56 protein-coding genes and 2 tRNA genes (2 of these 58 cut by a window edge) are annotated in these 55,081 nt (G+C 71.3%); 29 read left to right on the forward strand and 29 right to left on the reverse strand.

Annotated elements, in window-relative coordinates:
- Nucleotides 1–6, reverse strand: partial view of a DHA2 family efflux MFS transporter permease subunit gene (locus tag FHX46_RS05355; protein ID WP_167111185.1) — the start only. Its footprint begins 1,410 nt before the window's first position; only the first 6 of its 1,416 coding nucleotides appear in the window; it begins with the start codon at nt 4–6; its stop codon lies off the left edge, out of view.
- A 142-nt stretch (nt 7–148) separates the two neighbouring features.
- On the opposite strand from FHX46_RS05355, the gene FHX46_RS05360 reads away from it, so the two are divergent.
- From FHX46_RS05360 to FHX46_RS05370, 3 genes are read left to right on the forward strand one after another with little or no spacing between them, the layout of a single operon-like run.
- Nucleotides 149–718, forward strand: a complete 570-nt coding sequence (locus tag FHX46_RS05360; RefSeq protein ID WP_167111188.1) for a TetR/AcrR family transcriptional regulator — start codon at nt 149–151, stop codon at nt 716–718.
- A 9-nt stretch (nt 719–727) separates the two neighbouring features.
- A complete protein-coding gene (locus FHX46_RS05365; RefSeq protein WP_167111190.1) occupies nt 728–1,687 on the forward strand; it encodes a 4-(cytidine 5'-diphospho)-2-C-methyl-D-erythritol kinase in 960 nt (319 codons plus the stop codon).
- Nucleotides 1,687–3,441 carry an ABC-F family ATP-binding cassette domain-containing protein gene (locus tag FHX46_RS05370; RefSeq protein ID WP_167111192.1) on the forward strand — a complete coding sequence of 585 codons (1,755 nt, stop codon included), beginning with the start codon at nt 1,687–1,689 and terminating at the stop codon, nt 3,439–3,441. Before FHX46_RS05365 ends, FHX46_RS05370 begins: the two co-directional genes overlap by 1 nt.
- A 32-nt stretch (nt 3,442–3,473) precedes the next feature.
- Here the strand turns inward: FHX46_RS05370 and FHX46_RS05375 are convergent, their stop codons facing one another.
- Nucleotides 3,474–4,103: a TetR/AcrR family transcriptional regulator gene (locus FHX46_RS05375; RefSeq protein ID WP_167111194.1), complete on the reverse strand. Its 630-nt coding sequence runs from the start codon at nt 4,101–4,103 to the stop codon at nt 3,474–3,476.
- Nucleotides 4,104–4,159: 56 nt separating this feature from the next.
- On the opposite strand from FHX46_RS05375, the gene FHX46_RS05380 reads away from it, so the two are divergent.
- The gene (locus FHX46_RS05380; RefSeq protein WP_167111196.1) at nt 4,160–4,798 is read left to right on the forward strand and encodes a DUF5701 family protein; all 639 of its coding nucleotides are present in this window, start codon (nt 4,160–4,162) and stop codon (nt 4,796–4,798) included.
- Between the two features lie 39 nt (nt 4,799–4,837).
- On the opposite strand, the gene FHX46_RS05385 is transcribed toward FHX46_RS05380, so the two are convergent.
- Nucleotides 4,838–5,206, reverse strand: coding sequence for a YciI family protein (locus tag FHX46_RS05385; RefSeq protein ID WP_167111198.1), 369 nt, complete (start codon nt 5,204–5,206; stop codon nt 4,838–4,840).
- 100 nt (nt 5,207–5,306) lie between these two features.
- On the opposite strand from FHX46_RS05385, the gene FHX46_RS05390 reads away from it, so the two are divergent.
- The gene (locus FHX46_RS05390) at nt 5,307–6,995 is read left to right on the forward strand and encodes a fatty acyl-AMP ligase (RefSeq protein ID WP_167111200.1); all 1,689 of its coding nucleotides are present in this window, start codon (nt 5,307–5,309) and stop codon (nt 6,993–6,995) included.
- A 70-nt stretch (nt 6,996–7,065) separates the two neighbouring features.
- Here FHX46_RS05390 and FHX46_RS05395 read toward each other — a convergent pair whose 3' ends face one another.
- The 3 genes from FHX46_RS05395 to FHX46_RS05405 all read right to left on the reverse strand — a co-directional run bounded on the left by FHX46_RS05395 (nt 7,066) and on the right by FHX46_RS05405 (nt 8,758).
- Complete coding sequence (locus FHX46_RS05395) at nt 7,066–7,422, reverse strand: DivIVA domain-containing protein (RefSeq protein WP_167111201.1); 357 nt, start codon at nt 7,420–7,422, stop codon at nt 7,066–7,068.
- Nucleotides 7,423–7,555: 133 nt separating this feature from the next.
- Nucleotides 7,556–8,149 (reverse strand): aminoacyl-tRNA hydrolase, encoded by a 594-nt coding sequence (gene pth, locus FHX46_RS05400; RefSeq protein WP_167111203.1) that lies wholly within the window; start codon nt 8,147–8,149, stop codon nt 7,556–7,558.
- Entirely contained in the window at nt 8,150–8,758 is a 609-nt protein-coding gene (locus tag FHX46_RS05405) for a 50S ribosomal protein L25/general stress protein Ctc (RefSeq protein ID WP_167111205.1), read from the reverse strand.
- Between the two features lie 423 nt (nt 8,759–9,181).
- On the opposite strand from FHX46_RS05405, the gene FHX46_RS05410 reads away from it, so the two are divergent.
- Nucleotides 9,182–10,171 carry a hypothetical protein gene (locus FHX46_RS05410; protein WP_167111207.1) on the forward strand — a complete coding sequence of 330 codons (990 nt, stop codon included), beginning with the start codon at nt 9,182–9,184 and terminating at the stop codon, nt 10,169–10,171.
- Here the strand turns inward: FHX46_RS05410 and FHX46_RS05415 are convergent.
- The 5 genes from FHX46_RS05415 to FHX46_RS05435 form a co-directional block, all read right to left on the reverse strand.
- Nucleotides 10,160–11,014, reverse strand: a complete 855-nt coding sequence (locus FHX46_RS05415) for a TIGR03621 family F420-dependent LLM class oxidoreductase (RefSeq protein ID WP_167111208.1) — start codon at nt 11,012–11,014, stop codon at nt 10,160–10,162. The genes FHX46_RS05410 and FHX46_RS05415 overlap by 12 nt on opposite strands.
- A 76-nt stretch (nt 11,015–11,090) precedes the next feature.
- On the reverse strand, nt 11,091–12,071 hold the full coding sequence (locus tag FHX46_RS05420; RefSeq protein ID WP_167111210.1) for a ribose-phosphate diphosphokinase: 981 nt from the start codon (nt 12,069–12,071) through the stop codon (nt 11,091–11,093).
- A complete protein-coding gene (gene glmU, locus FHX46_RS05425) occupies nt 12,061–13,542 on the reverse strand; it encodes a bifunctional UDP-N-acetylglucosamine diphosphorylase/glucosamine-1-phosphate N-acetyltransferase GlmU (RefSeq protein WP_167111212.1) in 1,482 nt (493 codons plus the stop codon). Before glmU ends, FHX46_RS05420 begins: the two co-directional genes overlap by 11 nt.
- Before the next feature lie 44 nt (nt 13,543–13,586).
- Nucleotides 13,587–15,284 (reverse strand): GGDEF domain-containing protein, encoded by a 1,698-nt coding sequence (locus FHX46_RS05430; protein WP_208400623.1) that lies wholly within the window; start codon nt 15,282–15,284, stop codon nt 13,587–13,589.
- A gap of 82 nt (nt 15,285–15,366) precedes the next feature.
- Nucleotides 15,367–15,438 (reverse strand) — tRNA-Gln (locus FHX46_RS05435).
- A 187-nt stretch (nt 15,439–15,625) separates the two neighbouring features.
- On the opposite strand from FHX46_RS05435, the gene FHX46_RS05440 reads away from it, so the two are divergent.
- Together FHX46_RS05440 and FHX46_RS05445 are read left to right on the forward strand one after the other, a co-directional pair.
- Entirely contained in the window at nt 15,626–16,552 is a 927-nt protein-coding gene (locus tag FHX46_RS05440; protein ID WP_243871227.1) for an acyl-CoA desaturase, read from the forward strand.
- A gap of 137 nt (nt 16,553–16,689) precedes the next feature.
- Nucleotides 16,690–17,283: a TetR/AcrR family transcriptional regulator gene (locus FHX46_RS05445; protein ID WP_167121153.1), complete on the forward strand. Its 594-nt coding sequence runs from the start codon at nt 16,690–16,692 to the stop codon at nt 17,281–17,283.
- A 22-nt stretch (nt 17,284–17,305) separates the two neighbouring features.
- On the opposite strand, the gene FHX46_RS05450 is transcribed toward FHX46_RS05445, so the two are convergent.
- The gene (locus FHX46_RS05450) at nt 17,306–17,665 is read right to left on the reverse strand and encodes a MerR family transcriptional regulator (RefSeq protein WP_167111218.1); all 360 of its coding nucleotides are present in this window, start codon (nt 17,663–17,665) and stop codon (nt 17,306–17,308) included.
- Between the two features lie 116 nt (nt 17,666–17,781).
- On the opposite strand from FHX46_RS05450, the gene FHX46_RS05455 reads away from it, so the two are divergent.
- The gene (locus FHX46_RS05455) at nt 17,782–18,102 is read left to right on the forward strand and encodes a DMT family transporter (protein WP_167111220.1); all 321 of its coding nucleotides are present in this window, start codon (nt 17,782–17,784) and stop codon (nt 18,100–18,102) included.
- Nucleotides 18,102–18,524, forward strand: a complete 423-nt coding sequence (locus FHX46_RS05460; protein ID WP_243871228.1) for a DMT family transporter — start codon at nt 18,102–18,104, stop codon at nt 18,522–18,524. Before FHX46_RS05455 ends, FHX46_RS05460 begins: the two co-directional genes overlap by 1 nt.
- Here the strand turns inward: FHX46_RS05460 and FHX46_RS05465 are convergent.
- Nucleotides 18,514–19,458 (reverse strand): hypothetical protein, encoded by a 945-nt coding sequence (locus FHX46_RS05465; RefSeq protein WP_167111222.1) that lies wholly within the window; start codon nt 19,456–19,458, stop codon nt 18,514–18,516. The two genes, FHX46_RS05460 and FHX46_RS05465, sit on opposite strands and share 11 nt — an antisense overlap.
- Nucleotides 19,459–19,467: 9 nt before the next feature.
- On the reverse strand, nt 19,468–20,025 hold the full coding sequence (locus FHX46_RS05470; protein WP_167111224.1) for a PadR family transcriptional regulator: 558 nt from the start codon (nt 20,023–20,025) through the stop codon (nt 19,468–19,470).
- A 95-nt stretch (nt 20,026–20,120) separates the two neighbouring features.
- Between FHX46_RS05470 and FHX46_RS05475 the strand changes: the two genes are divergently transcribed.
- A complete protein-coding gene (locus FHX46_RS05475; protein ID WP_167111226.1) occupies nt 20,121–21,500 on the forward strand; it encodes an amino acid permease in 1,380 nt (459 codons plus the stop codon).
- Here the strand turns inward: FHX46_RS05475 and FHX46_RS05480 are convergent.
- The 3 genes from FHX46_RS05480 to FHX46_RS05490 are packed head-to-tail and all read right to left on the reverse strand — an operon-like array spanning nt 21,484 to nt 24,472.
- A complete protein-coding gene (locus tag FHX46_RS05480) occupies nt 21,484–22,671 on the reverse strand; it encodes a PQQ-dependent sugar dehydrogenase (protein WP_167111228.1) in 1,188 nt (395 codons plus the stop codon). The two genes, FHX46_RS05475 and FHX46_RS05480, sit on opposite strands and share 17 nt — an antisense overlap.
- A 56-nt stretch (nt 22,672–22,727) precedes the next feature.
- Complete coding sequence (locus tag FHX46_RS05485) at nt 22,728–23,375, reverse strand: response regulator (RefSeq protein ID WP_167111230.1); 648 nt, start codon at nt 23,373–23,375, stop codon at nt 22,728–22,730.
- Nucleotides 23,372–24,472: a sensor histidine kinase gene (locus FHX46_RS05490; RefSeq protein WP_167111232.1), complete on the reverse strand. Its 1,101-nt coding sequence runs from the start codon at nt 24,470–24,472 to the stop codon at nt 23,372–23,374. The genes FHX46_RS05485 and FHX46_RS05490 overlap by 4 nt, the downstream gene beginning before the upstream one ends.
- Nucleotides 24,473–24,603: 131 nt before the next feature.
- Between FHX46_RS05490 and FHX46_RS05495 the strand changes: the two genes are divergently transcribed.
- From FHX46_RS05495 to FHX46_RS05510, 4 genes are all read left to right on the forward strand, one after another.
- Nucleotides 24,604–25,161 carry a class I SAM-dependent methyltransferase gene (locus FHX46_RS05495; RefSeq protein ID WP_167111234.1) on the forward strand — a complete coding sequence of 186 codons (558 nt, stop codon included), beginning with the start codon at nt 24,604–24,606 and terminating at the stop codon, nt 25,159–25,161.
- Nucleotides 25,162–25,500: 339 nt separating this feature from the next.
- Nucleotides 25,501–25,647 carry a hypothetical protein gene (locus tag FHX46_RS05500; protein WP_243871229.1) on the forward strand — a complete coding sequence of 49 codons (147 nt, stop codon included), beginning with the start codon at nt 25,501–25,503 and terminating at the stop codon, nt 25,645–25,647.
- A gap of 53 nt (nt 25,648–25,700) precedes the next feature.
- The gene (gene mfd / locus FHX46_RS05505; protein WP_167111236.1) at nt 25,701–29,270 is read left to right on the forward strand and encodes a transcription-repair coupling factor; all 3,570 of its coding nucleotides are present in this window, start codon (nt 25,701–25,703) and stop codon (nt 29,268–29,270) included.
- A gap of 10 nt (nt 29,271–29,280) precedes the next feature.
- Entirely contained in the window at nt 29,281–29,559 is a 279-nt protein-coding gene (locus FHX46_RS05510) for a GNAT family N-acetyltransferase (RefSeq protein WP_167111238.1), read from the forward strand.
- A gap of 263 nt (nt 29,560–29,822) precedes the next feature.
- Here the strand turns inward: FHX46_RS05510 and FHX46_RS05515 are convergent, their stop codons facing one another.
- From FHX46_RS05515 to FHX46_RS05525, 3 genes are all read right to left on the reverse strand, one after another.
- Nucleotides 29,823–30,224, reverse strand: coding sequence for a hypothetical protein (locus FHX46_RS05515; protein ID WP_167111240.1), 402 nt, complete (start codon nt 30,222–30,224; stop codon nt 29,823–29,825).
- Between the two features lie 64 nt (nt 30,225–30,288).
- Nucleotides 30,289–30,684, reverse strand: a complete 396-nt coding sequence (locus FHX46_RS05520; RefSeq protein WP_167111242.1) for a hypothetical protein — start codon at nt 30,682–30,684, stop codon at nt 30,289–30,291.
- A gap of 188 nt (nt 30,685–30,872) precedes the next feature.
- Nucleotides 30,873–31,283 (reverse strand): hypothetical protein, encoded by a 411-nt coding sequence (locus FHX46_RS05525; RefSeq protein WP_167111244.1) that lies wholly within the window; start codon nt 31,281–31,283, stop codon nt 30,873–30,875.
- Between the two features lie 148 nt (nt 31,284–31,431).
- On the opposite strand from FHX46_RS05525, the gene FHX46_RS05530 reads away from it, so the two are divergent.
- Nucleotides 31,432–32,400, forward strand: a complete 969-nt coding sequence (locus tag FHX46_RS05530; protein ID WP_243871230.1) for a hypothetical protein — start codon at nt 31,432–31,434, stop codon at nt 32,398–32,400.
- Nucleotides 32,397–33,353 carry a MazG family protein gene (locus tag FHX46_RS05535; RefSeq protein WP_167111247.1) on the forward strand — a complete coding sequence of 319 codons (957 nt, stop codon included), beginning with the start codon at nt 32,397–32,399 and terminating at the stop codon, nt 33,351–33,353. The genes FHX46_RS05530 and FHX46_RS05535 overlap by 4 nt, the downstream gene beginning before the upstream one ends.
- Here FHX46_RS05535 and efeB read toward each other — a convergent pair.
- Genes efeB through efeU form a run of 3 tightly spaced genes read right to left on the reverse strand, consistent with a single transcriptional unit; the run spans nt 33,326 to nt 36,536 of the window.
- Nucleotides 33,326–34,573, reverse strand: coding sequence for an iron uptake transporter deferrochelatase/peroxidase subunit (gene efeB / locus FHX46_RS05540; RefSeq protein WP_167111249.1), 1,248 nt, complete (start codon nt 34,571–34,573; stop codon nt 33,326–33,328). The two genes, FHX46_RS05535 and efeB, sit on opposite strands and share 28 nt — an antisense overlap.
- Nucleotides 34,570–35,700, reverse strand: coding sequence for an iron uptake system protein EfeO (gene efeO / locus FHX46_RS05545; protein ID WP_167111251.1), 1,131 nt, complete (start codon nt 35,698–35,700; stop codon nt 34,570–34,572). Before efeO ends, efeB begins: the two co-directional genes overlap by 4 nt.
- Complete coding sequence (gene efeU / locus FHX46_RS05550) at nt 35,697–36,536, reverse strand: iron uptake transporter permease EfeU (protein WP_167111253.1); 840 nt, start codon at nt 36,534–36,536, stop codon at nt 35,697–35,699. The genes efeO and efeU overlap by 4 nt, the downstream gene beginning before the upstream one ends.
- Before the next feature lie 203 nt (nt 36,537–36,739).
- Here efeU and FHX46_RS05555 point away from each other — a divergent pair, with 203 nt between their 5' ends.
- Nucleotides 36,740–37,411 carry a hypothetical protein gene (locus FHX46_RS05555; RefSeq protein WP_167111255.1) on the forward strand — a complete coding sequence of 224 codons (672 nt, stop codon included), beginning with the start codon at nt 36,740–36,742 and terminating at the stop codon, nt 37,409–37,411.
- 21 nt (nt 37,412–37,432) lie between these two features.
- Here the strand turns inward: FHX46_RS05555 and FHX46_RS05560 are convergent, their stop codons facing one another.
- Nucleotides 37,433–37,837, reverse strand: coding sequence for a tetratricopeptide repeat protein (locus tag FHX46_RS05560; RefSeq protein WP_167111257.1), 405 nt, complete (start codon nt 37,835–37,837; stop codon nt 37,433–37,435).
- An 84-nt stretch (nt 37,838–37,921) separates the two neighbouring features.
- On the opposite strand from FHX46_RS05560, the gene FHX46_RS05565 reads away from it, so the two are divergent.
- The 8 genes from FHX46_RS05565 to FHX46_RS05600 all read left to right on the forward strand — a co-directional run bounded on the left by FHX46_RS05565 (nt 37,922) and on the right by FHX46_RS05600 (nt 46,649).
- On the forward strand, nt 37,922–38,374 hold the full coding sequence (locus tag FHX46_RS05565; protein ID WP_167104447.1) for a VOC family protein: 453 nt from the start codon (nt 37,922–37,924) through the stop codon (nt 38,372–38,374).
- Nucleotides 38,375–38,452: 78 nt separating this feature from the next.
- Nucleotides 38,453–39,739: a phosphopyruvate hydratase gene (gene eno, locus FHX46_RS05570; protein WP_167111259.1), complete on the forward strand. Its 1,287-nt coding sequence runs from the start codon at nt 38,453–38,455 to the stop codon at nt 39,737–39,739.
- 9 nt (nt 39,740–39,748) lie between these two features.
- Nucleotides 39,749–40,291, forward strand: coding sequence for an FtsB family cell division protein (locus FHX46_RS05575; protein WP_167111261.1), 543 nt, complete (start codon nt 39,749–39,751; stop codon nt 40,289–40,291).
- Between the two features lie 27 nt (nt 40,292–40,318).
- Nucleotides 40,319–40,825 carry a DUF501 domain-containing protein gene (locus FHX46_RS05580; RefSeq protein ID WP_167111263.1) on the forward strand — a complete coding sequence of 169 codons (507 nt, stop codon included), beginning with the start codon at nt 40,319–40,321 and terminating at the stop codon, nt 40,823–40,825.
- A 310-nt stretch (nt 40,826–41,135) separates the two neighbouring features.
- Nucleotides 41,136–42,338, forward strand: a complete 1,203-nt coding sequence (locus FHX46_RS05585; protein ID WP_390622584.1) for a lytic transglycosylase domain-containing protein — start codon at nt 41,136–41,138, stop codon at nt 42,336–42,338.
- A gap of 9 nt (nt 42,339–42,347) precedes the next feature.
- Nucleotides 42,348–43,301, forward strand: coding sequence for a Ppx/GppA phosphatase family protein (locus FHX46_RS05590; protein ID WP_167111265.1), 954 nt, complete (start codon nt 42,348–42,350; stop codon nt 43,299–43,301).
- A gap of 57 nt (nt 43,302–43,358) precedes the next feature.
- Nucleotides 43,359–44,861 carry a helicase HerA-like domain-containing protein gene (locus FHX46_RS05595; RefSeq protein WP_167111267.1) on the forward strand — a complete coding sequence of 501 codons (1,503 nt, stop codon included), beginning with the start codon at nt 43,359–43,361 and terminating at the stop codon, nt 44,859–44,861.
- 66 nt (nt 44,862–44,927) lie between these two features.
- Nucleotides 44,928–46,649 carry a S8 family serine peptidase gene (locus tag FHX46_RS05600; RefSeq protein WP_449224092.1) on the forward strand — a complete coding sequence of 574 codons (1,722 nt, stop codon included), beginning with the start codon at nt 44,928–44,930 and terminating at the stop codon, nt 46,647–46,649.
- Between the two features lie 260 nt (nt 46,650–46,909).
- Here FHX46_RS05600 and FHX46_RS05605 read toward each other — a convergent pair whose 3' ends face one another.
- Nucleotides 46,910–48,382 carry a S10 family peptidase gene (locus FHX46_RS05605; protein WP_167111269.1) on the reverse strand — a complete coding sequence of 491 codons (1,473 nt, stop codon included), beginning with the start codon at nt 48,380–48,382 and terminating at the stop codon, nt 46,910–46,912.
- Between FHX46_RS05605 and FHX46_RS05610 the strand changes: the two genes are divergently transcribed.
- From FHX46_RS05610 to FHX46_RS05620, 3 genes are all read left to right on the forward strand, one after another.
- Nucleotides 48,381–49,121, forward strand: a complete 741-nt coding sequence (locus FHX46_RS05610; RefSeq protein WP_167111271.1) for a uracil-DNA glycosylase — start codon at nt 48,381–48,383, stop codon at nt 49,119–49,121. The genes FHX46_RS05605 and FHX46_RS05610 overlap by 2 nt on opposite strands.
- 85 nt (nt 49,122–49,206) lie before the next feature.
- The gene (locus tag FHX46_RS05615; RefSeq protein WP_167111273.1) at nt 49,207–50,532 is read left to right on the forward strand and encodes an NAD(P)/FAD-dependent oxidoreductase; all 1,326 of its coding nucleotides are present in this window, start codon (nt 49,207–49,209) and stop codon (nt 50,530–50,532) included.
- Between the two features lie 42 nt (nt 50,533–50,574).
- Nucleotides 50,575–50,648 (forward strand) — tRNA-Leu (locus tag FHX46_RS05620).
- A gap of 130 nt (nt 50,649–50,778) precedes the next feature.
- Here the strand turns inward: FHX46_RS05620 and FHX46_RS05625 are convergent.
- The 4 genes from FHX46_RS05625 to FHX46_RS05640 all read right to left on the reverse strand — a co-directional run.
- Nucleotides 50,779–51,873 carry a DUF3592 domain-containing protein gene (locus tag FHX46_RS05625; RefSeq protein WP_167111274.1) on the reverse strand — a complete coding sequence of 365 codons (1,095 nt, stop codon included), beginning with the start codon at nt 51,871–51,873 and terminating at the stop codon, nt 50,779–50,781.
- Nucleotides 51,874–52,573: 700 nt separating this feature from the next.
- Nucleotides 52,574–52,903 carry a hypothetical protein gene (locus tag FHX46_RS05630; RefSeq protein ID WP_167111276.1) on the reverse strand — a complete coding sequence of 110 codons (330 nt, stop codon included), beginning with the start codon at nt 52,901–52,903 and terminating at the stop codon, nt 52,574–52,576.
- Nucleotides 52,904–53,031: 128 nt separating this feature from the next.
- Complete coding sequence (locus tag FHX46_RS05635; protein WP_313886036.1) at nt 53,032–53,754, reverse strand: GAF and ANTAR domain-containing protein; 723 nt, start codon at nt 53,752–53,754, stop codon at nt 53,032–53,034.
- 58 nt (nt 53,755–53,812) lie between these two features.
- Nucleotides 53,813–55,081, reverse strand: the 3' portion of a protein-coding gene (locus FHX46_RS05640) for a putative glycoside hydrolase (protein ID WP_167111278.1). 297 nt of this gene lie beyond the right edge of the window; only the last 1,269 of its 1,566 coding nucleotides appear in the window; its start codon lies off the right edge, out of view — the gene reads right to left on this strand; its stop codon occupies nt 53,813–53,815.

The raw sequence follows: 55,081 nt of genomic DNA on the forward strand, positions 1-55,081 counted from the left end.
GGTCATGGGCGAAACCCCCTGGTGGAGAAGTGGGTTAGACTGAGAGGACCATTGCTAGTCGGCCGACAAGTAATGGCACTGACGACACTGTAGGCGTATCGCTAGCCGGTCGTCAAGCAAGTTTGCGGATTCCTCAGGAAGGACGGGCATGGCGGGGCGGCGGACCGACACGCGCGAGCGCATTCAGCAGGTCGCGCTGGACCTGTTCGTCGAGCAGGGCTACGAGAAGACGTCGTTGCGGGAGATCGCGGAGCAGCTCGGTGTGACGAAAGCCGCGCTGTACTACCACTTCCGCACGAAGGAGGACATCGTCCAGAGCCTGATCGAGGACATCGGCACCGCGGTGGACGAGATCATCGAGTGGGCGCGGGCGCACGACGAGCCCGCCACCGTCCGCGCCGAGGTGCTGCGCAGGTTCTCCCGGCTCGTCCAGGGGCGGTTCGGACCGATCATGCGGTTCATGCAGGACAACCAGCCCGCGCTCAAGGAGCTGCACGCCGGGCACGTGCTCGCCGAGCGGATGAAGGGCCTGTTCGCCCTCGTCGTGCCGGCCGGCGCGGGAACCGAGGACAGGCTGCGTGCGCGGCTGGCGCTGATCGCCCTCATCCTGGGCAGCAACCCGCATTTCCTCGACGAAGACCAGGCCGCGGACGCGGGCGAAGTCGCGCTGCGTGTCGCACTGGAGCTTGCTTCTCCGCGGCCCGCGGCGGGCACGTAGTCTTGACGGGTGCTCGCCGTCGTACCGCCACCTGTCACCGTCAGAGTGCCCTCGAAGATCAACTTGCACCTGTCGGTCGGTGACCTGCGCCCGGACGGTTTCCACGACCTGACCACCGTCTTCCACGCGTTGTCGCTGACCGACGAGGTCACCGTCGCGCACGCCGAGGAGCCGGGCGTCGAGGTCTACGGCGAGGGTGAGCAGGTCGTGCCCACCGGCGCCAGCAACCTGGCCTGGCGCGCGGTCGAGGCGCTGGCCGCGCACGTCGGCAAGCCGGACGGGCCGGCGAACGTCCGGGTGGTCCTGCGCAAGGGGATCCCGGTTGCCGGCGGGATGGCCGGCGGCAGCGCCGACGCGGCCGGCACACTGGTCGCGCTCGCCGCGCTGTGGAAGCTCGACATCGGCCGGGACGAACTCGCCGGGCTCGCCGCGAAGCTCGGCTCGGACGTGCCGTTCGGGCTCTACGGTGGCACCGCACTCGGCACCGGCCGCGGTGAGCAGCTGGTCCCGGTGCTGTCCCGGCACACCTTCCACTGGGTGCTCGCGTTCGACCAGCGCGGGCTGGCCACCGAACGCGTCTACGCCGAGCTCGACCGGCTGCGCGAGACCGGCAACCCGCCGCGCGTCGGTTCGCACGCGCCGGTCGTCGAGGCGCTGGCCTCGGGCGACCCGCGTCAGCTGGCGCTGCTGCTCGGCAACGACCTGCAGGCCGCCGCGGTGTCGCTGCGGCCCGGCCTGCGCCGCACGTTGCGCGCCGGGGTGAACGCCGGCGCGCTGGCCGGTACCGTCTCCGGTTCCGGTCCGACCTGTGCGTTCCTGTGCGCCGACGCGGAATCCGCCCTCGAGGTGGCGGCCGAGCTGGCCGGGGCCGGCGTGTGCCGGACGGTCCGGGTCGCGCACGGCCCGGTGCCCGGTGCCCGGCTCGTCGGCGACGAACACCGACCGACTCCCCCGCAGGTGCACGCGTAGTGGCCAATCTGATCAACCTCGAGGCCGTGTCCAAGTCCTACGGGGTCCGCCCGCTGCTGGACGACGTCTCCCTCGGCGTCGGTGAGGGCGAGCGCATCGGCGTTGTCGGTCTCAACGGCGGTGGCAAGACCACGTTGCTGGAGGTCCTGTCCGGGATTGCGGAGCCGGATTCCGGCCGGGTGAGCCGCGTGCGGGACCTGCGGATGGCCGTGGTCACGCAGCGCACCGAGCTCGCCGAGGGCAGCACGATCCGCGAGGCGGTGCTGGCCGGTTACGACGCCGAGCACGAGTGGGCGGCCGACGCCCGGGTCCGGTCCATTGTGGAGGGGCTCGGGCTCACCGCGCTGGGGCTGGACAACCCGACCGCGACACTGTCCGGAGGGGAGCGTCGCCGCGTCGCGCTGGCTGCCGCGCTGATCGGCGACCTGGACCTGCTCGTGCTCGACGAGCCGACCAACCACCTCGACGTGGAAGGTGTCCGCTGGCTCGCCGACCACCTCCTGGCGCGGCGGTCCGCGCTCGTGGTGGTCACCCACGACCGGTGGTTCCTGGACACGGTGTGCGGCCGGACCTGGGAGGTCGCCGACGGCCGCGTCGAGCAGTACGAGGGCGGCTACGCGGACTGGATCTTCGCGCGCGCCGAGCGGGCCCGGCTCGCGGCGACCGCGGAGGAGAAGCGGCGCAACCTCGCGCGCAAGGAGCTCGCCTGGCTGCAGCGCGGTGCCAAGGCCCGCACCTCGAAACCGCGGTACCGGATCGAGGCGGCCGAGGCGCTGATCGCGGATGTGCCGGAGCCGCGGAACACCGCCGAGCTGATGTCGTTCGCGAAGCGCCGGCTGGGCAAGACCGTGCTGGAGCTGGAGGACGTGACGCTCCTGGCCGGGGACAAGCCGGTGGTCGAGGGGCTGACGTGGCGGATCGGGCCGGGGGACCGGTTCGGGCTGGTCGGGGTGAACGGCTCCGGCAAGACCACGCTGCTCAAGCTGCTGGCGGGGGAGGTTCCGCCGGCCGCGGGCAGGCGGATCGAGGGCAAGACGGTGCGGCTGGCGCACCTGTCGCAAGAGCTGGACGGGCTGCCCGGCCAGCTGCGCGTGCTGGAGGCCGTCGAGGAGGTCGCGGCGCGCGTCGTGCTGGGCAAGCAGGAGATGTCGGCCTCGCAGCTGGCGGAGAAGCTCGGCTTCCCGCCCGCCCGGCAGTGGACGCCGGTCGAGGACCTCTCCGGCGGTGAGCGGCGGCGGCTGCAGCTGGCGCGGTTGTTGATGGCCGAGCCGAACGTGCTGCTGCTCGACGAGCCGACGAACGACCTGGACATCGACACGCTGCAACAGCTGGAGGACCTGCTGGACTCGTGGCCGGGGACGCTGGTCGTGGTCTCGCACGACCGTTATCTCGTGGAGCGCGTGACCGACGCGGTGTACGCCCTCTTCGGTGACGGCCGGATCACGCACGTGCCCGGCGGGATCGACGAGTACCTGGCGCGCCGGTCGGCCGCCCGCATCGCCCCGGCCGCCCCGAAACCCGCGCAGAAGACGTCCAGTGCGGCCGAGTTCCGCGCCGCGCAGAAGGAACTGTCCCGTTTGGAGCGACGGCTGGACCAGCTGCACGCCCGGGAGACCACGCTGCACGAGCAGCTCGCCGAGCACGCCACCGATCCGGGCAAGCTGGTCGAGCTGAACAGCGAGCTGAAGACGGTGCGCGCGGAGATCGAGGACGTCGAGGCGCGCTGGCTGGAGACCTCCGAGCTGGTGGAGTAGACCGCCGCGACCGCGACGAGGTGCCCGGACCGTCAGGTGCGGGCGTAGGTGCCCAGCGCGGGCTCCAGGAGAGCGAAGGTCCGCTCCGCCTCGGCGCGGACGACGGCGGCGATCTCGGCGTTGCCGCGGCCGGCCAGCGTCAGTTCCTGGATGCGCGCGAACAGCACCCGGTGCGCACCACCCAGAACCGCAGCGGCCGCGCGGGGAGTGATGTCACCCGGGGCAGCCCCGGTCGCCTCGACGAGGGCGGCCGCCAAGGCGTCCTCGCGCTGGTCGTGCAGGCCGCGCAGGCACACCGACAGCGTCGGGCTGTTCACGATCATGCGGGTGAACTCCGGTCCGGCGAACCCGGCCACCGGGTCCTGCCGGTCCACGGCGTCCAGGAAGGCCCGCCGGAGCGCGGTCAGCGCCGGCTCGCCGGGCGCGCGGGCGGTCACCGTGCGCGCGAGGCTCGTGACGAAGTCGTCCTGGTGGTCGAACGCGAGATCCTCCTTGCGCGGGAAGTAGTTGGTCACGGTCTTCTTCGCTACGCGTGCGGCGTCCGCGATCTCGCTGATGGTGGTCTGCTCGAAGCCCTTCGCGAGAAACAGCTGCGTCGCCCGGTCGGAGATCAGCTGCCGGGTCTCGCGCTTCTTGGCCTCGCGCAGGCCGGTCGTGCTCATGGCCGCATCTTACCCCAATCTTACTACCGTGCTAAACTTATTCCCGTAGTAAAAAAATGGAGGTGCGCGTGACCGATCCCACCGCCGAGTTCGACCGCCAGGTCGGCACCCTGCTCGCCCGCGGCTATCCGGCGCTCGCGGGTCTCGACGAGGACGCCTTCACCGGTCTGGTCGAGCCGCTGCGCGCCCAGGCGCGGGGCGGTGAGCCCGGCCCGGAGGCGGAGCGGGTCCCGTTCCTGCTGGTCGTGACGCGCAAGATCGCCCCGATCGAGGAGACGATGCCGCGCACCACGCTGCACGGCGGCCGGCTGCCCGGGTTCGTCGACCACTCCTTCGAAGCCGGGTCGCTGGAGTGGTTCGTGGCCACCCCGGAGCTGCCCGCGCCGGAGGCGTACCTGCTGTTCGACGTCGAACGCGGCGAGGAGTTCTGCGGGGTCGTCCCGAAAGACGCCATGCGGGTGGTCGCCGACCGTGGCCGCACGCTCCTCACCATCGACGAGGGCGTTGCCCTGATCACGCAGTTCCCGCAGGTGCTGGTCAAGAACAAGTGCTTCTCGCTGGGCGGATCACGCTGCGGTGACCGCCGGGTCCCGGCGATCTGGATCAGCAAGCGGGCGCCGAAGCTCGGCTGGTGCTGGGAAGGCAACCCGCACACCTGGCTGGGCATGGCTTCCGCCGGGTCCCGCGCCGCCTGAGGACCCGGCGCCGGGCGGGTCCCGCCCGGCGCCGGACCGTCACATCTCCTGGCCGGCCGAGAACATCACCGGCCGGACCTCGATACCCAGCCCCTCGACGCTGGCGTCCGGGATCATCGCAGCCAGTTCGAGTGCCCGTTCCCGGCTCTCGACGTCGACCAGGTAGTACCCGCCGAGGTACTCCTTCGCCTCCAGGTACGGGCCGTCGGTCACCACCGGTGCGCCGTCGCGCACGCGGACCACCGCGCTGTTGGACGGATCGGCCAGCGCCTGCGTGCTGATCATCTCGCCGGACTCGCGGATCGCGTCGATGAACGCGCCGTGGCCGGTCATCACCGCGTTCCGGTCCTCCTCGGTCAGCGACTCCCACACGGCCGGGTTCATGTGCATGATCAACAGGTACTTCACCGGTGCCTCCTCATCGGCTGTCTGCACCAGGAGATCGGAGCCGCGGCCCGGTTCTCGACATGCGCGCCGGCCCCGCGCGGCCCCCGATAAGGTGAGCGCCATGAGTCGGTTCGTGGAGACGCTCGTCCGCACCGCGGCGGAGGGTGGTCGGTTGCGTGGCATGGTCACCGGTGAGCCCACGGAGCCGGTCCGCCGGACCTGGGCCGAGGTGCACGAGCAGGCCCGGCGCATGGCCGGGGCGCTCGTCGCCGGGGGTCTGGAGCCGGGCAGCGCCGTCGCCGTCCTGGCCGGGGCGCCGGCCCTGATCGCACCCACCGTGCAGGCGGTGTGGCTCGCCGGCGGCAGCGTGACGATGCTGCACCAGCCGACCCCGCGCACCGACCTGGCGCTGTGGGCCGAGGACACCGTCAAGGTGCTGGGCATGATCGACGCGAAGCTCGTCGTCCTCGGCGAGCCGTTCGACGCGCTCGCGCCGGTGCTCACCGAGCACGAGATCGGGTTCCGGATGATCAGCGACCTGTTCGACGGGGAGCCGATCAGCGAGCCGGTGCGGCGCGACGAGGACGACCTGGCGCTGCTTCAGCTCACCAGCGGCTCGACCGCCGACCCCAAGGCCGTGCGGATCACCCACGGCAACCTCTACACCAACGTCAAGGCCATGGTCGAGCGGGCCGAGTTCGACTTCACCCACGACGTCATGGTGTCCTGGCTGCCCACCTTCCACGACATGGGGATGGTCGGGTTCCTCACCGTACCGATGACGTTCGGGGTCGAGCTGATCAAGATCACCCCCGCGGAGTTCCTCAGTGGACCACTGATCTGGCCCGAGCTGATCAGCAAGTACCGGGCCACCACCACCGCGGCCCCGAACTTCGCCTACGCGATCGTGGGCCGGCGGCTGCAACGCGTCGAGGACGAGAACGCCTACGACCTGTCCACCCTGCGCATCGCGCTCAACGGCGCGGAGCCGATCGACGAGTCCGCGGTGCGGGCGTTCGTCGAGGGTGGCGCCCGGTTCAAGATGCCGGAGGAGTGCGTCTTCCCCGCCTACGGCATGGCCGAGGCGACGCTCGCGGTCTCGTTCGCGCCGCTGTTCACCGGTCTCACGCTCGACATCATCGAGGCCGACGCGCTCGAGGCGGACAACCGTGCGGTGCCGGTGCCCGAGGGCGACCCGCGCCGCGGCACCGAGGAGGTGCGGTCGTTCGCCGTGCTGGGCCGGCCGCTGGACGGGCTCGAGGCGCGCATCGTCGACGACCACGGCACGGTGCTGGGTGAGCGCGAGGTCGGCGAGATCCAGCTGAGCGGGCCGGCCGTGACCCCGGGCTACCTCACGATGGCGGGCCCGAAGCCCACCCAGGATGCCGACGGCTGGCTCGCCACCGGTGATCTCGGGTACCTGGTGGACGGTCAGATCGTGATCTGCGGGCGACGCAAGGACGTCATCATCATGGGCGGCCGCAACATCTACCCGACCGACATCGAGCGGGCCGCGACCGCCGTGGACGGGGTGCGCGCGGGCAACGCGGTGGCGGTGCGGATCGACGCCGGAACCCGGCGCGAGCGGTTCGCGGTGGTGCTGGAGTCGAAGCTGGCCGGCGACGCCGAGGCGGAGCGGCGGCTGCAGAAGGAGGTCGCGGCCCGGGTGCGGGACGCGGTGGACGCCCGCCCGTACGCGGTGGTCGTCCTGCCCGCCGGCAGCCTGCCGAAGACGCCGTCCGGCAAGGTCAAGCGCGCCGCGACGGCGGTGCAGTTCGCCGACGCGATCGCCCGGCACGCCGCCTCCTGACCTGCCCGGGGAGGGGCTCGCGGACACGTCCACGAGCCCCTCCCCTGGGGCGCGAATTCCGCGCGAGGCGTTACTCGGGAAGTGTCACCTTCGGGGTTTCCGCCGGGGCCGCGGTCCGTGGCGCCGTCGCCTCGGTCACCGATCGCGCCTCCGGCACGGCGTAGGGCAGGCCACCGCGGCGGGCGAACTCGTCCTCGACCTGGTCGAGGAACTCGTCGACCGCGCGTTCGTCGTAGCCCCGCTTACCGAGCAGCGGCTTGCTGAACATGACGTGATGCACCTCGGCGGCCGTCAGGTCGTCCTCACCCGCCAGGGTCCTGGCGATGCGCTCGACGAACTCGTCGACCTCGTGCTTGGCGTACCCGCGCCGGCCGATGGGGGCGTTACCGAACTCGACTCGATACACGTCGTCGGCGGAAAGGGACATGCAGTACTCCAGTTCAGCGTGGACGGGATGTTCCCTGATCCCGTCCTAGCTGCCGGGCCACACCTCCGGAAGCCCCCACCAGCCGCTGGAACTCGATCGAGCAGGGTGCGGCACACCTGTGGGTGACTACTGATCACCCAGCGTGGAAGTCGTTCTGGGCCGCCGTCAGCCCTTTGCCGATCAGCGCTTCCACGGCGTCGGCGCACCGGTCCAGCTCCAGCGGGAGGTCCTTGCGCTCGGCCGTGGAGAAGTCCTTGAGCACGAAATCGGCCGGGTCCATGCGGCCCGGCGGCCGCCCGATGCCGAAGCGCACGCGGTAGTAGTCACGCGTGCCGAGGGACTTGCTGATCGACCGCAGCCCGTTGTGGCCGCCCTCGCCGCCGCCCAGCTTGAGCTTCAGCGCCCCGAAGGGCAGGTCCAGCTCGTCGTGCACGACGACGACCCCGGCCGGGCCGACCTTGTAGAACTTCGCCGCCCCGGCCACCGGACCGCCCGAGACGTTCATGAACGATCGCGGTTTGACCAGGATGACGCGCCGGCCGGCGAGGCGGCTCTCCAGCACCTCGGCGCCGGACTTGTGGGCCTTGAACCTGCCGCCCAGCCGGGCGGCCAGCTCGTCGAGCACCAGGAAGCCCACGTTGTGCCGATTGCCGGCATAACGCGGGCCGGGATTACCGAGGCCGACGAGCAACACCTGCTCGCCGGCCCCGGGGACGTCCGAACTCACTTACTCGTCGGTGCCGGCCCCGGCCGGCTCCTCGCGGGTCTCGTCCGCGGGCTCCTCGCCGCCGGTGGCCTGCGCCTCGTTCACCGCGACGACCAGGCTGTCCGGGTCGGTCACCAGGGTCACGCCGGAGGGCAGGGCGACCTGGGAGGCGAGGATCTGGGTGCCGGCCTCGGCGCCCGCGATGGACACCTCGACCTGCTCCGGGATGTGCAGCGCCTCGGCCTCGACCGACAGCGAGTCCAGCTCCTGGACCTGGAGGGTGCCCGGGGCCGGGTCACCGGTCAGCACGACCGGCACGTCCACGGTGACCTTCTCGCCGCGCTGCACGACCAGCAGGTCGACGTGCTCGATGTAGTTCTTGATCGGGTGCACGGTGACGGTCTTGGTCAGCGCGAGCTGGGTGTCACCGTCGAGGTTCAGGGTGAGGACGGCGTTGCTGCCGTTCTCACGGATGACCCGGGCGAACTCCAGAGCGGGCAGGGCCAGGTGACGGGGGTCGGTACCGTGGCCGTACAGCACGGCGGGAACCTTGCCGGCGCGGCGGGTGCGGCGCGCGGCGCCCTTGCCGAACTCGGTGCGGGGCTCGGCGGACAGACGTACCTCGGACACGGTGTAGCACTCCTTCAAACAATTGCGTGGCGGCGCAGATGGCGGGCGGTCGTCCCCGGCGGCGAGTTCCACGGACGTGCTCGAGCAGCGGACCTCAAGCCGCCGCGTCGATCACGTCGGGCACCGGGTGCAGCATGGAGCCCGCCTCGCCGAGACAACCTGTTCAGTGTAATCACCGCGGAAACCGCCGCGCCCCTGGGGTCGTTCCCAGGATCGGCACGGCCGGCACGGTGGTCGTCCCCGGCCCCGCGGGGGCATCGGGAATTCCGGTGAACTGGGCTTTCTCCTGGGGTGGCGATAGCCGGCTGGGCGGACGGTCCGCGTGCACGATCGGATGACTGGCGCGCCGGGCAGGAACTCCGGAACATGAATGTGCATCTGATTCACAAATGTTGTTCCGGGTGGGTGAGCGAGGGGTGCGGAATGCGGCTGCGCGGTCTCGCGGTGCTCCTGTTGGCCGTGCTCGCCGCCTGTGAGGCGCCCCAGCATCCCGCCGCGCCGGACCCGCGTGCCGTGGTCGAGTCCGCCCTCGGGGCGCTCGCCGCCGAACCGGCCGTCGCGTACGGCGTCGCCGGCGCCACCCTCTCGGTCACCCGCGGCGGCCTCGCCGAGGGGCGGTTCCTGCTGCGGGACGAACCGATCTCGGCCCTGCGGGTGGGTGGTGCGCTGTACGTGCGGGCCTCCGCCCGCTACTGGCAGGGCCAGGGCATGTCCGCGTCCCGCGCCGAGCTGTTCGGCGCGCAGTGGACGCGGGCCGACCGCGGCCTGCCGTTCGATCCGGGCCGCGTCCTCGCCCCGCCGGTGCTCGCCGTCGCGATCCGCGCCGCGCTGCCGGCCGATGCGGTGCCCGTGCCGGCCGGGGACGCGCTCGACGTCGCCGGCCTGCGGGTCAGCACCACCCCGCCCTACCGGGTCCTCAGCTTCCCGGTCGCCTTCCTCGGACCGGCCGCCGCGCAGCTCGGACCCCGGCAGATCACCCTGGGCGACGTCCGCCTCGCCGACCTGCGCTCCCGCCTCGACGACGGCGTCGCCGGGCTGGGACAGCCGCTGATCGCCGGCCCGGTGGTCGCCGCGGAGGTCACCGACCACACGCTGCGCTGCACGTCCCGCGGCGCCTGCACCGACTCCGTCCGCGTCGGCAACCGGCTGCTCGGCGCCGCGCCCGGTGCCGCCGCCCGCGTCACGTTCACCTCGGACGTCACCTCCGGTGCCCTCGGCACGCGCACCTGCCGGCGGGAAGTCGTGCTCCCGCTGGACACCTCCGCCGACGTGTCCTGCTCCGTCCGGTTCACGCTGCCCCGCACCGACGGCGCGACGAAACTCCACGCCGCGCCGTCGGTGACCGCCGAACCCGTCGCGATCGTCGACCCGGGCGCGCTCAGCCGGGACGTCGCCGCCGAGCTAGGACCGTAGGAGCGCGATCACCGGCGCGAACTCCTCCAGGAACGGTTCGAACACCGTGAAGTAGGTGAAGCCGAACCGGTCCCGCATGGCGCGGACCTTCGCCGCGACCTGCTCGACGGTGCCGGCCAGGATCTGCGGGGCGCTCACCAGCTCGTCCACCGACCGCCGCAGCGCCGGCGGCACGCCGCCCCACGCTTTCTCCAGCGTCTCGGACGGGTCGTCGGCCACCACGACCTGCTGGATCAGCATGTTGAACTCCAGCGGCCGCGACCCGGCCCGCTCCCGCACGAACCCGACGCGCTCGTCCAGCTCCTCCGGTCCGGCGATGTCGAACGTGCCCGGCGGGAAGCCCTTCGCGTGCTTCAGCCCGGCGAACCCGACGATGTCGGCGTGCTCCGCGGCCAGCCGCAGCACCCCGTCGCTGTTACCCGCGATCAGCAGCGGCGGCACGTCGTCCAGCCGGGCGCGCAGCACGTCGATCGTCCGCGCCAGGTGCTCGATGCGTTCCTTCGGCGGCGCGAAGGGCAGGCCGGCGTCGTCGAACTCGGACTTCATGTGCCCCGCGCCGAGACCCACGTCGAGGCGGCCGCCGGTGAGCACCGCCGTCGACTCGACCTCGCGGGCCAGCAGCACCGGGTTGTAGAACGGTGCGTTGAGGACCAGGTGGCCCACCCGGACGCGTTCGGTGGCCTGGGCGGCGGCGACGAGCGCCGGGAACGGCGCGGGCATCCCGAGGTGGTCGGGGATGGTGATGGTGTCGTACCCCAGCTCCTCGGCGCGACGGCACCGCGCCGCCCAGTCGTCGCGTCCGGTCAGGAACGGCAGGGACACCCCGAAACGAAGATCGTCCATGACCGCGACGGTACAAAACCGGACGGGCCGCCCGCCGCTGGTTTCGCCAGCAGCGGACGGCCCGTTCCGGTGGGACTCAGGCGTTGCCGTCGAACAGGCTGGTCACCGAGCCGTCCTCGAACACCTGCTGGATCGCCTCGGCCAGCATCGGCGCGATCGACAGGACGGTCAGGTTCGGGAACCGCTTCTCCGGCGCGATCGGCAGCGAGTTCGTGACGATGACCTCGCGCGCCTTGCAGTTGGACAGCCGCTCGGTGGCGGGGTCGGACAGGATCCCGTGCGTGGTGGCGATGACGACGTCCGCGGCACCCTCGGCGAGCAGCGCGTCGGTGGCCTTCACGATCGTGCCGCCGGTGTCGATCATGTCGTCCACCAGGATGCACAGCTTGCCCTCGACCTGGCCGACGACGCGGTTGGCCACGGCCTGGTTCGGCTTGTCCGGGTCACGCGTCTTGTGGATGAACGCGATCGGCCGGTCGCCCAGCTGGGCGGCCCACTTCTCGGCCAGCCGCACGCGCCCGGAGTCCGGGGAGACCACGGTGATGTCGGCGCCGCCGTAGGTCTTCTTGATGTGGTCGGCGAGCAAGGTCTGCGCGAACAGGTGGTCCACCGGGCCGTCGAAAAAGCCCTGGATCTGCGCGGTGTGCAGGTCGACCGTCATGATCCGGTCGGCGCCCGCCGTCTTGAACAGGTCGGCGATCAGCCGGGCCGAGATCGGCTCGCGGCCCTTGTGCTTCTTGTCCTGCCGGGCGTACGGGTAGAACGGCATGACCACGGTGATGCGCTTGGCGCTGGCGCGCTTGAGCGCGTCAACCATGATCAGCTGCTCCATCACCCACTCGTTGATCGGGTCGGTGTGGCTCTGGATGACGAAGGCGTCCGTGCCGCGGACCGATTCCTCGAAACGCACGAACAGCTCGCCGTTGGCGAACGTGTGCGCCGTCTGCGGGGTGATCGTCACGTTGAGGTGCTGCGCAACCTCATCCGCGAGTTCCCGGTGTGCGCGGCCGGAGAAGAGCATCAGGTTCTTCTTCGGCGTGCCGGACTTAGGACTCATCAGACGACTCCCGCTCGGTCTCTTCCGTGTTTTCCTGGGCGGCGAGAGCGGCCTGCGCCGCTTCCGCCGCTGGGGTACCCGGCCTGCGGCGCGGCACCCAGCCTTCAATATTGCGCTGTGGTCCAGTCGACACCGCCAGCGCCCCCGGCGGCACGTCCCGCCTGATCACAGTGCCAGCGCCCGAGTACGCACCGTCACCAACCGTGACCGGCGCAACGAACATGTTGTCCGAACCGGTCTTGACGTGGGAGCCGATCGTGGTGTGGTGCTTGCGCACGCCGTCGTAGTTGACGAAGACGCTGGAGGCGCCGATGTTGCTGTACTCGCCGATCGTCGCATCCCCGACATAGGTCAGGTGCGGCACCTTCGTGCCGGTGCCGATGTCGGCGTTCTTCGTCTCGACGAACGTGCCGATCTTGCCCTTCGGGCCGAGTCTGGTGCCCGGCCGCAGGTAGGCGAACGGGCCGACGTTGGCGCCGGCGCCGATCTCCGAGTCGTACCCGTGTGTGCGGATCACCTGGGCACCGGCGCCGACGGTGACGCCGGTCAGCGTGGTGTCCGGCCCGATCACCGCGCCCTCGCCGATCTTCGTCGCGCCCTTGAGCTGTACGCCGGGTTCGAGCACCACGTCCCGGGCCAGTTCGACGTCCACGTCCAGCCACACCGACGTGGGGTCGACGACGGTGACGCCCGCCCGCTGCCAGCGCTGCACCAGCCGCCGGTTCAGCTCGGCGCCGAGCGCCGCCAGCTGCACGCGGTCGTTGACGCCCTCGGTCAGCCACGGGTCGTCCACCACGAGCGCGCCGACCCGTCGGCCGTCGGCGCGGGCGATGGACAGCACGTCGGTGAGGTACAGCTCGCCCTGCGCGTTGTCGGTGGACAACCGGGACAGCGCCTCGGCGAGCACGGCCGCGTCGAACGCGTACACGCCGGAGTTGATCTCGTCGATCTCCAGCTGCTCCGGCGTTGCGTCCTTCTGCTCGACGATCCCGGTGACCGCGCCGGTGGCGTCGCGCACGATCCGGCCGTACCCGGTCGGATCGGCGACCACCGACGTCAGCACGGTGACCGCGGCAGCGTTCTCGCGGTGCTCGGCCAGCAGCGCGGCCAGGGTTCCGGTGTCCAGCAGCGGAACGTCGCCGTAGCTGACCAGTACCGTGCCGGCCGGCCCCGCCGGCAGGACGGACAGGGCGCACGAAACCGCGTCACCGGTGCCGTTCTGCTTCTCCTGCACCGCCGTCAGCACCGGGCGCCCGAGCGCTGCGCCGACGCCGCCGAGGTGCTCGGCGACGGCGTTCCGGCCGTGCCCCACGACGACGACCAGGTGGTCCGGGGCGAGCCCGGCCGCGGCCCGGACGGCGTGCTCGACCAGCGGCCGCCCGGCCAGTGGGTGCAGCACCTTCGGGGTGTTCGAACGCATCCGGGTGCCCTCGCCCGCGGCGAGGACGACAGTGCTCAGCGGGCCGGTCACGGCACTCCCAACGAATCCGGGACGGGTGGTGGCGGGCCCCGATCCTACGTGTCCTCCCCGGCCGCCGGCCGTGGGTCGCCTTCCGAGTCCAGCTCCACCTCTGCGGTAGGGGACTCGGCCGCACCGGACCGCGCGGCCGCCACCTGGTTGCCGCCACCGCGTTTCGCCTGGTACATCGCCGCGTCGGCACGGGCCAGCACCTGGTCGGCGCGCTCCTGCGGCCGCAGCGACACCAGCCCCACCGACAGGGTCACCCCGTGCGAGAGGTGGTGGGGCAGCGAGTCGACCGCGGTGACCGCCCGGCCGAGGGCCTGCTTCGCCGCCGACACCGGCGCACCGGGCAGCAGGGCGACGAACTCGTCGCCGCCGTAGCGGGCCACGATGTCGTCACCGCGCAGCGCGTCCCGCACCGTCGAGGCCACCACCCGCAGCACGTCGTCGCCCTCGGCGTGCGAGTGCTGGTCGTTGACGTTCTTGAACCCGTCCAGGTCGATCAGGGCGACCGCGAGGGGCTGTGCCGTGGTCGACGCCGACAGGGTGCGCAGGTGCTCGTCCAGCGCGCGGCGGTTGGGCAGGCCGGTCAGCGGGTCCTGCAACGCCTGCTGGCTGATCGCGCCGTGCTGCGCGGACAGCCGCTCGTGCTCACGCCGGGTGTCCAGGGTTGCCAGCTGCGACTCCCGCATGTGCCACAACTCGACCTCCAGCGCGGCCGAATAGTCCGCCAGCGCGCGGGACGCCTCGCTGTCGGCCTCGCTGTCCAGCCGCGCGATCTCCCGCAGCAGGTGCAGGCGCATCGACGGCATCGAGTTGTCCTCGGCCAGGTTGAGCTTGGTCGCGTGCAGTGTCTTGAGCGCGTCGTCGTGCTGGCCGGCCTGCTCCAGGCAGCGGGCCAGGGCGATCGCGACGATGACCTGCTGGTGCGGGTAGCCCGGTTCGATCAGCAGGCGCTGCAGCCGCTCGATGTGCGATCCGTCCGGGGCGGCCAGCGCGAGGGCCGCCGCGAGCACTCCGACCTGGTCGACGGCCGGCACCCCGATCCGGCGGGGGAACAGCGACTCGGCGAACGGGGCCTCGACCGCGACGGCCATCGACGCGGCCGTGCTGAACTTCGCGGCGGCCTCCTCGTGCCGCTCGACCCGTTCCAGCCGCAGGCCCCAGCCCAGCAGCATCTTGACGCGGTTCATCAGCTGCAGGGTGATCTCGTGCGGACCGGCGGTCTCCCGGATCGCCTGGTGGGCGCGGGCGATGACCTCCTCGGCCGCTTCGTACACGCCCAGCTGGTTCAGCACGATCCAGCAGTCCACCAGCGCGCTGGATTGCGTCTTGGCCCATTCCCGCCGCGACATGTGCATGTCCGGGGAGGTGGAGTCGTCGAGGACCGCCAGCGCGCGGGCTATCTCGGTGAGCGCCGCGTCCTCCTGCTTGGCCAGCACCAGGCGGCGGCCGCGCAGGGCGTGGGCGTCGGCGCGGAAGAGCGCGAGACCGTGGCGGCGGGTGTGGGCCAGCATCTCGTCCAGCAGCGGCTCGGCCTCGGCCGCGAGACCGCGGGTGACCAGCCGGGCCAGCGACGTGGCGCGCAACAGTTGCGAGACCAGGACCGGTTCGCCCCGGCGCTGGGCCTCCTCGAGCAGCTCGTCGAGGGTGCGCACGATCTCCAGCTGCTCGCCGTGCTCGGTGTGCTGCACGGCGGCGATCAGTTCCCGGGCGCGCCCGGCCAGCCAGGCATCGGAGAGCTCGGCCAGCGCCGGCCGCCTGGTCTTCTGTTCGCTCTCGCCTCGCAGCGTGGCGCACCCCCTTCGGGCACGTCGGGGCAGGGCACGGCAGCTCCGCCGCCAGGATTCGAACCTGAACTATCAGAACCAAAATCTGAGGTGCTGCCAATTACACCACGGCGGATCGTGCCTGGTCAGGATAGCGACGTCGAAAAATCGCGCCAGTCCAGGGGTTCGAGTCCGATGTTTGGACGCCTCCCCAGCGGGCAAAACCTCCTGTACCGTAACTTACGGAAACGTAGGTAAGGTCGCCCTTTCCCGAGGGTTTGCCCAGGTAGGAAGAAGTGTTGCGCATGACATCCACTCCGGTCATGGAACCACCCCAGACCAAAGGCCCGAAGCCGGTCATCGCCGGCCAGCGGGGCGCCGGTGTGCAGTTCTCGGTCTATCTCGGCGTGATCCTCCCGCTGGCCGCGCTCATCGCTGCCGTGCCGTTCGCCTGGGGGTGGGGCCTGAGCTGGGTGGACGTCGGGTTGTTCGTCGCCTTCTACGCCATCAGCGGCCTCGGGATCACGGTTTCGTACCACCGCTACTTCACGCACGGCTCGTTCAAGGCGAAGCCGTGGCTGCGGGTCCTGCTGGCCATCGCCGGCAGCTTCGCCGTGCAGGGGCCGGTGATCACCTGGGTCGCCGACCACCGCCGGCACCACGCCTTCTCCGACCGCGACGGCGACCCGCACTCGCCGTGGGCGTTCGGCACCTCGCCGCTGGCCATCGCCAAGGGCTTCTGGCACGCGCACATGGGCTGGCTGTTCGAGCGGGACACGAGCAACGCCGAGCGCTTCGCCCCGGACCTGCTCAAGGACCCGGCCATCAAGAAGGTCGACGAGCTGTTCTGGCTGTGGACCCTGCTCACGCTGACCCTGCCCGCCCTGCTCGGCGGCCTGATCACCTGGTCGTTCTGGGGCGCGGTCACCGCGTTCTTCTGGGCCGGCCTGGTCCGGGTGTGCGTGTTGCACCACGTCACGTGGTCGGTCAACTCGGTGTGCCACATGATCGGTGAGCGCCCGTTCGCGGCGCGGGACAAGTCGGCCAACTTCTGGCCGCTGGCGATCCTGTCCTTCGGCGAGTCCTGGCACAACCTGCACCACGCCGACCCGACCTCGGCGCGGCACGGCGTCAAGCGCGGCCAGATCGATATCTCGGCCCGCGTGATCTGGGTGTTCGAGAAGCTCGGGTGGGTGCACAACGTGCGCTGGCCCACCCCGCAGCGCCTCGAGCGGCTGGCGAACGAGTAGGGGCCTGCCCCTCGCCCACCACCACCCGCAACGGAAACGCATCGCGTTGCGGCTACTCTCGATGGGTGGCGGGACGACGTCGAGCAAAACGTGAGGTCATCGGGGTGCGCCCGACGGGTTCGGTCCCGCGGGTCCGGATGACCGGCGCGGAACGGCGCCAGCAGTTGCTCGACGTCGCCCGCAAGCTCTTCGCGGAGAAGGGCTTCGACGGCACGTCGATCGAGGAGATCGCCCAGCGGGCGAACGTCTCCAAACCGGTCGTCTACGAGCACTTCGGCGGCAAGGAAGGCATCTACGCCGTCGTCGTCGACCGCGAGACCCAGTCCCTGCTCGACCGCATGGTGTCCACTTTGCACGGTGGGCACCCGCGGGCGATGCTCGAGCAGGCGGCCAGCGCGCTGCTGGCCTACGTCGAGGAGTCGCGCGACGGCTTCCGCATCCTGGTGCGGGACTCGCCGGTGGCCAGCGCATCCGGCACGTTCTCCACCCTGCTCAACGACATCGCCATGCAGGTCGAGCACATCCTGGCGCGGCAGTTCGACGCCCGCGGCTACGACGACAAGCTGGCCCCGCTGTACGCGCAGGCGCTCGTCGGCATGGTCGCGCTGTCCGGTCAGTGGTGGCTCGACGCGCGCCGCCCCAAGCGTGACGAGGTGGCCGCCCACCTCGTCAACCTGGCCTGGAACGGTCTGTCGCACCTGGAGCACAAGCCCAAGCTGTGGCTGAACTGACCGAGCCGCCGCAGGCCGCGGGTCAGCCGACCCGGCTGGGCAGGGCCGTTTCGTTGCGGAGCGCCCGCAGGATGTCGAGCTCGCGGTCGAGGTCGCGCCGCTTGGCTTCCAGACGCTCGACCTGCTCGGCGAGCAGCTGCTCCAGCACGCCGGTCCGCTCCTCCGGTGGCGCTTCGAGGCAGGGGAGCAGCTCGTAGATCGTCGCGCTGCACACGCCGGCGGCGAACAGGTGCTGGATCATGACGACCCGCTCGACCATGCTGCTTTCGAAGTCGCGCCACCCGCCCGGCGTGCGGGCGGAGCGGATGAGCCCCTGCTCCTCGTAGTACCGCAGGGACCGGGTGCTGACCCCGGTGGCGTCAGCCAGTTCACCGATGCGCATCTGACCTCCGGAGAACGTCCACGCTCCCATTCTTGCAGTTCTTGCAGTTGACACCGGTGTGAAGTTTCACGATGTGGTGGACAACGTTCCCCGAGTCCGCGAAAGGACATCCACCCATGCACTGGCTCTACCTCGGCGTCGCGGTCGTCTTCGAGATCGCCGTCGCCGTCTCCGCGGGTAAGGCCCAAGGGTTCACCCGGCCCGGGTGGACCGCCGCCACGCTGGTCAGCGGTGCTGTCGGCACCTACCTCCTCAGCCTGGCGCTGCTGACCTTCGACGTCGGCGTCGGCTACGCGATCTGGACCTCCGTCGCCGGTGTCGGCATCGTCATCCTCGGTGCCCTCCTCTTCGGCCAGCGCCTCGACTGGCGCAAGGTCGTCGGGATCGGCGCCGTCATCGTCGGCGTCGTCGGCCTCCAGCTCAGCGGAGCGGCCTGATGTCGCGCACACCGGTCTCCCGCCCCGCTGCGTGGCTCGTACTCCTCCTCGCCGGCGTGTTCGAAGTGGGCTACGCCCTCTCCGTCGGAGGGAGCCACGGCTTCACCGTGCTCTCGTGGTCGCTCGTCGCCGTGGTCTTCTTCTTGCTGACGCTCTTCGCGCTCAGCGTCGCCCTGCGCACGATCGACGTCGGCATCGGCTACGCGGTCTGGGCCGGCATCGGCGCGGCCGGAGCCGCGCTGCTCGGCCCGGTCTTCTTCGACGAGACCCTCACCCCGGTCAAGGCGGTGTGGCTCGCGGTGATCATCGCCGGTGTCGTCTGGATCAAGCTCGCCGACCGGCCGCGTCCGGAGGCCGAGGTCCCGAGCGGGGACCGCGCCGCCGGTTCGCGCGACCCGCGGGGCCGGCCGGTCACGTCGTGAGTTCGGCGATCAGGTCGCGATACACGCCGAACGCCGGTTTCGGCGTGTAATCGTCGGTCATCAGCCCGAACCGGTGGAACAGGCCGGCCTGGGTGCTGTCCGCGTCGCGCAGGGCGAAGTGCGTGTAGCAGACGGCACCCGCGGCCACCACGGCCCGGACGACCGTGTCCACCACCTCGGCCTGCCGCGCGGGCGGCCGGTCCGGGCCGGTGGGCCAGCCGTGCTCGGTGATGTGCACCGGGATACCGGCTAGGCCCGCCGGCACCAGGACGTTCTCGCGGTGGTGGTGCAGCAGGCCCGCCACCGCCGCCCCCAGCTCGTCCGGTTCGACCGGCCGGAAGACGTCCGGGAAGAAGTCCAGGCCCACGTAGTCCAGGTCGCGCACGAACTCCGCGCCGCCTGCCGCCACCAGGTCCGCGATGAACGACGCGCCCGGACCGAACAGCGGCGTGGTGTTGAACCCGACGCGCAGGTGATCGTGTCCCAGTTCCCGGGCGCGTTCCTTGGCTGCCGCCACTCCCGCGATGATCGCCTCGATCACCTTCGGGTAGTAGCCGTCCAGCGTGGGATTGCCCGGTACGTTCGGCTCTTCGGTGATCTGCAGCGTGCTGGTGATCGCGCCGTACTGCTCTACCAGCCGCCGCACGAACGCGCAGTACCCGGAGACGTCGCCGCTCGGCGACTGGTACTGCGCCACCAGGTCCAGTGAGCGGCCGTCACCGGCGTACCGGGACGCGCCGGCGGGTGTGGCCGTCTCGTGTGGACCGTCCGATGTGGAGTCGTCGAACCCGAGGTAGGCCCGGACGAGGAACGGGCGAGCCCCGTGCAGTTCGGTGAGCGCGCCGAGGATCCGCGCCGGGTCGTCGGGTGGGCCGGCGGTGAGGTCGCCGGAGTCCGTGCCGGTGACACCACCGGGGTAGATGCCGAAGAGCATGTCGTCCTCTCAGGGCCAGGGCAGGGAGCCGTCGCGGATTTCGGTGATCAGGTCCTCGACCCACGTGATCTCGGCGCGGGTCTGGTGGAGCGCGTACTCCGCCTCGATGACGTGCAGCCGCGGCACGCCGTCGCGCAGCACCGCGCTCAGCCGCTCCTGGTCGGCGTCAGCGCGTTCGCGCAGCCGCCGGGCGCGTTCGGTCAGCGCGGCGATCGCACCGCCGGGGCCGAGTGCGCCCAGGTACGCGATCGCGCCCAGGAACTCGGGGTACTCCCGCCTCGGCTCCCGGATGCGGCTGTCCAGCCGGCGCACCAGCTCGTCCCGGCCGGACCCGGTGAGCGCGTACACGGTGCGTTCCGGCCGGTTGCCGCTGCGCTCGGTGCCCTGCGGAGCGACCCATCGCGCCGCGACGAGGGCCTCCACGACGTCGTAGAGCGTGCCCCGGTTGATCGCGCTCGCGCTACGGGCACGCAGTTCGGTGAACACCTGGTACGGGTGCATCGGCGATTCGAGCAACAAGCCCAGGATCCCGAGGACCAGGGGGTTGTCCAGCGCGCGTCGTGGCATGGTCGAAATCTACCATCAGATTTCGACCAGATGCCACCCTAGGCTCCGCCGGAAAGCCACGTTAAGGTCTGGACCGGCCGGAGGAGGAGAGAGTCATGAGCAACGAGGCAACTGACGAGGGCTACGCCCGGGGCCTGAAGAACCGCCAGATCAGCATGATGGCGATCGGCGGCGCGATCGGCACCGGACTGTTCCTGGGCGCCGGCGCCGCGATCGAGACGTCCGGGCCGGCCCTGATCGTCTCCTACGCCGTCGCGGGCGCCGTCATCTTCCTGATCATGCGCGCGCTCGGCGAGCTGCTGATGTACCGGCCGGTGTCGCGCAGCTTCGTGGACTACGCCGAGGAGTTCGTCGGCCGCTTCGCCGGGTTCGCCACCGGCTGGGTGTACTGGCTGATGTGGGTGGTCACCGCGATGGCCGAGATCACCGCGGCCGGCATCTACGTGCAGTACTGGTTCCCGGCGATCCCGCAGTGGGTGACCGCCGCGGTCGTGCTGGGGGTGCTGTTCCTGGCCAACCTGATCTCGGTGAAGGTGTTCGGCGAGTTCGAGTTCTGGTTCTCGATGATCAAGGTCGTGACGATCGTCGGCGCGATCGTGCTCGGCCTCGCGGTCATCGTGTTCGGCATCGGGCCTGCCGGCGAGCACGCCACGTTCGCGCACCTGGTCAGCGACGGCGGCTTCCTCCCGCACGGCGCGGGCAGCGCGCTGCTGGCGCTGCAGAGCGTCATGTTCGCCTACCTCGGCGTCGAGCTGATCGGCCTCACCGCGGGCGAGGCGGAGAACCCGCGGGTCGTGCTGCCGAAGGCGATCAACAGCGTCATGATCCGGATCGGCGTGTTCTACGTCGGCGCGCTGGTGGTGCTGCTGTCGCTGGTCCCGTGGACCGAGTTCCACGCCGGCAAGAGCCCGTTCGTGCGCGCCTTCGACGCGGTCGGCATCCACGGTGCCGCCGGGATCATCCAGTTCGTCGTGCTGACCGCGGCACTGTCCTCGTGCAACTCGGGCATCTACTCGACCGGCCGGATGCTGCGCACCCTCGCGATCCACCGCGCCGCGCCCGCCAAGTTCACCCGCCTGTCGAAGCGGCAGGTGCCGGCGGCGAGCATCACCGTGTCGGCGATCGTCATGGCGCTCGGCATCCTGATCAACGCCGTGGTGCCGGAGAAGGCGTTCGCCTACATCACCAGCGTCGCGACCGTCGGGGTGCTGTGGACGTGGGGGATCGTCGTGGTCTGCCAGATGCGGTACCGCCGCCGCAGCGACCGCGGCGAGCTGCCGGTGTCGCAGTTCCGGATGCCCGGCGCACCGTGGACCGGTTACCTCGCGCTGGCCTTCCTCGCTCTGGTGGTGGTGCTGCTCGGATTCGGCGAGGACACCCGGGTGGCCCTGTACGTCACGCCGGTCGTGGCGGTGGTGATCGGGGCGGGCTACCTGCTCAGCCGCCGGTCGCCGGAGGTCAAGGAGCCGGTGTGACCCGCAGGACCTTGTCGTCGGTGCCGTCGGACGTCGTCACGTACAGGGCGCCGTCCGGCCCGCTGCGCACCGCCCGCAGCCTGCCGTAGGTGGCGTCGAACTCCGCGGGCAGGTACACCTCGGTGACCGCGCCCGCGGGGTTCAGCGTGAACATCAGCATCTTCTGGCCCTTGAGCGCGACGACGGCGAGCCGGCCGTCCAGCGGGCCCCACTGCGGCCCGGAAACGAACGCGGCACCGCAGATCGCCTCGGTGATCGTCCCGGACGTCCACACCGCCTGGACGGCGTCCGGGAACCGCTGCAGGTCGGTCATCGGCACGCTCTCGTCGTAGGTGCCGGACGTGCCGCCGCGGGACGGGTCCCAGCCGTAGTTGCCGCCCGGCCGGATCAGGTTGATCTCGTCGTCGAACGCCGGGCCGTGCTCGGCGGTGAAGACCTGCCCGGTCCCCGGCCGCACGGCCACGCCCTGGATGTTGCGGTGGCCGTAGGTGTAGATCCGTTGCTCGTTCGGGTCCGGCGAGGACAGGAACGGGTTCCCGGGCAGCGGCCCGCCGGTGTTCAGGTCGATGCGCAGCACCTTGCCGCCGAGGCTGTGCCGGTCCTGCGACACGTCCGGCTGTGCGGTGTCGCCGGTCCCCACGAGCAGCGCGCCGTCCGCGGCGATCTGCGGGCGGCAGCCGGAGTGCCGGCCGCTGTCGTTCACCGGCAGGCCGGTCAGCAGGTCACGGACCTTCGTCGCGGCGCGCTCGTCCGGCGACAGCGACCAGGTGACCAGCCGGATGTCCACCGCACGTCCGTTCTCCTGGTGCGTCTGACAGGTGGTGAACCGGCGGCTGGTGGCGAAGTCCGGGTGCACCACCAAGCCCATCAAGCCGCCCTCGCCGCGCGCCCACACGTCGGAGAAGTCGGCGGCCACCTGGCTGACCGTGCCGTGGTCGACGAGCGTGAGCCGTCCGGGCCGCTGGGTGACCAGCATCGAGCCGTCGGGCAGGAAGCCGACGTCCCACCCGTGCTGCAGTCCGCTCGCCACCACGTCCACCTTCAGCGCCGGACCACGCCCGGCGACGGTGACGGGTGCGGTGGGCGGGGTGGACGGCCGTGGCTGGGCGGGTGAGGGCGTGCAGGCCGCGAAGGCCAGGACGGCGAGCACAACGGCCCCGATGCGGCGCATGCGGTCATTGTGCCCCTGCCGCCGCGCGATCCGGGTCTGTTCGTTCCCGATCGGGTTCAGCCGCCCGGGCGCACCAGCCCCGTCTCGTAGGCGGTCACCACCGCGTGCACCCGGTCGCGCAGGCCCAGCTTGCGCAGGACGTGCCCGACGTGCGTCTTCACCGTCGTCTCGCCGATGTAGAGCCGGCCCGCGATCTCGCGGTTGGTCAGGCCCCGCCCGATCAGCGCCAGCACGTCCCGCTCCCGGTCGGTGAGCACGTCCAGCGGTCGCGCGTCCACCGGGCCGTCCAGGAACCGGTCCAGCAGCCGCCGGGTGACCGACGGGGACACCATCGCGTCGCCGCGCAGCACGCCGCGGATCGCGACCAGGAGCTCGTCCGCCGGGGCGTCCTTGACCACGAACCCGCTGGCCCCGGCGCGCAGACCGGCGTAGGCGTACTCGTCCAGGTCGAACGTCGTGATGATCAGGACACGTGTCCCGGGCAGCCGGGCGCAGATCCGCCCGGTGGCCGCGACACCGTCCAGCACCGGCATCCGCACGTCCATCAGCACCAGGTCCGGCCGCAGCGCCACGGCCTGTTCCACCGCGGCCGCGCCGTCGCCCGCCTCCCCGGCCACCGCCAGGTCCGCCTGGCTGTCCACGATCATCCGCAGCCCGGTGCGCGCCAGCTCCTGGTCGTCGCAGATCAGCACCCGCGCCGTCACGACGCCGCCCGCAGGGTCGCGGCCAGGCGGTAGCCGCCGTCCGGTGTCGGTCCGGTGTGGAGGGTGCCGCCGAACATCTCGACCCGCTGCGCGACGCCGGCCAGCCCCCGCCCGGAGGAGGGGAGCGCCGGTGGCTTCCCGGTGCCACCGCTGTTGACGACCTCGATGCGCACCTGGTCGCCGAACTCCACCAGCACGAACGTCTCGGCATCGGGCGGCGCGTGTTTCAGCACGTTCGTGAGGCCCTCCTGCACGATGCGATAGGCCTGCAGCGCCGCGCTCGCCGGCAGCGCACCGCCGTCGCCGCGGACCTCCAGCCGCACCGGCCGCCGTCCCACGCTCGACCGCGCGGCCAGGTCGCGCAGGTCACCGATCCCGGGGTGTGGCTCGGTGCCGTGCAGCACCCCGAGCAGCCGCCGCAGCTCACCGAGCGCACCGCGCCCGGTGCCGCCGATGGTCTCCAGCGCCTGCGCCGCGCGGTCGGGGTCCCGGTGCGCCAGCAGTTTCGCGCCCTCGGCCTGCAACACCATCACGCTCACGCTGTGCGCCACGACGTCGTGCAGCTCGCGGGCGATCCGCGACCGTTCCTCGGCCAGCACGCGCCGCTGCGACTCCGCGGCGACCGCGCGCCGGGCGCGCACGAACTCGCCCAGCGCCCACGCGGTGATGTGCAGCGGCAAGGTCCCCAGGATCGCGGTCCACGGGCTGATCGCGGTGCCCGCCGACCAGGTGCACGCCCACCACACGTCGAGGACGACCACCCCGGCCGCGGTGACCGCCGCCGCCCGCCGCCTGCCCAGCACCACCAGCGTGTAGAGCACGACGGCCATCGCGATCTCGCTGCGGCCCCGGTCGTAGGTCTGCACCTCGGCCGCGTAGTGCACCGCGACCGCGGCCAGCACCACCGCCGCGACCAGCCCCGGGGCGCGGCGCCGCCACAGCAGCGGCAGCACCATCCCGGCGAGCACCAGCGCCTGCACCCACACCGGCCGCCAGTCCGGCCGGTCCTGCACCAGGGGCGGGAACAGAAAATAGGCGTAGAGCGGGAGGTCGGCCAGCCACGGGTGGCCGCGCAACCACTGGAGCAGCCGGTGCACCCACCCGACGGTAGCGACCGGGTGCCCGCGCGCGCGTCCTCCCGAGGTATGCACTGTGTCCTCCCGGCGGAGGAGATGGTGCGGCCACGAGACGGACGCGTGACGAGATCGGCGTTCCTAGCGTCGGGATCATGTCCATCACCAGGGAATTCCTCCGCAACCCCGGCTGCACCGGCGCGATCGCGGCCAGCTCACGGCGGCTGGCTGCGGCCATGGTCGCGGGCGTCGGTGCCGACCGCGCGGCCCGCGTCGTCGAGCTCGGGCCGGGCACCGGGGTGTTCACCGAAGCCCTGCTCGCCCGGCTGCGCCCTGGCGCGCGGCTGACCGCGATCGAGGTGAACCCGCGACTGGCCGGCGACCTCGCCCGGAGCCACCCGGACATCGAGGTGATCACCGGATCCGCGGAGCGCCTCGCCGAGTACGTGCCGGCCGCGGACGTCGTGGTGTCCGGGCTGCCCTGGGCGCTGTTCCCGCGCGAGCGGCAGGAGCGCATCCTGGACCAGATCGGCGAAGTGCTGGCGCCCGGCGGGCGGTTCGCCACGTTCGCCTACCTGCACGCAGCCTGGCTGCCCGCCGCCCGGCGGTTCGAGGCCGCGCTGGCCCGGCGGTTCGGGTTCGTCGGCCGCAGCCGGGTGGTGTGGGGCAACCTGCCACCCGCCTTCGTGCACCGCGCGGCCGTGACGTCGTGATCGGCGCCCCTCGCCACCCTCCCACCCGCGCTGGTCTACCTCGCGGCGGCGGCGGTGATCGCCGCGACGTGTCGGCTGTTCCGGGCGTCGTGTTGGCTGTTCCGGGACGGAACGCGGACACGGACCCCCCGGGGGATCGCCGAGCGGCGAACTGCTCGCCAAGGTCGCGCCCGAGCCGTGCGGCGTCGCCGACCGGCAAACACGCCGCCCGGAGCGGCAAACACGCTGCCCGGAGCGGCAAACACGCTGCCCGGAGCGGCCGACACGCCGCCCCGAGTGGTGAACACGCCGCCCCGAGTGGTGAACACGCCGCCCGGAGTGGCAGACACGGCGCCCCGAGTGGTGAACACGGCGCCGGAGTGGGAGGCGCGGCACATCCTGCTGCGCGTCGCCGCCCTCGACCCGCACCTCATCGACCAGCAGCTCGCGGGACTCGCCGAAATTTTGTCGCCCCTGCGACGTACTCTGGAACCCGAGAACCCCTGAGCCCGCCGACCGGGGCAGGGGTGTGCCCGCGCGTGCCCGAGGAGTTCCGTTCCGTGACCGACCCGCAGCTCTCCGGCCTGCTCACCGCCGTCCTGCCCGATCCCGCCCTGCGCGCGGTGATCGAGCGCGCCGGTGCACCCCAGCTGGAACTGGAGGGTGCCACCGCCACCCGTCAGCTGGTGGTCGCCGCGCTGGCCGCCGACGCCGGGGCGGGCCGCCCGGTGCTGGCCGTCACCGCCACCGGCCGTGAGGCCGAGGAGCTGACGGCCGCGCTGGCGAGTCTGATCGGCGAGGACGCGGTGGCCGCCTTCCCGTCCTGGGAGACGCTGCCGCACGAGCGCCTCTCACCGCGGGCGGACACCGTGGGCCGCCGGCTGGACGTGCTGCACCGCCTGCGCACCGACCACGCGCCGCGCGTGGTGGTGGCCACGGTGCGCAGCCTGATCCAGCCGATGGCGCCGGGCCTGGGCAGTCTCGCGCCGGTGGAGCTGACGGTCGGCGAGGAGGAGGAGTTCGAGGGCCTGCTGGACCGGCTCGTCGAGCTGGCCTACACCCGCGTCGACATGGTCGAGAAGCGCGGCGAGTTCGCGGTGCGCGGCGGCATCCTGGACATCTTCCCGCCGACCGCCGACCACCCGTACCGCATCGAGTTCTGGGGCGACGAGGTCAGCGAGGTCCGTGCGTTCGCGGTGGCGGACCAGCGATCCCTGCCCGGCGAACTGTCCTCCGTGTACGCTCCGCCGTGCCGCGAGCTGCTGCTCACCCCGGACGTGAAGGCCCGCGCCGGCGAGCTCGCCGAGACCTACGCGGCCGACGCGCAGCTGGCGGAGATGCTGACCAAACTGGCCGGCGGCATCCCGGTCGAGGGCATGGAGGCCCTCATCCCGGTGTTGTGCGAGGGCGAGCTGGAGCTGCTCACCGACGCGATGCCCGAGGGCACCCACGTCGTGCTGGCCGACCCGGAGAAGATCCGCGCCCGCGCCGCCGACCTGGTGCGCACCGGGCAGGAGTTCCTCGAGGCGTCCTGGATGTCCGCGGCCGGTGGTGGCCAGGCGCCGATCGACCTGGGCGCCTCGGCCTACCGCAACCTGGAAGAGGTCGCCAAGCACGCCGGCGAGACCGGCCGGGCGTGGTGGACGCTGTCGCAGCTGACCAGCGAGGACGCCGACGTGCTGCACGTCGGCATCGACGCCTCGCCCGGCTACCGCGGCGACCTGGATCGCGCGGTGCGGGACCTGCACGCCCACCTGGCCGCGGGCGGCACCGCGGTGCTGGTGGTGGCCGGGCACGGCACCGCGACGCGCGCGGTCGAGCAGCTGTCCACGGCCGGGGTGTCGGCCGCGCACGCCGCGGACGGGCTGCGCGAGCAGCTGCGGCCCGGGATCGTCACGGTCGCCTGCGGTGGTCTCGCCGAAGGGTTCGTGGCCCCCGAGCTGCGGCTGGTCGTCCTCACCGAGGCCGACCTGACCGGCCGGGGCGCCACCGCCGGGTCGGCGACCCGCGACCTGGGCGCGAAGATGCCGTCGCGCCGCCGCAACGCCGTCGACCCGCTGGCGCTCAAGCCGGGTGACTACGTGGTGCACGACCAGCACGGCATCGGCCGGTTCGTGGAGATGGTGCAGCGCACCGTCGGTGGTGCCACCCGCGAGTACCTGGTGCTGGAGTACGCGTCGTCCAAGCGCGGTCACCCCGGCGACCGGCTGTACGTGCCGAGCGATCAGCTCGACGAGGTGTCCCGCTACGTCGGCGGCGAGCTGCCGACGTTGAACAAGCTGGGCGGGTCGGACTGGAAGAACACCAAGGCCAAGGCCCGCAAGGCGGTCAAGGAGATCGCCGCCGAGCTGGTGCAGCTCTACGCCGCGCGCCAGGCGTCGCCGGGTCACCCGTTCGGCCCGGACACGCCGTGGCAGCGGGAGCTGGAGGACGCGTTCCCGTTCACCGAGACCAACGATCAGCTCGCCGCGATCGACGAGGTCAAGGCGGACATGGAGCGGGGCGTCCCGATGGACCGCGTGATCTGCGGCGACGTCGGGTACGGCAAGACCGAGATCGCGGTGCGCGCCGCGTTCAAGGCGGTGCAGGACGGCAAGCAGGTGGCGGTGCTGGTGCCCACCACGCTGCTGGCCCAGCAGCACCTCAACACGTTCAGCCAGCGCATGGCCTCGTTCCCGGTGAAGATCAAGGGCTTGTCCCGGTTCACCGACAAGACCGAGTCGGACGCGACCCTGGCGGGCCTGGCCGACGGCACGGTGGACATCGTGATCGGCACGCACCGGCTGTTGCAGACCGGTATCCGCTACAAGGACCTCGGCCTGGTCATCGTCGACGAGGAGCAGCGGTTCGGTGTCGAGCACAAGGAGCACATCAAGGCGCTGCGCACGCACGTCGACGTGCTGACCATGTCGGCCACGCCGATCCCGCGGACGTTGGAGATGTCGCTGGCCGGGATCCGGGAGATGTCCACGATCCTGACCCCGCCGGAGGACCGGCACCCGATCCTGACCTACGTGGGCGCCTACGACGACAAGCAGGTCGCCGCGGCCATCCGGCGGGAGCTGCTGCGCGACGGCCAGGTGTTCTACGTGCACAACCGGGTGTCCTCGATCGAGAAGGCGGCGCGCCGCATCCGTGAGCTGGTGCCCGAGGCGCGGGTGGTCACCGCGCACGGCCAGATGAACGAGGAGAAGCTCGAGAAGATCATCCAGGGCTTCTGGGAGCGCGAGTACGACGTGCTGGTCTGCACCACGATCGTGGAGACCGGCCTGGACATCTCCAACGCCAACACGTTGATCGTCGAGCGCGGTGACCTGCTCGGCCTGGCGCAACTGCACCAGTTGCGCGGCCGGGTCGGGCGCGGGCGGGAGCGTGGCTACGCGTATTTCCTGTACCCGCCGGAGAGTCCGCTCACCGAGACCGCGCACGACCGGCTGGCGACCATCGCGCAGAACACCGAGCTGGGTGCGGGCATGGCGGTGGCGATGAAGGACCTGGAGATCCGCGGCGCCGGCAACATCCTCGGCGCCGAGCAGTCGGGGCACATCGCCGGTGTCGGGTTCGACCTGTACGTGCGGCTGGTCGGTGAGGCGGTGGACGTGTTCCGTCGCAGCGCTGGGGACGCGCCCGCCGAGGAGGAGGAGCTCCGCGAGGTACGGGTGGACCTGCCGGTCGACGCGCACATCCCGCACGACTACGTGCCGGGCGAGCGGCTGCGCCTGGAGGCGTACCGCAAGATCGCGGCGGCGGTGGACGACGACGAGCTGCGCGCGGTCGAGGAGGAGCTCATCGACCGCTACGGCCAGCCGCCCGCACCGGTGCAGCGGCTGCTCGCGGTCGCGCGGTTCCGGCACGTGTGCCGCTCGGTGGGTGTCACCGAGGTTTCCGCGCAGGGCAACAACATCCGCTTCGCGCCCCTGGAGCTGATGGACTCGCAGATGGTGCGGCTCAAGCGCCTGTACCCGAAGGCCACCTACAAGGCCGCGATGCGGACGGTGTCGGTGCCGAAGCCGACCGAGGGTCCGGCCGGCGGCCGGATGGGCGCGCCGCAGCTGCGCGATGATGCGCTGCTGGATTGGTGCACCAAGCTCCTGGTCAACCTGACCAAGAAACCCGCCCCAGTCGGTTAAGGAGAAGCCCGTGGTCAGCCGCAACGACGAGAAGCACCGCTACGAGATCCACGTCGGTGGAAAGCTCGGCGGGTTCGCCGAGTACCGCGAGCGTGGTGACGACGTGATCTTCACGCACACCGAGGTCGACGACGCGTTTTCCGGGCAGGGCCTGGGTTCGCGCCTGGCGGCGGGAGCGATCGACGACGCCGTGCAGCGCGGCCGGACGATCGTGCCGCTGTGCCCGTTCATCGGGGCCTACCTGCGCAAGCACCCGGAGCACGACGCCAGCGTCCGGTGGCCGGACTGAACTCCGGAATTCCCGGGCCCGGGTCAGCGGTGATCGCGGAAGCCCGTGTTTGCCCCTCCGGGCAGCGTGTCTGCCCCTCCCGGTGGCCTGTTTGCCCTTCCGGGCAGGGTGTTCGTCCCTCCGGGCAGCGAGTTTGCCGCTGCGGCGGCTGACGATTCCGCCGTCCGTCTGGCATTCTCCCGGCCGGAGGGGCGGGCGAACACATGGGCGTGCGGTGGCCGGAAGGACGGTGAACTCCCGAACTCCCGGCCACCGAACACGGATCAGCGGTTGTTGAGGAACTTCTGGTGGGTCAGGTTGTCGCGGCCTTTCCCGGTGCCGAAATAGAGGTGAATCTCTTTTCCTTCCGGAAGGTTGTACTTGCCTCCGTCCGGCTCCCAGTGGATGGCGCATTGCGAGGTGGTCATGGTGTACACGGGCTTGGTCGCCTTCTCGATGTACACCTCCAAGCGAGCGGAGCGACCATCCTTCTTCACATCGCACACCGAGATGTTGTCCTTGTACCTGTTGACGTAGACCTCTGCGCCGCCATCGCGCGAGGTCCAGACGTGGTCCCAGCCACCCGGCGGGCTGGTGGTGGCCGCGGCCGTGCCGGTGGTGGTCAGTGCTGATGCCGCGGTGACCGCGAGTGTGGCGGCGGTGAGCATGGTCTTGCGGAGCTTCATGGTTCCTCCCCAGTGGACACGATCGGGGGGAAAGTACCAGACCCGTCAGGCCACCGACGCCGGTTCAGCGAGCGTTGAGGAAGCGGCCGACGTGGTGCGGACCGTTACCGGTACCGAACTCGACCTCGATCTCCCGGCCTTCGATCAGGTCGTACACGCCCTTGTCCTTCTCGCTGCGCTCGGCGCAGCTCCCCAAGCCGCCCTTGGCCCACACGGTGTACTTCCACTGCCCTCCGGAGCTGACCTTCACGTACACCGGTTGACCATCTGCCTTCGTGTCGCACACCTTGATCACGTCCCCCGTTTCCTCGGCGTACACCGTTGCGTCGCCCCCGGCCCAGACGTGGTCCCAGCCGCCGGCCGGGCTGGTGGTGGCGGTGGCCGTGCCGGTGATGGTCAGTGCCGATGCCGCGGTGACCGTGAGTGTGGCGGCGGTGAGCATCATCTTGCGGAACTTCATGCTTCCTCCAAGTGGACACGATTGGGCCGAGAGTGCCGGGGTTCGCCACCGGACACCGGGTCGGCGGTTGTTGAGTTCCGGGAGTTACGTGGACGTTCGCCGTGGTGGTGTCGTGAACGAGCACGACGCGCCGGCGTGCGGTGGACGGAAGGGCCGGGAAGTCCGCACCCCGGCCGGCTTGCGCCGGATCAGCGGCTGGTGAAGCTCACCGAGGTGCCGTCTGGCGCGGTGCCCCAGAAGTGCAGGTAGACTCGCCTCCCTTTGGGGAGGATGTACGGCTTCCCCTGGGATGCGCTGTGCGTGACGCAGCTCCCCAGGCCGCCTTTCACGTCTACGGTGTAGACGGGATTGCGCGATGATCCCTCGACAAACACGTCCATGTGTGCGGGTTTTCCATTTGCCCTGATGTCGCACAACTTGATCACGTCATTGCGTTCCTGGACGTAGATCTGTGCGGCGTGGTCCTCCGCGGTGTAGACGTGGTCGTAACTGCCGCCGGGCGGGTCGGTGGTGGCGGTGGCCGTGCCGGTGATGGTCAGTGCCGATGCCGCGGTGACCGCAAGTGTGGCCGCGGTGAGCATCGTCTTGCGGAGCTTCATGGTCCCTCCAGTGAAAACGATACGGCTGAAGCTAGCGGACCCGGGAACAATCCGACAAGAGGATCGTTCAACAACTTCGCGTCCCGCCTCCGCGAGGAGTCCCCTCAGGCGCGCCGGATGTGAGAGGGTTAGGCCTGTGATGCGGATCATGGGTCGCTCCCAGTCGCTGCTCGCCGCGTTAACCGCCTGCCTGGTCCTCGCGGGGTGCGGTTCCGGGCCGAGCCAGGTGGGCGCCGCCGTCCTCTTCGCCGACCACGAGATCACCGTCGACCAGGTGCAGGACCTGCTGGACAAGGCGGTGCGCGAACAGCCGGCCGCCCAGCAGCTGGCCCAGCAGCACAAGCTGGACCTGGTCGGCCGCGAGATCGTGCGTCAGGTGGTGCTGCACGACGTGCTCGCCCGCGTCGCGCAGCGCGAGGGTCTGGTGCCCGACCAGCAGGCGCTGGACCAGTTCCTCGCCGACGACCCGCTGGCCGAGCCGGTGTCCGGCACGGGCGCCGATCCGTCACAGCTGGCGCCGCAGGTCGTCAACCGGGTGCGCGACCACCGCGAGGTGATCATCGACAGCCTGCTGTTGCAGGCGCTCGGGCAGAAGTACTTCGACCGCACGAGCGTCACCTTCGACTACACCTCGGTGACCTCGGACGGCGGTGTGGACCGGCGCGCGAAGGCCATCGACAAGGCCGAGCAGATGGCGGCGGGCCCGGCCGCGGCCGCCGACGTGATCCGCGCCGACGCGGCTGCGGGGGAGCGGACCAGCGTCGGCGAGGTGGTGCCCGCCGCGCAGGCACCGGATCTGGCCACGCTCGTCCTGTTCGGCGTCCCGCCCGGCACGGTGGTGGCGTTCCAGCCGAGCCAGGAACAGCAGGTGTGGATCGTCGCGATCGTTCGGGCGCGCGACCTGAACGCGCCGCCCTCCGGTGAGCAGGCGATGCAACCGTCGCCGGCTCAGCTCGCCGCGATCGGGCGGCGACTGCTCCAGCCCGACGTCGACCAGGCCGGCGTGCGCATCAATCCGCGCTACGGCGTGTGGGATCCTGTGGCCATGAACCTCGCCCCGAGCAGCGCCGAGACCACCGGGGCCGTCCTGCCGGTGAAGGGTGCCGCGCAGCCGTGACGGTCGTGCTCCTGCCGTACCCGGACGCCGGGATCCCGCCGGCCGCCGTGCCGTTCCTGCGCAGCGCCCAGGCGGTCTACGCGTCGGGCATCGACGGCGGGCTGGCCGATCTGCTGGGCGCGAAGCCCGCGCCGGACGACCTGACCGCGGAGCCTGGGCCGATCGTGCTGATCGCGGCGGACGAGACCGATCCCGCGGTGGTCGCGCTGGTGCGCGCCGGGTCGCGGGTGATCGCGCAGCCCGCCGGGTCGGGCCTGGTCGAAGCGGCGCAGGTGATGGACCGGCTGCGCTCGCCGGGCGGCTGCCCGTGGGACGCCGAGCAGACCCACGACTCGCTGCGGCAGTACCTCGTCGAGGAGACCTACGAACTGCTGGACGCGATCGAGGAGCGTGACCGCGCCGCGCTGCGCGAGGAGCTGGGCGACGTTCTGCTCCAGGTGCTCTTCCACGCCCGCGTCGCGGCGGAGGACACCGGCGACCCGTTCGACATCGACGCGGTGGCGTCCGGGCTGGTGGCGAAGCTCGTCGGGCGGCACCCGCACGTGTTCACCGACGCCGAGCGCGTGCACACCGCCGCGCACCAGCAGGTGCGCTGGGAAGAGCTCAAGCAGGCCGAGAAACAGCGCGAGTCCAGTGTGGACGGTGTGGCGCTGGGGCAGCCGGCGGTGGCGCTGGCCGGGAAGCTCGGGCAGCGCACCGGCCGGGCCGGGGTGCCCGCGGACCTGTTCCCCGGCGGCGACTCGCCCGCCGAGCAGGTGTTCCGGCTGGCCGCGCAGGCGCGCCGGGACGGGGTCGACCCCGAGGGTGAGCTGCGCGCGGTGGCGAAGCGGTTCGCGGCGGACGTGCGGGCGGCGGAGCGGTCGGCCCGTGCCGCCGGTCTCGATCCGGCGGCGATGGACGCCGGCGCGTGGCGGGCTCACTGGCCTCAGCCGAACAGCGACTCGCCCCAGTAGCCGGTCTCGGTCACGCCCGGCGGCACCGCGAACAGGGCCGAGCCGGTGTGCTCCAGGTACTCCATCATCGCGTCCTTGGCCGAGAGCACCTTCTGCATCGGCACGAACTGGGTGCGCGGATCGCGGTTGAAGCAGATGAAGAACAACCCCGCCTCGAGGTGCCCGACCCCGTCGGACCCGTCCACGAAGTTGTAGCCACGCCGCAGGATCCGGACACCGTTCAGGTTCTCCGCGGACGCCAGCCGGATGTGGGCGTCGGCCGGGACCAGCGGTTCGCCGTTCGCGCCGCCGACGTGCAGGTCGACCGGGTCGAACTCGGCCGACTGGCCCAGCGGTGCGCCGGTGCCCTTCGTCCGGCCGACGATCTGTTCCTGCTCACGCAGCGGCGAGCGGTCCCACGTCTCGATGTGCATCCGGATGCGGCGGGTGACCAGGTAGCTGCCGCCGGCCATCCAGTCCGGGCCGTCGCCCGGCGCGACCCACACGTGCTGCGCGAGTGCGTCGGTGTCCTCGGCCTTGAGGTTGTTGGTGCCGTCCTTGAAACCGAACAGGTTCCGCGGGGTCACCTGTGAGCGCGAGGTCGACGCGCTGCGCCCGAACCCGAGCTGCGACCAGCGCACCTCGGTGGTGCCGAAGCCGAGCCGCACCAGGTTGCGCACCGCGTGCACGGCCACCTGGGGGTCGTTGGCGCACGCCTGGATGCACAGGTCACCGCCGCTGCGGGCGGGGTCCAGGTTGTCCTTCGGGAACGCCGGCAGGTCGGCCAGCGCCGGCGGGCGCCGGTCCGCGAGCCCGAACCGGTCGTCGAACAACGACGGCCCGAACCCGATCGTCAGCGTCAGCGACGCGGCGGGCAGGTCCAGGGCCTCACCGGTGTCCCCGGGCGGGGCCGCGGCCGAACCGCCGACCGCACCGTTCGGCACGACCTCCTGGCCGCCAGTCATCCGGCGGGCTGCGTCGGTCCACTTGCGCAGCAACGACACCAGCTTCGCCCGGTCCTTCGTCGTCACGTCGAGCGCCGCGAAGTGCAGGTGTTCCTGGGTGGGCGTGACGATGCCGGCCTGGTGCACGCCGTGGAACGGCACGAGGTCCGGGGCGGCGTGCGCCTCGGGACCGGACAGTGCGTGGTCCAGCCCGGCGCCGGCCGCCGCGCCGGCGCCGGCGAGGGCGACGCCGGCACCCGCGAACCCCAGCAGACGACGGCGGGACACCTGGGTCATTGCGCGACGACCTCCGCGACCTTGCTCAGCGGCTCGCCCAGCGCGTCCACCGCGGAGGCGAATTCCCGGATCTGGTCCTGGGTGAGCTCGGTGTAGTACTTGAACCCGTCACCGGAGCGCTGCTTGTCCAGCAGCGTCTGCACGTTCTTGACCTGGATGTCCACTTCGGACACCAGCTGCGGGTCCCGTTCCTGCAGCACCGGGCGCAGCGACTGGATGGCAGCCTTCGAGCCGTCCAGGTTCGCCTGGAAGTCCCACAGGTCGGTGTGCGAGAAGGTTTCCTCCTCGCCGGTGATCTTGCCGGTGGCGACCTCGTCGAGCAGGCCCTTGGCGCCGTTGGCCAGGTCGAGTGCGGACAGCTGGATCGTCTTCGCCTGGTTCACCAGGGTGGTCACGTCGGTGACCAGCTTGTCGGCGATCTGCCCGCTGTCGGGCTGCAGGCCGGTGACCCACAGGTCCTTCTCCAGCCGGTGGAAACCGGTGAACTGCTGACCCTCCTCCAGGTCGGCCTCGCGGACGTCGATGGCCGGGTCCAGCTCGCCGAACTTCTCCGCGACCGGTTCGATGCGCTCGTAGTAGGTGCGGGTGGGCGCGTAGCGGGCCTTGGCGTCGGCGACGTTGCCGGACTTGACCGCGTCGGCGAACTTCTGCGTCTCGGTCAGCAGCGCGTCGCTCTGGCTGGCCACGTACGTCGCGTAGCTCTTCGTCGCGTCGGCGAGCTGCGTGTTCGTGTCGGTCTTCCGGCCGGCACCGCCGGTGACGGTGAACGCGCCGCGGATGCCGTCGCCGCTCATGCCGGGCTTGCACGCGGTCTGGTAGGTCCCGGCGTCGGGCACCTCGATGGTCAGCTTGCGGGTCAGGCCGGGGGCGATGTTCTCGACCTCGCCCATGATCCGGTCACCCTGGGCGTAGAGGTAGAACTCGGTGACCTTGGTGCCCTTGTTCGTCACCTCGAACGACAGGTTCCCGGCGTTCGCGGTGGTCGCCGACACCGTGCACGCGGTGTCGGTGGCCTCGACGGTGATCGGGCCGCCCGCCGCTGCCTTCTGGTCACCGCCGGAGCAGGCGGACAGGGCGAGCAGCGCGGCCGATCCCGCGACAACGAGGGGGGTCTTGCGCAAGGTCACTCCTTGGTACCGGCCACCACGGGGGTGGTCTTGACAGCGGGCCGCCGCAGGAACAGCGGCAGCACGATCGCGACGTAGGCGACCCAGGCGACCGCCTGGAGCACCGTGGTCTGTTGCGAGTAGTTGAAGATGCCCTTGAGCAGCGCGCCGTACCACGAGGTCTCGGGGATGGCGGCGGACGCGTCGAAGGCGAGGGTGTGCAGGCCGGGCAGGAAGCCGGCTTCCTGCAGGTCGTGCAGGCCGTAGCCGAGCACACCGGCGGCGACGAACACGAGCAGCACGCCCGTGATGGTGAAGAACTTGCCCAGGTTGAACCGGATCGCCCCGCGGTAGAGGCCGTAGGCGAGGGCGATTGCGACGGCGATGCCGACGGCGAACCCGATCAGCGGCTCCGTGGTGCCGCCCTGTGCGGACTGCACGGCGGCGTAGAAGAAGACGGCGGTCTCCAGCCCTTCGCGGCCGACGGCGAGGAACGACAGGAGCAGGACCGCGAGCGGACCGATCGCGAGCGCGTTGTCCATCTTGCCGCGCAGCTCGGCGGCGATGCTCTTGGACGCCTTGCGCATCCAGAAGATCATCGCGGTGACGAACCCGACGGCCACGATCGACAGGCTGCCGCCGAGCAGCTCCTGCTGTTCGAACGACAGCTGGGCCGTGGTGAAGGTCAGGACCGCGCCGACGCCGACCGAGAGGACGACGGCCGCCGCGATGCCCGGCCACACCCAGCGCAGCGCCGAGCGCCGGTCGGTCCGGACGAGGAACGCGACCAGGATGCTCACCACCAGGGCGGCCTCCAGGCCCTCCCGGAGGCCGATGAGCAGGCTGGAGAACAACAACGGACGGCCTCCTTGGACGCATCGGACCGGTCTAGGTTTAGGTAAGCCTTGCCTGAAAGTCCAGCCCGACCATCCTCGCTTGATCGGGGTAACCGGTCAAATCGGGCGTCACTCCGCGCATTTTCGCAGTTCAGGGCGCGGCAAGGGGCTCCATAACGAAGTGGTGTGATCCGTCCGTCAGGAAGTCTGGATAACCTGTTCGGGTGGCAGAACCCACTCAGCCGGGGGACGCCCGGATCCGGCGCTTCTCGTCCCGGTTGCTCCTCGGGGCGGCGGTGACCGGCACCGGGCTGGTGCTCATCCTGACCATCGGCGTGACCCGTCCCGCGGAGGCCCCGCGGCCGGTCGTCTCCCAACCGGCCGTGGCCACGGGGACGCTCGAAGCGCCGCCCGGCGCGACCGCCCCACGCCCCGCCAGGGCCGCGCCGCAGGACCGGCCGCGTGAGTCCGACCGCAAGGCGCTCGACGCCTGGTCGACCGAAGTGGCCGGCGCGACCGGGCTGCCGCCGCGGGTGCTCACCGGCTACGGCCGGGCGGAGATGTGGATGCGCGGGGAGTGGCCGGGATGCCACCTGTCCTGGGCCACGCTCGCCGCGATCGGCGAGGCGTCCGCGGTCGGCTCCGGCCCGCTGCGCGTGCCCGAGGAGACCTGGAAGCAGTGGGCGGCGCGCGCCACGCGCGACGGCAGGCAGGCGGACCCGGCGGACATCGACGACGCGGCACTGACCACGGCCCGCTCGCTGTGCTCGACGGGCGCCGACCTGGCCACCGCGCCCGGCTGGTGGGCCGCGATCACCGGCGCACCCGCCCTCGCCCCGGCCGCCCGGCACGTCTTCGACATCGCCACGAACCTCGCCGGCGCCGCCCCCCGCTAGTGGACGGCCCGAGCCGCGCGATCAGCTCTCCTGCAACCGAACCCGGGCATTGACCTCGGACAACGCGTCCTGGTACTCGGGCACCGGGTTCATCGCCCAGGCCATGCGCAGCTGTCCCAGCGCTTCGACCAGCCGGCCCAGCCGTTGCAGCGTGCGGCCCAGCACGAAGCGGGCGTAGTGGTCGGACGGATCGAGTTCCAGCACCCGCGTCAACGCCTGCTCGGCGCGGTTGAGCTGGGCGGAGTGGAAGTAGGCGCGCCCGGCGAGCAGCTGGACGCTGGGCTTGTCCGGTTCGCTCTCCAGCACCGGCTGCAGCGCCTTGAGGGCGTCCAGCGGACGCCGCTTCTCGACGAGATCCTCCGCCTCGCGAAACGCGTGCAGCGGGTGCAGGCCTGCTGGTCCCCGCGGGGTTTCTGCCTCATCCATCTTCTGATCGACGTTACCCCCGGCGCGCCCGTTTCGGCAGGGGCGATCAGGGTGGCCGGCGGCGGCATGATGCACTAACCGGTCATGAGCGAAGAACCGCGGTATCTCGGACTCTCGCCCTACCTGTACTACACCGACGCCACGGAGGCGCTGGACTGGCTGGTGCGCGTGTTCGGCTTCACGGAGAAGGTCCGGTACGTCGACGCGTCCGGCCACGTCTTCCAGGCCGTGGTGGCCGCCGGTGACGCCGAGATCGTGCTCGCCGCGGTCGGCGCCGACTACTGGGAGACCAAGGGCGTCGACCGGCCGGTCGGGCAGCTCAACGTCGTGTACGTGCCCGACGCCGACGCGCAGTACGAGCACGTGTGCACGGCCCTGGGGGAGGGGTGCGACGTACCGCCACCGCAGGACCAGCCCTACGGCGCGCGGGTGTTCACGGTGCTGGACTGCGGGGGCAACAGCTGGACGTTCTGGCAGCAGATCTCCGACACCGCCGACCTGCCGTCGGGATGGCAGGAGGTCCGCGCCGGCCAGTGACGCGTGCCTCCACCGGGTGAACGGCGATGGCCGCTACGCTGGTCGCGTCTTCGCTGGACAAACCGATGAGGAGCAGGTGTGGCGGTCATTGAGCAGGTAGGCGCGCGCGAGATCCTGGACTCGCGTGGCAACCCGACCGTTGAGGTGGAGGTGGCTCTCGACGACGGCACGCTGGCGCGGGCCGCCGTTCCCTCGGGCGCGTCCACCGGCGAGCACGAAGCCGTCGAGCTGCGCGACGGCGACCCGAAGCGCTACAACGGCAAGGGTGTCGAGCGCGCGGTCGCCGCGGTCCTCGACGAGATCGGTCCCGAGCTGACCGGGGTCGACGCCGTGGACCAGCGGATCGTCGACCAGAAGCTGGTCGACCTGGACGGCACCCCCGACAAGTCGCGGCTGGGTGCCAACGCCCTGCTGGGTGTTTCGCTGGCCGTCGCGAAGGCCGCCGCCGAGTCGGCCGAGCTGGAGCTGTTCCGCTACCTGGGCGGGCCGAACGCGCACGTGCTGCCGGTGCCGATGATGAACATCCTCAACGGTGGCGCGCACGCCGACACCGACGTGGACATCCAGGAGTTCATGATCGCCCCGATCGGCGCGGAGTCCTTCCGCGAGGCGCTGCGCTGGGGCACGGAGGTCTACCACTCGCTCAAGTCGGTGCTCAAGGGCCGCGGCCTGGCCACCGGTCTGGGTGACGAGGGCGGGTTCGCGCCGAACCTGTCCAGCAACCGCGAGGCGCTGGACCTGATCACCACGGCGATCGAGAAGGCCGGGTACACCCCGGGCCGCGACATCGCGCTGGCCCTGGACGTCGCCGCCACCGAGTTCTTCTCGGCCGGTTCCTACACGTTCGAGGGGAGCAAGCGGACCGCCGAGCAGCTGGCGGCCTACTACCAGGAGCTGGTGGAGGCGTACCCGCTGGTGTCGATCGAGGACCCGCTGTCCGAGGACGACTGGGACGGCTGGGTGGCGCTCACCCAGCAGATCGGCGAGCGGGTCCAGCTCGTCGGGGACGACCTGTTCGTCACCAACCCGGACCGGCTGGAGGACGGCATCAACCGCGGCGCCGCGAACGCGCTGCTGGTGAAGGTCAACCAGATCGGCACGCTGTCGGAGACCCTGGACGCGATCGCGCTGGCCACCTCCAGCGGCTACAAGTCGATGATGAGCCACCGCTCGGGCGAAACCGAGGACACCACGATCGCCGACCTCGCGGTGGCGACCGGTGTCGGCCAGATCAAGACCGGTGCCCCGGCGCGCAGCGAGCGCGTCGCGAAGTACAACCAGCTGCTGCGCATCGAGGAGGCCCTCGGTGACGCCGCCCGCTACGCCGGTGAGCTGGCCTTCCCGCGGTTCTCGACGGAGAGCTGACCGGGGTAGATGACGCAACGCGGAACCCAGCGCGCGCGGCGCCCCCGCCGCACGGAGGGCTCACCGGCCCGACGTGCGGAGGGGGCGCCCGCGCGCCGTCCGCAACTGGCCCGGCGGGTGGCCGCCGGGAAGGCGCGGCTGCGCCGCGGCCCGGGCGGCCAGGGCGCCGCCGCAGCGCGCGTGCTCGGCATGTCCACCACGCGCCGGGCCGCGGTGCTCGCGATCGTGGTGTGCGCGCTGGCGTTCACCGTCGCCGTGCCGTTGCGCACCTATCTCGCGCAACGGGCCGAGGTCGCCGAGCAGGAGCAGCGGCAGGCAGAGCTGAAGCACGACGTGGCGCTGCTGGAGCAACGCAAGGCCGCGGTGTCGGATCCGGCGCAGGTCGAGGCGGAGGCCCGGCGGCGGCTGCGGTACGTCATGCCGGGCGAGACGCCCTACGTCGTGCAGCTGCCGGAGGACGCGCCGAAACCGCAGGAGCCGGCGAAGCCCGATCCGGTGGTCTCCGGCGGTGGGGCGTGGTACCAGCAGTTGTGGAGCACCGTCGGCGGCTGACCGGGTGGCGCTTGCGACAATGGGGCGGTGAGCAAGACGGACCTGCCCTCGTTCGAACCGGTCACCGAGTCCGACCGGCTCATCATCTCCGAGCAGCTCGGCCGTCCCGCGCGTGCGCTGCGGGCGGTCGCGGCGCGCTGTCCGAGCGGGCACCCGTCCGTCGTGCAGACCAACCCGCGGCTGGAGAACGGCACCCCGTTCCCGACCCTGTACTACCTGACCTGCCCGCGGCTGACTTCGCTGGTCGGGCGCCTCGAGGCGTCCGGGATCATGAAGGAGATGACCGACCGGCTGGCGGTGGACGAGGAGCTGGCCGCGGCCTACCGCCGTGCGCACGAGTCGTACCTGGCACAGCGGGACGCCCTCGAGCCGCTCGGACACCAGGTGACCGCGGGCGGCATGCCCGGACGGGTGAAGTGCCTGCACGTGCATCTCGCGCACACCCTCGCGATGGGACCGGGCGTCAACCCGTTCGGCGACGAAACCCTCGAACTGCTCAAACCCGATTGGCCCAGCGGCGACTGCGCCGCCTGACGCCACCCGCCCCACTCACCCACCGCCACCAGGACCAGCAAACACGCCGCCCGGAGCGGCAAACACGCCGGCGGGAGCGGCAAACACGAAGTGGGCCGCGTGTTTGCCGTTCCGCGCGCTGTGTTTGCCTGTGCGGGCGGTGTGTTGGCTGGCGCGGGCGGCGTGTTGGCTCGTCCGGGACACCCACATCGGCTACGCGCTGAACTATCGGCTAACACTTCCGCCCCAACGCAGCGATACCACCTCTCGGTAACACGGGCTTCACACCGCGCGGTTCAGCATCGGATGTGACGCCCGCTCGGGGAGGGAAGTGGATGTGCGCCGGATCCGTCTGAAGGTCACCAACCGCAAGGCGCGCAGAGCCGGGCTGGCCAACAAAGCGACGCTTGCCGCCATGGGCGGCGTGTTCGCCGTGCTCCCGGCCGCGCTGGCCGGGAGCGGCACCCAAACCTGGACCGGCACCGCGCCCACCGAGCAGAACCGCCCGGTCGGCCTCGTGCAGGGCGTGCCGCCGGAGATGCTCCAGATCAGCGTCGACGGGCAGCTCCCGCAGCCGCCGCAGCCGGTGCTGCCCGAGGCGTTGCCTTCCGGACCGCTCGGCATCCCCGGTAGCGCGCTGAAGGCGTACCGCAACGCCGCCGACCTGATGCGGCCCGAGCGCCCGGGTTGCCACCTGGACTGGGCGCTGGTCGCGAGCATCGGCCGCATCGAGTCCAACCACGCGCGCGGCGGCTACGTCGACGCGAACGGGACCACCCGCGAGCCGATCCTCGGCCCGGAGCTCAACGGTGTCGGCCCGGTGGCCGCGATCCGGGACACCGACCACGGCCGCTGGGACCACGACACCGTGTGGGACCGCGCGGTCGGGCCCACCCAGTTCATCCCCAGCACCTGGGTTTTCTACGGTGCGGACGGCAACCACGACCGGGTCGCCGACCCGAACAACATCTACGACGCCACTCTCGCCACCGCGGGCTACCTGTGCTCCGGTGGTCTGGACCTCGCGAACCCGGCCCAGCTGCGCGCCGCGGTCTACCGCTACAACAACTCCGGCGCCTACGTGGAAACGGTGATCCGCTGGGCCGAGGCGTACCGCAGCGGCGTCGCCCTGCTGCCGGACAGCAAGGTGCCGGTCGGCGCGCCGAGCGTCCCGGTGGCCCCGGTCGCGCCCGCGGTCGCGCCACCGCCACCGCCGACGGTCCTCGCCGCGCCACCGGCGGCGCCGTCGCCGTCGCCGTCGCAGACGGCGGCCCGGTCGGACGGCAGCAGCACCACCACGACGACCCCCTCGACCACCCCGACCACACCGGCCACCACCACTACGACCACCACTACGACGACGACCACCACGACGACCACCACGACCGTGCCGCCGACGTGCGCGACCAGCACCACGCCGACGTCGACGACAACCACCACGACCACACCCACCTCGACGACGCCGCCGTGCGAACCTCCGGTCACCGGCCCGGCGACCTCCACCACGGGATCGACGACCGGGCACACCCCGTAGGGTGGGCGCATGCCCCGTGTTGCCGCGATCGACTGTGGAACCAACTCCATCCGCCTGCTGGTGGCCGAGCTGACCGAGCGTCACGACGGCACCGTCGACCTGCGTGACCTGCATCGGGAGATGCGGGTCGTGCGGCTCGGGCAGGGTGTGGACGCGACCGGCCGGCTCGCCCCGGAGGCGCTGGAGCGCACCCGCGCCGCGCTGGCCGACTACACGATCGCTGCCCGGCGCAAGGGTGTGGAGAGGGTGCGCATGGTCGCCACCTCGGCGACCCGTGACGCGAGCAACCGCGACGAGTTCTTCGCGATGACGCGCGAGGTGCTGGGCACCGAGGCCGAGGTGATCACCGGCGACGAGGAGGCCCGGCTGTCGTTCACCGGTGCGGTCGGCGAGCAGGACCCGGACGACGGCCCGTTCCTGGTGGTCGACGTCGGCGGCGGCTCCACCGAGCTGGTACTGGGCGACTGGGACGGCCGGCGCGCTTCGGTGACGGCGGCCAGGTCGGTGGACGTGGGCTGCGTGCGGATCACCGAGCGCGCCCTGAAGTCGGATCCGCCGACCTCGAACGAGATCGTCGCGGCACGCGAGTTCGCCACCGGTGTGCTGGCGGAGGCGTTCGACGCGGTGGACGTGTCGAAGGCCCGCACCTGGATCGGCGTGGCCGGCACCGTCACCACGTTGTCCGCGGTGGCCCAGGAGCTGCCGGAGTACGACTCGGAACGCACCCACCTGTCGCGCCTGACGCCGGCCGACATCACGCGGGTGTCCGGGCAGCTGCTGGAGGCCGACCACGCGGCGCGCGCCGCGAACCCGGTGATCCACCCCGGCCGGGTCGACGTGATCGGCGGTGGCGGGCTGATCGTGCAGATCCTCGCCGAGCAGATCGGCCTGCGCGGCGGCCCCGCCGAGCTGGTGGTCAGCGAGCACGACATCCTCGACGGCATCGCGCTCTCGCTCGCCTGAGCTGCGGGTACGCCGGATCGGGCTTACGCTGGCCGCGCGGGACGCGGGGAGGCCGGCATGGGCGAGGCGCAGGACATCGCGGCGGGGTACGCCACCGGCGGCCGCGCGCTCGAACTCGGTGCCGTGCTGGTCGACGGCGCCGCCGACCCCACCGCGGCGGTGCGGTTGCCGCTGGCGATGGTCAACCGGCACGGCCTGGTCGCCGGTGCGACCGGCACCGGCAAGACCAAGACGCTCCAGCTGCTCGCCGAGCAGTTGTCCGCGGCCGGGGTGCCGGTGGTGCTCGCCGACGTCAAGGGCGATCTGTCCGGCCTCGCCGAACCCGGCACCGCCTCGGAGCGGACCGCGCGCCGCGCGGAGCAGACCGGCGACGACTGGCGGCCCGAGGGGTTCCCGGTCCAGTTCCTCTCGCTGGGCACCGGCGGCAAGGGGGTGCCGATCCGCGCCACGATCACCAGCTTCGGCCCGATCCTGCTGTCGAAGGTGCTCGGCCTCAACCCCACGCAGGAGTCGACGCTCGGGCTGATCTTCGCCTGGGCCGACCAGCGCGGCCTGGCGTTGCTCGACCTCAAGGACCTGCGCGCCGTGATCACCCACCTGACCAGCGACGAGGGCAAGGCCGACCTGACGGGCATCGGCGGTGTCGCGCCGGCCACCGCGGGGGTGATCCTGCGTGCGTTGTCCAACCTGGAGGCGCAGGGCGGCGCGGAGTTCTTCGGCGAGCCCGAACTGGACGTGCGGGACCTGACCCGCCAGGTCGACGGCCGTGGCGTGCTCAACCTGCTGGAGCTGGACGAATTGCAGGACAAGCCGGCGCTGTTCTCGACGTTTCTGATGTGGCTGCTCGCGGAGCTGTTCGAGGAGTTCCCCGAGGAGGGCGACCTGGACGCGCCCAAGCTGGTGTTCTTCTTCGACGAGGCGCACCTGCTGTTCGACGGCGCGTCCAAGGCGTTCCTGGAGCGGATCGAGCAGACGGTGAAGCTGATCCGGTCGAAAGGCGTCGGCGTCTTCTTCTGCACCCAGCTGCCCACCGACGTGCCGAACGCGGTGCTGTCGCAGCTCGGCGCCCGCGTCCAGCACGCCCTGCGGGCCTTCACCCCGGATGATCAGAAGGCGCTGAGCCGGACCGTCAAGACCTTCCCGGTCACCGCTGCGTACGACCTGGAGAAGGCGTTGACCAGCCTCGGGATCGGTGAGGCGATCGTGACCGTGCTGTCCGAGCGCGGGGTGCCGACGCCGGTCGCGTGGACCCTGTTGCGCGCGCCGCGGTCGAAGATGGGATCGATCGGGGCCGACGCGATCCGGGCCGCCGCCGGGGCTTCGGAGCTGCACGGGAAGTACGGGGAGACGATCGACCGCGAGTCGGCCTACGAACGGCTCGCGGCCCGGGTCGCACCACCCGCCCGCGATGAAGCCGGGCCGGCGCCGGAGGCGAAGCCCGCGCCCGGGTTCTTCCAGCAGGCGATGGAGAACCCGGCCGTCCGGTCGTTCGTCCGTTCGGCGGCCAGTTCGCTCGGACGGGAGATCACGCGCGGGCTCTTCGGCACCCGACGAAGGTAGGGATTTCGTACCGGTTCGCCCGGTCGTGGCGGTAACTTCCTCTTCACCCTGATGAGGAGGAATTCCTTGAGACCTACCAGGTTGCTCATCGCGGCTCTCGCGGTCCCGCTGATCGGCGCGGCCGTCGCGGTGCCCAGCGCCGGAGCCCAGCCCACCACACCCACCGGGCCGGCCACCGAGTTCACCGTGCTCGCCGCGGGCGGGCAGGACGTCACCGCCGCTGAGCAGGCCGTCCGCACGGCCGGTGGCACCGTGCTGCGCACCAACACCGCGGTCGGCCTGATCACGGCCGCCGCCCCGGCGGACGGGTTCGTCCAGCGCGTGTCGGCCGATCCCGCCGTGTACGGTGCGGCCAGGGCGATCGCGATCGGCCGGACACCGACCGGTAGGGTCGCGCCGAAACGGTCCGACGTGGAGAAGGAGGGCCGTCAGGCGCCGCGGAGCGGCGCCGCCAAGAAGGGCGCGACCGGCACCGACCCGTTGGACGACCAGCTCTGGGGCCTGAAGTCGGTGCGGTCGGACCTGGCGCGCACCGTGCAGCCCGGCGACAAGCGCGTGCGGGTCGGCATCATCGACACCGGTGTCGACGGTTCGCACCCCGACATCGCGCCCAACTTCGACCGGGCCGCCTCCCGCAACTTCACCCGGGACATCCCCACCGACCCGACCGGTGCGGTGGTGGACGGGCCGTGCGAGTACCGCGGTTGCGTCGACCCCGCTGACCACGACGACAACGGGCACGGCACGCACGTCGCCGGCACGATCGCGGCGGCCGCCGACGGGTTCGGCATCTCCGGCGTGGCGCCGAACGTGTCGATCGTGAACCTGCGCGCGGGCCAGGACGCCGGGTACTTCTTCCTCCAGCCGGTCGTCGACGCGCTGACCTACGCCGGCGACGCCGGTGTCGACGTGGTCAACATGTCGTTCTACGTGGACCCGTGGCTCTACAACTGCGCCGCGAACCCGGCCGACTCGCCGGAGCAGCAGCTGGAGCAGCGCACGGTCACCGAGGCCATGACGCGCGCGATGAACTACGCCTACCGCAAGGGCGTCACTCAGGTCGCGGCGCTCGGCAACGAGCACTCCGACCTCGGGGCGCCGCAGCCGGACACGAAGAGCCCGGACTACCCGGCGTCGTCGAACCACCCGCGCACCATCGACAACGCGACCTGCCTGTCACTGCCGGTCGAGGGCCCGCACACCATCGGGATCTCCGCATTCGGCCCGTCCGGCGCCAAGGCGGACTACTCGAACTACGGGCTCGAGCAGATCTCGGTGTCCGCACCGGGCGGCTACTTCCGCGACGGCTTCGGCACCGATTGGTATCGCACGAACGAAAACATGATCCTCTCCGCGTACCCGCGCAACGTCGGCGTCGCGGAGGGCACGATCGACGCGGACGGCGACATCACGCCGGACGGGCAGGCGGCCGGCGTGCAGAAGGCGGTCACCAAGGACGGCCGGGTCGGGTACTACCAGTTCCTGCAGGGCACCTCGATGGCCACCCCGCACGCCGCGGGCGTCGCCGCGCTGATCGTGTCCGAGTACGGACGGCCCGGCCGCGGCGGGATCACGATGGACCCGGACGCGGTGCAGCGCGTCATCGAGGGCACGGCCGCACGGATCCCCTGCCCGGTGCCGGCCACCGTCGACTACCTCGACGAGGGCCGGGACGCCTCGTTCACCGCGACCTGCCAGGGCACGCCGTCGTTCAACGGCTTCTACGGGCATGGTGCCGTGGACGCCTACGCGGCGGTGACCCGCGGGGCCGGTTACCTGCGCGGCTGAGTTCCCGCCCGATCGGGTGACCCGGGGAACCCGGCCCGGCGCCGGCGCGACCCGCACTTCGGACGGCGCACGGCCGGCCAGGTCAACGGGAGGTAGCTGTGAACGCGGAGACGCCGGGCAACTGCAACTGCGGCAACTGCTGTGACTGCGGCGGTGAGTACGGCCGCAACTGACGCCGGCCGGCGGACGTGGTGCCAGCGGGCACCACGTCCGCCCTGCCACCCGTCGCTCCGGACGGATCGCAGCGCCGGACCCGGCGCCTACCGGTTCGAACTGGAGCGGACGAACTCCGCCAGGTCCTTCGACTGCTGGACACGGGACGGTTCGTGCACGTACATCATGTGCCCCGCCTCGTAGTAGGCCGACTCGATGTTGCTCCGCAGGTCGTCCGGGATCTGCAGGTGCGCCAGCACGTGTTCGGCCGCGTAGTACGGCGTCGCGCCGTCGTAGTAGCCGAGGGCGACGTGCACCTTCAGGTGCGGGTTGGCGCGCATCGCCGCGCTGAGCGCCTCCACCGCCGACACCGCGCGGCCCTCGAACTCCGAGTACGACCAGTTGCGCACCACGTCCATGGACAGCACCTCGTACGGCAGGTCGTTCTGGTAGCCCAGCTCCGAGCGGACGTAGTGGTTGAAGCCGGCCGAGTAGGCGCCGATGATCCGCGACACCGACGCGTCGTCGCTCATCAGTTCGCGCCCGCCGTCCGGCTCCCACGTGGTGAACCGGCCGTCCATCCGGCCGGTGGTCAGGCCGCGGTCCCGCAACAACTCGGTGAAGAACCGCACGTGCTCGATGCGCAGGCCGACGCGGTCCACATAGGACTCGTCGAGGCCGGTCAGCGATGCGAGCTTCCGCACCGCGGCCGCCTTTTCCTCCGGCGTGAGCCGTGCACCCCGCTGCAGCGCCCACGGCAGTTCACGCGCCGCGAACTCCTCGGCCTCGGCCAGCACGTCCGCCAGCTTCCGCTTGCCGTGCTTGCCGTGGTAGTGCGCGATCGCCGCGTAGGTCGGCACGAACAGCGGGTACGGCTGGTCGTTGCCCTCGGTGAACCGGATCGTGCCCATGTCCAGCACGCTCGAGATCAGCATCAGGCCGTTGAGGTAGAACCCGTGCCGCTCCTGCAGGTGACCGGCCAGCGCGGCGGCGCGCAGCGTGCCGTACGACTCGCCGGCCAGGTACTTGGGCGACAGCCAGCGGCCGTTGCGGGACGTCCACAGCCGGATGATCTCCGCGACTGCCTCCACGTCCGCCGTGAACCCGTGGAAGTCCTTGGGGCTCTCGCCCTTCTTCGGCCGCGAGTAGCCGGTGGACACCGGATCGATGAACACCAGGTCGCTGTGCACCAGCAGCGTCTCGGGGTTGTCGACGACCCGGTAGGGCGGCGGCTCGGGCGAGTCGACGTCACCGGACACCACCCGCCGCGGCCCGAGCACGCCCATGTGCAACCACACGCTGGCCGAGCCCGGCCCGCCGTTGAACGCGAACGTCACCGGCCGGGATCCCGGCTCCGCGCCGTCGAGCGTGTAGGAGGTGAGGAACACCTCGGCCTTGGCGGCGTGCCCGTCGAACTTGCCGTCGGTGTGCACCTCCTTGCGCAGCACGATCCGGCCGGTCTGGGCGGCGTAGGCCAGCTTGCGCCGCCTGACGGTGAGCGTGTGCTGGGTGGTGACGAGGTCGTCGCTCGGTTCGGGCGCGGCCTCGGTCTTCGTCTCCTCTTCGGGGGTTTCCGGCATGGTCGTCAACCTAGCGGAGCACACTGACGGCGTGCCCCGACCGAAGCCCCGCGCCCTGACCGAACTCGACGCCGCGGTCGCCGAGTGCCGCCGATGCCCGCGCCTGGTCGCGTGGCGGGAGGAGGTCGCCGCGACCAAACGCGCCGCGTTCGCGGACTGGACCTACTGGGGGCGGCCGGTGCCCGGGTTCGGCCCGGCGGACGCGTCGCTGGCGATCGTGGGGCTGGCGCCGGCCGCGCACGGCGCCAACCGGACCGGCCGGATGTTCACCGGCGACCGCTCCGGGGACTTCCTCTACCAGGCCCTCTACGACATCGGGCTGGCGTCGCAGCCGACGTCCACGCACCTCGGCGACGGCCTCGAGCTGCGCGGGGTGCGGATCACGGCGCCGGTCAAGTGCGCACCGCCGGCCAACAAGCCGCTGCCGTCGGAGCGGGACAACTGCCGGCCCTGGCTGGTGCGGGAGTTCGAGCTGTTACTTCCGACACTTCGCGCCGTGGTCGTACTCGGCGCGTTCGGCTGGCAGGCGCTGCTGCCGGTCGTCGCCCAGACCTGGACGGTGCCCCGACCGGCGCCGAAGTTCGGCCACGGCGCGCACTTCGTCCTGCCGGGGACCCCGGATCTCCACCTTTTTGGGTCATTTCACGTCTCGCAGCAGAACACTTTCACCGGACGCCTCACCCCGGCGATGCTGCGCGACGTGCTGAGCCGCGCGGCCGCGGTGGCGGGACTCCTCTGAATCGTTTCGCCCTGGACCGGCGACCCCCGTCACAGGTGACGAGGGTCTACGAGCGGCCCCGCAGTGGGGGTGGGAAGATGGGTGCATGGCCGCAGCGAAGTCGGAACCGACTCGGATCCTCATTCTGGGTGGCGGGTACGTCGGGCTTTACACCGCGTTGGGACTCCAGAAGAAGCTCCGCGCCAACGAAGCCTCCGTGACGATCGTCGACCCTCAGCCGCACATGACCTATCAGCCGTTCCTGCCGGAAGCGGCGGCTGGGGCCATCGAACCGCGCCACGTCGTGGTGCCGCTGCGGCGAGTGCTCAAGCGCTGCCACGTGCTCACGGCGCGGGTGAACAAGATCGAGCACGAGCGCAAGACCGTCACCGTGGAGGCCGCCGACGGCCACATCGAGCAGCTGAACTACGACGTGCTCGTGGTCGCGCTCGGCGCCGTCGCGCGGCTGCTGCCGATCCCCGGCCTCGCCGAGGAGGGCATCGGCATCAAGACCATCGGTGAGGCCATCTACCTGCGCAACCACGTGCTGACCAAGCTCGACCAGGCGGCCAGCACCCTCGACCCGGAGCTGCGCAAGCGCCTGCTGACGTTCACCGTCGTCGGTGGCGGCTTCGCGGGCATCGAGGCGCTCGCCGAGCTCGAGGACATGACCCGGTTCGCGACGCGGTACTACGAGAACATCGCACCGGAGGACATCCGGTGGGTGCTCGTCGAGGCCGCCGGCCGGATCCTGCCCGAGGTCCGCGAGACGCTCGGCGTGTGGACGGTCGAGCAGCTGGAGAAGCGCGGCATCGAGGTGTACCTGTCGACGGCGGCGAAGTCGTTCGAGAACGGGCACGTGGTGCTCTCCGACGGCACCGAGTTCGACAGCGACACGATCATCTGGACCGCCGGTGTGAAGGCCAACCCGGTGCTGGCCAACTCGGACCTGCCGATCGACAAGCGCGGCCGGGTCGAGGCGACGGCCGCCCTGCAGGTCGTGGGCCACCCGGACGTCTGGACCGCCGGGGACAACGCGGCCGTCCCGGACCTCTCGCGCACCGAGTCCGACCCGACGGCCACCTGCCCGCCCAACGCGCAGCACGCCGTCCGGCAGGCGCGGCACCTGGCGAACAACATCATCAAGGTGCTGCGCGGCGGCCAGCCGACGGACTACTTCCACAAGAACCTCGGCGCGGTGGCCGGCCTGGGCCTGCACAAGGGTGTCGCCGACGCGCTGAACATGAAGATCAAGGGCTTCCCGGCCTGGCTCTTCCACCGCGGCTACCACCTCAAGGCGATGCCCACCTTCAACCGCAAGGTGCGCATCCTGCTGGACTGGATGCTGGGCGGTCTGTTCCGCCGCGAGGTCGTGTCGCTGGGGCAGATCAACAACCCGAAGGAAGAGTTCACGCGGGCGTCGAAGTCCTGACCTCCGCTGGGGACGGAGGCACCGTTCGCTTAGGCTGGCGGTGCCCCCGTAGCCCAACCGGCAGAGGCAGTCGACTTAAAATCGATTCAGTGCGGGTTCGAACCCCGTCGGGGGCACTGAACCGCAGGTCAGTGGCTTGAGGTAGGGATCGTCATGATCATCTGCCCCACTTTTACCCCACTATTCCGCTGACCCTCACAAGATGTCCTCCAAGGCTGCGGCGTAAGGCGCTGCGCGCCGGGCCCTTCACGTGGTTGCCCGGCGGCGCCGGGAGGAGCGGCGGCGGGGGCGCGGAGGCGGGCGCAGCCGGTCTTCCGCCCGCACCGGGACCAGGTACGGGCGCTTGCCGTAGTCCCGCTCGACCAGCATGACCATCGGCCAGGCCTCGCCGCCGATCCAGGCTCGGCGCGGCTCGCCGGCGACGCGGCTGGCCCGGCGGATCGACACCACGCCGCCCAGTTCCATGGTGCTCCGGTCCGGGTAGGTCACGAAGATCCGTCCGACATCGTCGACCACGACCGAGGCCGGGTGCCAGCCGGTGCGCCGCACCGCCGCGTACCGCCGGAGCCAGCTCACCGACGCCACCCCGGCGATCAGGACACCGATCAGCCCGACCGGGAGCGGCACGCCGCCCAGCCATGTCTCGAAGTTGGTGAGGTTCTCGTCCTCGGGTGTGCGGACCCGCGCGGGATCCGCGGGATCGTAGATGACGGTGACGGGGTCGCCCACCGCGAGCAGCTTCGGCTCGTCGAGCTTGATCCTCGCCGTCCGGGACGTGTCGCCGAGCGGGTAGCGCACGTAGATCGACCAGCTGCCCTTGCCCGGTGTGTACGTTCCGACCACCGTGCCGGTGACCCTCGTCCCGTGGTCGAGCCGGTCCTGCGAGTCCCGCGTGAGCTGGCCGATCGCCACCCAGCCGATGACCAACGGCACGAGGAAGATCACGGCTATCGCGGCGTTCCGCGCCGCGAACAGCAGGACGCGCCTCGTCTGCAGGCCCATGATGGGGTCGGCGGGAGTGGACGGCAGCCACTTCACCGGTTCCACGGCCGGGCGGCCGGCCGCCCAGGCCGCCGCGACTCGCCGCCGCCGGTCTCGTGCCTGCTGGTGCCAGTAGCGAGCCTGCATCCCGATGACGACAGCGAGCGCGCCGACCAACACGGCGATAGCCGTAAAGATGCCCAGGTCGCGCGACACACCGCCCTCGACCACCCCGGCGATCGCGCCGGCGACGAACACGCACACCACGGCGGAGGCGAGCGTGCAAGCGGCAAGGAACCAGTTCCTGGTGCGCCGGAATCTTCGTACGTCGTCGTCCTGGCCGGGGTCGCCTAGATCCACAACTTCGACGTTACCGCGTTTTCACAACTGAAGTGCCACGTCAGCGGCCGGCGAAAGTCCGCCCGTACCAGGCCGGACAACTCGTCACCGGTCACCAGACGGTGACTGGATCGGGAAGGGCGAGCCTTCGGCGCCGCCGGGCGCACGATCGGCTGCGGCGACCGGGAAGCGCGTTCCGGCCGGGACGACGCTGTTCGTCGCGGTGCGGGTGGGCGGTGTGGCCGGGCGCCCGGTCCACCGGAGCGCGGACGGGCACCTGAACTCGGCCGGGGTCCGCCGGCCTTGCGCGCCTGCCGACTGTTCGTGCACGTCCGGCTGGAGGACTGCACCACGCCCCGGTCACGCGCGGCGAAGCTCACCCAGGCGCCACGGCGGCGCGAGGACTCGGACCTCAAGTCCTGCGGTTCACCGGCCAACCCACCGCCAGCAGGAGCAAACACAGCACCCGCAGGAGCAAACACGGCGCCCGCAGGAGCAAACACGGCGCGACGACCGGCGAACACGCCGGTGCGTCGGCGTGTTCGCCGCTCCCGGCGGCGTGTTGGCCCGTTCGGGCGGCGTGTTTGCCGGTGCGGGCGGCGTGTTGGCCGCTCGGGCGATGGGAACACAGCTGCTGGGGCGCGTCGGGCATCCCCCGCCCGGGTGAGGCCGAACGGAGGCGCCGCCGCAGGTCACGACCGCGACGGCGCCTCCCGGTCGCTCAGTGCCCGGCTTCCTGCTGCCGGTGGTGGCGTCCGCCGGGGCTGAGGTGGTGGCGCCACCGCGCCGGCCGGTTCGTCTCGTGGCGGTTGCCGGCTCGCGAACCGCTGCCCAGGACGTCCCCGGCGGCGACCAGGCGCTCCGCGCCGTCCGCGTCGGTCATCGGTACGAGCACCCCCGCCTTCGCATCCGTCCGGCACTTCCCGGACACGACACCCACGCGCACGGTCACCTTGTCCGGCCCGTCGTCGTGGCGGTCGAGGTACATCAGCCGTTCTCCGACGGGGAAGGAGTCCGCCTGCAGCTGGTGGTCGTGGGACGTGGTCGTCATCCGGTGCTCCCCTCGCATTTCGTTCCAACAGCGGGTACCGCCGGGGTCCGGAGCGGATGGTCCGCCGCCTGTTTGCCTCCTGGCGACGACGAACCGATGCTAACCGGCAACTGTGCGGAAAACGACCCTCAGTTCGGAGGGAACCGCACCGGATCACCACCGTCGACGATGGCCCGCGCGAGGTCGGCAACGCGCTGGTTGTGGTCGCGCGCGTACCGTCGCAAGCCCTCGAACGCCGTGTCCACACCGATCTTGTACCGCTCCGCGAGCATGCCCTTGGCCTGCTCGATGACGATCCGGCTGTCCAGTGCCGTCCGCAGTTGCTGCAGATCCCGTTGCTGGATCAGGCGGAGTGCCGCTGCGCGCGCAAGTGGACGTGCGGTGCGCTCGGCATCGCCACCGCAGTCGAACAGGCACAGCGCCCCGAACACGTCACCGCCCACCGCGATCGGCACCGTGTGGACCGAGGAGTAACCCGCTTCCGCGCAGGCGGCGGAGAACCGCGGCCACGGCCCGCCACTCGATGATCCACTGTGGAGGCACTCCGCGGCGGGACCTTCGCCGTGCTCGAGCTGGAACCGCACGAGTGCCGGCGCACTTCCCGTCCCGGCAACGATTTCCGGCCGATCCCCGGGAACACGCAGCAGCACCCCGGCGTCGCGCGCCGGCCCGAGGACCACTGCGCGCGCGGCGAGATCCTGCGCGAACCGGTTCGAGTCGAAGCCGTTCGTCTCGTGAGCCAGCAGTTCGAGCAGGGCGTCGGTCAGTTCGGTGCCCATGGGGTCGCCCTCCCGTGTCCAGGCGATACCCGCGGCGAGCACGCCGAGAACTAGGCCGAACGGGTGAACCACGGTGGGTCGTTGATCCACTCTGCACCGTGCTCGACCTGCGACTTCCGCTCGGATCGGGTCAGGGCGCCAGGTCCGCCGGGTCGTACTTGCAGGAGGCGTTCCACAGCAGGAACGAGTCGATGCCGTTCGCTCGCGCACCGTCCAGCTGCGCGCGGATCTGATCGCGTCCATAGTGGACCCGCATGCTGAACGCCTGGATCCACGGGATGATCACGCTCTGCGTCCCGGCTGCCTTCTCCGCGAACGCGGCCAGCGAGCGTTGCGTGATCTCGAGCGGCTGCGACTCCGGATCGGACACCCCGTACTCGCCGGAACCCCAGTGCGACGGGTAGATCATCGGCGCGATGTAGTCCACCTTGCGCGCCATTTCCGTGATGTCCTGCCCGATCTGCGTCGGCCGGCTGACCGCGATGCCGAACACCGACGCGCCCAGGTACGCGCCTTCCGCGCGCACCGCGTTGCGGCTCTCCGTCAGGAAGTCCGTGATCCCCTGCTCCGGGGTGCCGGTCAGGCCGGGGAAGCGCAGTTGCTCGATCGGCCCTTCGGGCCGCCGCACGTAGTCGTAGAGGATGTCGTCGAACCCGGCGCGCGCGGCCTCCGTCGCCAGCGCGATGTTGTAGTCCCGCACCTCGCGGTTGGCGAAGTTGGTGAACGCGTAGTCGCCGTACCCGCCGGCCCACGGCTGCCCAGCGGCGTTCTGCACGACCCGGTCGTGCTGCCCCGACTCCCAGGAAGCCCGGGCGAGGATCGGGTCCCGGAACGCCACCAGCCGCCCGACGACCCGGATGCCGGCGCGGTGCAGTTGTTCGACGACGCCGTTCAGGTCGTAGTAGTTCTTCGCGGCGCCGATCTCCTTCGCGAGCGGGACCTGGGAGGCGTATCCGACCTCGCCGCTCTCGTCCTTGATGTCCAGCTCGATCGTGTCGATCAGGCCGTTCCGGGCCATCTGCAGCACCGGGTCGCGCAGGGCCGGAGCGGTCCACGCCTGCCCGGACATGTGCACGGCCCGCATCCCCGGGTGCCGCGCGTGCACCGGGACCCGCCCCGCGGCGCGGTTCCCGGCCGCGTCCTGCGCGCCGATCTCGATCTTCGCCGGGGGAGTCGGGAGGGTCACGGTGAAGTTGCCGAACTCGTTGACCTTGACCTCTTCGCCCTGCACCGTGACCTTGTCCGCACCCTTCGCGGTGCCGCGCAGGGTGACCGGCTTGCGTGGATCGGTGATCTCGATCGGCTGGAAGGACAGCTCCGGCGGGGTGTTGTCGACGCTGAACCTCCGGGACACCTCGGCGTCGGGCAGGCCCGGCACCTCGTTCGGCAACCGCGCGAG

This window comes from Amycolatopsis viridis, from assembly GCF_011758765.1.
GTDB classification, from domain to species: Bacteria; Actinomycetota; Actinomycetes; order Mycobacteriales; family Pseudonocardiaceae; genus Amycolatopsis_E; species Amycolatopsis_E viridis.

What these genes read in the sequence shown, in the direction of transcription:
- FHX46_RS05360 (WP_167111188.1), top strand. Translation starts at nt 149, where the DNA reads ATGGCGGGGCGGCGGACCGACACGCGCGAGCGCATTCAGCAGGTCGCG.
- FHX46_RS05375 (WP_167111194.1), bottom strand. Translation starts at nt 4,103, where the DNA reads ATGAGCACGACCGGCCTGCGCGAGGCCAAGAAGCGCGAGACCCGGCAG.
- FHX46_RS05380 (WP_167111196.1), top strand. Translation starts at nt 4,160, where the DNA reads ATGGAGGTGCGCGTGACCGATCCCACCGCCGAGTTCGACCGCCAGGTC.
- FHX46_RS05390 (WP_167111200.1), top strand. Translation starts at nt 5,307, where the DNA reads ATGAGTCGGTTCGTGGAGACGCTCGTCCGCACCGCGGCGGAGGGTGGT.
- FHX46_RS05395 (WP_167111201.1), bottom strand. Translation starts at nt 7,422, where the DNA reads ATGTCCCTTTCCGCCGACGACGTGTATCGAGTCGAGTTCGGTAACGCC.
- FHX46_RS05410 (WP_167111207.1), top strand. Translation starts at nt 9,182, where the DNA reads ATGCGGCTGCGCGGTCTCGCGGTGCTCCTGTTGGCCGTGCTCGCCGCC.
- FHX46_RS05415 (WP_167111208.1), bottom strand. Translation starts at nt 11,014, where the DNA reads ATGGACGATCTTCGTTTCGGGGTGTCCCTGCCGTTCCTGACCGGACGC.
- FHX46_RS05420 (WP_167111210.1), bottom strand. Translation starts at nt 12,071, where the DNA reads ATGAGTCCTAAGTCCGGCACGCCGAAGAAGAACCTGATGCTCTTCTCC.
- FHX46_RS05440 (WP_243871227.1), top strand. Translation starts at nt 15,626, where the DNA reads ATGGAACCACCCCAGACCAAAGGCCCGAAGCCGGTCATCGCCGGCCAG.
- FHX46_RS05445 (WP_167121153.1), top strand. Translation starts at nt 16,690, where the DNA reads ATGACCGGCGCGGAACGGCGCCAGCAGTTGCTCGACGTCGCCCGCAAG.
- FHX46_RS05450 (WP_167111218.1), bottom strand. Translation starts at nt 17,665, where the DNA reads ATGCGCATCGGTGAACTGGCTGACGCCACCGGGGTCAGCACCCGGTCC.
- FHX46_RS05455 (WP_167111220.1), top strand. Translation starts at nt 17,782, where the DNA reads ATGCACTGGCTCTACCTCGGCGTCGCGGTCGTCTTCGAGATCGCCGTC.
- FHX46_RS05460 (WP_243871228.1), top strand. Translation starts at nt 18,102, where the DNA reads ATGTCGCGCACACCGGTCTCCCGCCCCGCTGCGTGGCTCGTACTCCTC.
- FHX46_RS05465 (WP_167111222.1), bottom strand. Translation starts at nt 19,458, where the DNA reads ATGCTCTTCGGCATCTACCCCGGTGGTGTCACCGGCACGGACTCCGGC.
- FHX46_RS05470 (WP_167111224.1), bottom strand. Translation starts at nt 20,025, where the DNA reads ATGCCACGACGCGCGCTGGACAACCCCCTGGTCCTCGGGATCCTGGGC.
- FHX46_RS05475 (WP_167111226.1), top strand. Translation starts at nt 20,121, where the DNA reads ATGAGCAACGAGGCAACTGACGAGGGCTACGCCCGGGGCCTGAAGAAC.
- FHX46_RS05480 (WP_167111228.1), bottom strand. Translation starts at nt 22,671, where the DNA reads ATGCGCCGCATCGGGGCCGTTGTGCTCGCCGTCCTGGCCTTCGCGGCC.
- FHX46_RS05495 (WP_167111234.1), top strand. Translation starts at nt 24,604, where the DNA reads ATGTCCATCACCAGGGAATTCCTCCGCAACCCCGGCTGCACCGGCGCG.
- FHX46_RS05515 (WP_167111240.1), bottom strand. Translation starts at nt 30,224, where the DNA reads ATGAAGCTCCGCAAGACCATGCTCACCGCCGCCACACTCGCGGTCACC.
- FHX46_RS05520 (WP_167111242.1), bottom strand. Translation starts at nt 30,684, where the DNA reads ATGAAGTTCCGCAAGATGATGCTCACCGCCGCCACACTCACGGTCACC.
- FHX46_RS05525 (WP_167111244.1), bottom strand. Translation starts at nt 31,283, where the DNA reads ATGAAGCTCCGCAAGACGATGCTCACCGCGGCCACACTTGCGGTCACC.
- FHX46_RS05530 (WP_243871230.1), top strand. Translation starts at nt 31,432, where the DNA reads ATGGGTCGCTCCCAGTCGCTGCTCGCCGCGTTAACCGCCTGCCTGGTC.
- efeB (WP_167111249.1), bottom strand. Translation starts at nt 34,573, where the DNA reads ATGACCCAGGTGTCCCGCCGTCGTCTGCTGGGGTTCGCGGGTGCCGGC.
- FHX46_RS05560 (WP_167111257.1), bottom strand. Translation starts at nt 37,837, where the DNA reads ATGGATGAGGCAGAAACCCCGCGGGGACCAGCAGGCCTGCACCCGCTG.
- FHX46_RS05565 (WP_167104447.1), top strand. Translation starts at nt 37,922, where the DNA reads ATGAGCGAAGAACCGCGGTATCTCGGACTCTCGCCCTACCTGTACTAC.
- FHX46_RS05575 (WP_167111261.1), top strand. Translation starts at nt 39,749, where the DNA reads ATGACGCAACGCGGAACCCAGCGCGCGCGGCGCCCCCGCCGCACGGAG.
- FHX46_RS05590 (WP_167111265.1), top strand. Translation starts at nt 42,348, where the DNA reads ATGCCCCGTGTTGCCGCGATCGACTGTGGAACCAACTCCATCCGCCTG.
- FHX46_RS05595 (WP_167111267.1), top strand. Translation starts at nt 43,359, where the DNA reads ATGGGCGAGGCGCAGGACATCGCGGCGGGGTACGCCACCGGCGGCCGC.
- FHX46_RS05610 (WP_167111271.1), top strand. Translation starts at nt 48,381, where the DNA reads ATGGTCGTCAACCTAGCGGAGCACACTGACGGCGTGCCCCGACCGAAG.
- FHX46_RS05605 (WP_167111269.1), bottom strand. Translation starts at nt 48,382, where the DNA reads ATGCCGGAAACCCCCGAAGAGGAGACGAAGACCGAGGCCGCGCCCGAA.
- FHX46_RS05615 (WP_167111273.1), top strand. Translation starts at nt 49,207, where the DNA reads ATGGCCGCAGCGAAGTCGGAACCGACTCGGATCCTCATTCTGGGTGGC.
- FHX46_RS05630 (WP_167111276.1), bottom strand. Translation starts at nt 52,903, where the DNA reads ATGACGACCACGTCCCACGACCACCAGCTGCAGGCGGACTCCTTCCCC.